The following is a 52,351-nucleotide window of genomic DNA, read 5'->3' on the forward strand; positions in this document are numbered from 1 at the left end:
TAATTTATGACTAATTATTTTTTAAAAGGTTTAATTGGAAGTAGAATCTTTTTTCAAACAAACAATTATTGTTATATTTGGCGAGTGTTAATTAGCCCTGATAGAGCCGATATCCTTTGTGAAGAATGAACAAAGATAAAGGTGATAGCAGGAAATAGCTCCAAATAAAAATCAAATTAATCATAATTTATGAAATTACTCGAGGGGAAAGTGGCCATAATTACTGGCGCAAGTCGCGGAATAGGAAAAGGAATTGCAGAAATCTTCGCAAAAAATGGAGCAAACGTGGCTTTTACATATAGCTCGTCTGTAGAATCTGCTTTAGCATTAGAAAATGAATTGAACGAAATGGGCATAAAAGCCAAAGGATATCAATCGAATGCTGCCGATTTTAACGAAGCACAAGTCTTTGTTGACGCTGTTTTAGCCGAATTTGGAACCGTCGATATTTTAATAAACAATGCCGGAATTACAAAAGACAATTTGCTAATGCGTATGTCCGAAGCTGATTTTGACCGAGTAATTGACGTAAATTTAAAATCAGTTTTCAATATGACCAAAGCGATTCAAAGAACTTTCTTGAAACAACGCGCTGGTTCAATCATCAATATGAGTTCTGTGGTAGGAGTGAAGGGAAATGCTGGGCAAACTAATTATGCGGCTTCGAAAGCGGGTGTTATTGGGTTTACAAAATCGGTGGCATTAGAATTAGGTTCTCGTAATATTCGTTGTAATGTGATTGCTCCGGGATTTATTGAAACTGAAATGACAGCAAAATTGAGCGATGAAGTGGTTCAAGGATGGAGAGATGGAATTCCGTTGAAACGTGGCGGAACTACTGAAGATGTTGCTAATGCTTGTCTTTTCTTAGCTTCAGATATGAGTGCTTATGTTACGGGACAAGTTTTGAATGTTTGCGGTGGAATGCTTACCTAGTAAAAAATAAATGACGACAAACACTATTCTATTGATACTGTTTTCATTAGTGATAGCTAGTGGTTTGTCTTTTTTTCAATATTATTATAAAGCCAAAACGAAGTCGAAAGTAAACTTGGTTTTGGCTTTTTTGCGTTTTATATCGATTTTTGGAATATTGCTGTTGTTGATTAATCCAATAATTTCCAGAAATACTTTCGAAATAATAAAAATTCCTTTGCCGATTGTTGTTGACAATTCAAGTTCTATTCTTGATTTGAAAGCCAAAGAAGTAGCATTGCATTTATACAAAAAACTGTCTGGTAATAAGGATTTACAAGATAAATTTGATGTTCAATTCTATCGATTTGACAGCAATTTTCAACAATCGGAAGACTTTGATTTTAAAGGAAATCAAACGAATATAGATGAAGTTGCTAAAAACCTGAAAAGCATCTATAAAAATGCTACTTTTCCAACAGTTTTGATTACTGACGGAAACCAAACTTCGGGTAATGATTACGTGTATTCTTTTGACGCAAACAATAAAGTTTATCCTTTGATTGTTGGAGATACAACAAAATTCTTGGATTTGAAAGTGACTCAATTGAATGTCAATAAATATGCTTTTCAAAAGAATAAATTTCCTGTAGAAGTATTTTTGCAGTATTCAGGAAACAAAAGTGTGAATGCTGATTTTAGCATTTCGCAAGGAAATTCGGTTTTGAGCAGACAAAATGTTTCTCTTTCTCCGTCGAAAAAATCGGTAATAATAAATGTTTTACTTCCTGCTGATAAAGTAGGATTACAAGTATTTAAAGCTACAATTTCATCCAAGGAAAAAGAGAAAAACACCTATAATAATACCAAGAATTTTGCAGTAGAAGTAATCGACCAAAAGACAAATGTGGCGATTGTATCGGTGATAGACCATCCAGATTTGGGTGCTTTGAAACGGGCAATTGAATCTAATGCACAACGAAAAGTAACTTTAGTTAAACCTAAAGATATTAAATCATTACAGGATTTTAATATTTTAATTTTATACCAACCAACTGCTGAATTTAAGTCGGTTTTTGAGAATAATAAATTAGCTGGAATTAACACTTTTATCATTACTGGAAACAACACCGATTTCAATTTTTTGAACCAACAACAAAGTAATTTGGCTTTTAAAATGAGCGGCCAAAAAGAAGATTATTTGGCTGAATTTAATTCGCAGTTTAATCTTTTTGCAATTGATAATTTAGGTTTCGAAAATTTTCCCCCTTTGCAAAATGCTTTTGGAACTGTAACCACAAACGGAAATGTTTCTACATTGCTTTCGTCCAAAATCAGAAATATTGCAACGAATTCCCCTTTATTGGCTTTTGCCGAAAATCAAGGAAAACGTTCGGCTTTTTTGTTGGGAGAAAATATCTGGAAATGGCGTTTGCAAAGTCACGTTGACAATCAATCATTCGATAAATTTGATGTTTTTGTGGACAAAATTATTCAGTTTTTGTCTTCCAATAATTCAAAAAAATCATTGGTTGTCAATCATGAAAATTTCTATAATTCCGGTGAATCAATAGATATTTCTGCACAGTATTTCAATAAAAATTACGAATTTGATGAGAAAGCACGTTTGACAATTTCAGTAACAAACACAAAAACAAAGCAAACCAAAAACTATGACTTATTAAAAGGAAATAATTCTTTTAAAGTGAATCTTGACGGATTATTAGCAGGAAAATATAATTTTGCTGTAGAGGAATTAAATTCAAAAACTACCTATTCAAGTCATTTTGAAATTTTAGATTTTGATATCGAAAAACAATTTGTAAATCCAGATGTGGAGAAATTGAACCAATTAGCTCAGAAAACACAAGCTAAAGTTTATTATCCCAATCAAGTTGACGCTTTAATCAAAACTCTTTTGGAAAACGAAAATTATAAAGCCGTTCAAAAAACAGTGGTAACAAAAACACCTTTGATAGATTGGATTTGGCTACTGGTTTTAATCACAATTTCACTTTCTGCAGAATGGTTTGTCAGGAAATATAATGGAATGTTGTAGATTTAAATTCTGCTAAATACAAAATACAAATTATGGATTTTAGACTAAAAGTATTCATCACGGTTGCCAATAGATTGAGTTTTACAAAAGCGGCAAAGGAATTATTCATTACGCAACCGGCTATTTCTAAGCACATTCAGGAACTGGAAGAGCAATATAAAATTAAATTTTTTGAAAGAAACGGTTCTAAAATTTCGCTTACCAATGCTGGCGAATTATTGCTAAATCACACCAAAAACATATTTGAAGTTTATAGGGAAATAGATTTTGATATGAGTGCTTTAATCAATCAGCAACGAGGATTACTTCGTTTGGGAGCGAGTACGACCATATCGCAATATATAATTCCGCCACTTTTAGCTCGTTTTCATCAAAAATTACAGGAAATAAAGGTCAATTTGCTTAACGGAAATACCGAACAAATAGAAAAGGCGTTGTTGAATAAAGAAATCGAAATAGGAATTGTAGAAGGTCAATCGAAAAATCAATCGATTAAATACACCGAATTTTTAAAAGATGAATTGGTTCTTGTTTGCAATAATAAAAATCCTTTAATCAACAAAAATATACTTAGCCAAGAGGATTTAAAATCGATGCGATTTGTGATGCGGGAACAAGGTTCAGGAACACTTGAAGTAATTGAATATGCATTGAAGCCTTTTGAAATTAATCTTTCGCAATTAACGATTGAAATGCAATTAGGAAGTACAGAAAGTATAAAATCATATTTGATGAATTCAGATTGTGTTGCTTTTATTTCGATACACGCAATAAAAAAAGAGCTAAAAAATAATGAATTAGTCATTCTTGATTTAGATAATTTGGTCATAGAAAGGTTTTTTTATATTATCACTTTGCAAGGAAAAACAGATGCTCTTTCTGAATTATTTATAAAAAATATGGCAAATTACTATAATTTAAAGTTATAGCGGATTATATTATACGATTAGTTATATTAGATTAATCGACTCATCTTTGTAAAATAATAATTCAATTATTTCACATTGGAAACCTCTCAAAATACAATTCAGAAACAAGCACCATTATTCTTCAAAGTAAGTAGAAGACAACAACGAATCATTTTTATTTTGTTGCTATTATTTTGTATGACTTCTATGGTTTCTCCGCCAATTGCTTTATTATTGGGTTTAATTATTGCTAATCTTTCGGGACATCCTTATTTGCCACTAAATCACAAAGCTACTCATATTTTGTTGCAGGTTTCGGTTGTAGGTTTGGGTTTTGGGATGAATGTAAATAATGCTTTTTCAGCTGGGAGAGAAGGCTTTTTCTTCACCGTTGCATCTATTTTTTGCACATTGATATTGGGAACTTTATTAGGCAAATGGTTTAATATTGACAAGAAAACTTCTCATTTAATTTCGTGTGGAACCGCAATTTGCGGCGGAAGTGCCATTGCTGCCATTGCACCAGTAATAAAATCGGATGAGAAACAAACTTCGGTAGCTTTGGGAGTTATATTTATTCTGAATTCGGTTGCTTTATTTTTGTTTCCGGTTGTGGGACATCGGTTAGGATTATCACAAAAAGAATTTGGTTTATGGTGTGCCATTGCTATTCACGACACTAGTTCTGTTGTTGGTGCTGCCAATAAATATGGATTCGAAGCTTTGCAAATAGCAACAACAGTGAAATTAGCGAGAGCATTATGGATTATTCCAATTGCTTTAATCACTTCGGTAGTATTCAAAAATGAATCAAGAAAAATTAAAATTCCTTATTTTATCGGATTGTTTATTATGGCAATGTTAATGAATACTTATGTTTCAAGTATTGAAATTGTTGCTCCTTATTTAGTTTCGATTGCAAAAATTGGACTAACATTAACCTTGTTTTTAATTGGAGCAGGATTAAATAGAAACCTGTTAAAATCAGTAGGAATAAAACCTCTATTTCAAGGAGTATTGCTTTGGATGTTTATAGCGATTGCATCCCTGTTAGCTATTATTTATTTCAATTAGTAGAATTAATTTTAGAACGTTATAATTTAGCATTCAGGTAGAATAATTTATTATAATGGTATCATATCAATTGAGTGTATTTTTGATAAGTGGAAACATATAAACAGTAATTATATGTAATTTTTTCTTAATCCGTTATTTGATTTAATTGCCATTTAACTCAAATTTTTTTTAAACAAGATTTTAAAGTTAATGTTTACTTAAATCTTTAAGGGTAAGCAGTGAATCTTAATAAAAATGATAATTTTACAAAAGAATTAATAAAATTTCAATATATATTATAAGTTCAATGAATATAAAAAAAAGCTTAATAATATTGTTACTTTTTATGGTAACAATGGGTTATTCACAAGAATGGAAATCTAATTTAGAAGAAGCTAAAAAAGAGGCAAAAGAACAAAATAAAAAAATTCTTTTGGTTTTTTCTGGCTCAGATTGGTGCGCACCCTGCATCAAATTAGATAAAAATGTTTGGCAATCTGAAGCTTTTAAAAAAGAAAGCCAAAAAAGTTGGGTTTTGATTAAGGCTGATTTTCCAAAGAAAAAAGCGAATTTGCTTTCTCCAGAATTGACTGCAAACAATGAAAAACTAGCTGAAAAGTATAATCAAGAAGGTAATTTTCCATTAGTTGTTTTACTGGACAAAAACGGAAAAGTGGTAGGTGAAAAAGGATATGCCAATATTTCGGCTGAAGATTATATTCAAGCAATCCATTCAATGGATAATTAATGAAAAAACTCCTGTTTTTTGGAATAGTATTATTTACAATTTCCTCCTTTGGACAAATAGTTCATAGGAGGAAATTGTATATGATGACCAGTCCATTTGAAATGACTGTGGTGGCTAATGACACTATTCAGGGCAATGAATATATTGATGCTGCTATTGCTGAAGTATCGAGAATAGAAAATCTGGTTTCTGATTGGAAACCGGAAACCCAAATATCACATGTCAATCAGAACGCAGGAATTAAGCCCGTTAAAGTTGATGATGAAATCTTCCAATTGATTCAAAGAGCCATTAAAGTTTCTAAACTTACTGACGGCGCTTTCGATATTTCTTATGCTTCAATGGATAAAATATGGAAATTTGACGGTTCAATGAAGGAAATGCCAACACCAGAAGCTATCCAACAATCGGTTGAAAAAGTAGGTTATCAGAAAATTATTCTTGACGAAAAAGAGAAAACTGTATTTTTGAGAGATAAAGGAATGAAATTAGGTCTTGGCGGAATCGCACAAGGTTTTATCGCCGATAAAATTAAAACTTTATTAGTTTCAAAAGGTTGTACATCCGGAATTGCAAACGTTTCGGGAGATATTTGTGCTTGGGGAAAACAACCCGACGGAAAACCTTGGACTGTTGGGATTGTAAATCCAATGAATAAAACTAAGATTTTTGCAACATTTCCGCTTATTGACAGTGCAGTAGAAACCTCGGGGACTTATGAAAGATATGTAGTTTTTAACGGAATCAGATACAGCCATATCATCAACCCTAAAACAGGTTATCCGGCACAAGGAATTGTTAGTGTGACCACTTTTGCAAAACAAACCGAAATGGCCGATGTTTTAGCCAAAGGAGTTTTCCTTTTTGGCGTTGACGCCGGTCTAAATTTCATAAATCAACTCAAAGGAATCGAATGTATTATAGTTGACGATAAGGGTAAAATATATACTTCGAAAGGGATACATTTAGAGAAAATGGATTTATGGAATAATTAGTTTACAATTGAAATACAGATAAATAGCAATTAAATAAATTATGAAAAAATTAGTATTGTTAGCAGTGGTTTTTGTGGTTTTGCAGTCGTGTAATTCGGTTAAACCATACGAAATGCAAAAAATAAATGATCCGGATATGAAACTTGCCGCAAGAACTACAGAAAAATATGAAAGTACTTTTCAGGTATATCGGGAAGCAGCGGCTGGAGCCAATGGGGGAAAATCAGGTGGTGGTTGCGGATGCAATTAATTTATAAGGATGAAAAAAGTTATCCTGTCATCTTGTTTGCTCACTCGCTTTATTTCTATTGCTCAAGAGAAAGATACTACTATAGTATTTAAAAAACGTGTTCTGGAAAATACCGAAGTAGATTTTTTATCCAGTTGTTATAACCAAAATGGTACTCACGCAGCTGTTTCTGGAGGTCTAGGAACTGAAAAGTTGAAAGATTTCGCAACAAATATTGTTGTGGCAACTCCATTAAACGATGATGATGTGTTAACTTTTGAAGTTGGACTTTCAGCTTATATTTCAACATTTTCAAGCATTGTAAACCCATTTAGTAATTCTAGAACTATTGCATAATATATATATAAACGAATTAAAATACTCAAATAATCACAAAATTAGCTAGCTCTTGCAGTTGTAATTAAACAAATAAATAAATGAAAAAATTAATATTGCTTTTAGTCTTATTTAATAGTGTTATTTCCTTTTCACAAGAGAAAGATTCGACAAGAGTATTTAAAAAGCGCGTTTTAGAAAGTGCCGAAGTTGACTTTTTGGCCAGTTATTATCATCAGGAAGGAGCACATTCTGCAGTTTCAGGTGGAATTGGTTCCGAAAAATTAAGCGATGGAGCATCAAATATTGTGGTGGCAATTCCTTTAAATGAAGATGATGTTTTAACAATCGATGCTGGAATTTCAGCCTATTCATCAGCTTCATCCAGTAATATCAACCCTTATAACAACGGGGAAGATGGTAATATTGGTAATATTGCATCAGGAAAGCCAACGCCTTGGCAAGCATCGTCTGGAGCTTCAAAGACAGATGCATTGGTTTCATTAGTTGCAAATTATAGCCATAGTAGCGATAATAGGAATTTTATTTGGAACACAGATGTCTCTTTTTCGAATGAATATGATTACACTTCTGTTGGGTTTGGTGGAGGAATCACAAAACTTTTTAACAATAAAAATTCCGAAGTTTCCTTGAAAGCCAACGCTTATATTGATCAATGGAGACCTATTTATCCAATAGAATTTAGAAGTTTTTATAACATAAGCCCTTATGTTTATGACCAAAACGGAAATCATTCAACAGTTTATACAAATCAATTTACTCCTTGGATATCAACCAATAGAAATTCTTATTCGGCCTCTTTTAGTTTTTCGCAAGTGCTGACAAAAAAATCACAATTCTCTGTTTTTTTTGATTTGTTGCAGCAAGACGGGAAGCTTTCAACACCTTATCAAAGGATTTATTTTGCTGATAAAGCCAATTTCTATGTTGGTGATTCACAATATATACCTGTTTATACGACTACCGCAAACAAAGGGGTTTACCAACTTGCGGATGACATTGAACGACTACCAAATTCTCGTTTCAGAGTGCCAATTGGTTTACGTTGGAATTATTACGTCAACGAAAAGATTGCCTTGAGAACTTATTATCGCTATTATTGGGACAATTGGGGAATCACAGCACATACGGCGAGCATAGAATTACCTTATAAAATAACCGATAAGTTCACTGTTTTTCCAATGTATCGTTATTATACACAAAAGCAATCCAAGTATTTTGCGCCTTATGAAACGCATCTTTCTACGGAGCAATATTACACTTCAGATTATGATTTATCGACTTTTAATGCTAATCAGTATGGATTTGGCGTTAATTATACCGATATTTTTGCAAATGCCAAAATTTGGGATTTTGGACTAAAAAACATTGATTTTAGATACAACCATTATGTAAGAAGCGATGGTTTGGATTCTAATATAGTTACTATTGGATTTAAATTTTCTCTTCAATAAATGCGGATATTAATTGTAGAAGATGAGACCGGGATTGTTCAATTTCTCCAGCAAGGTTTAGAGGAAGATGGCTATGAAATTTCCACAACTTCTGATGGTTTAATTGGTTTAGGATTAGCCCAAAATCAATTTTTGATTTAATTTTTCTGGATTGGATGTTTCAATAAGTAACTCTTAAGTAACTTTTAAGTCCCAAAAAGAAATTAAATCTTAACTTTGTTAAAAATTAATTTTATGGATTTAAGCAAATTAAAAGGACAACTACAAACCGAAGTAGATACTGCATTTTTGTATGATAGTATTGCAGCCATACAATCTGATGAAAATTTAAGCCGTGTTTTGCAAAGTTTAGCCCAAATCGAAAAAGGTCACGCTAAACATATGTTAGATAAAGTCCGGGAATTTGAACCTAATCACAAATTACCGCCGCCTTCTTCAAGAGCTAAATTTCAATTAAAACTAGGGAAACTTTTTGGATATAATTCAATAATCAGTAGTTTGTCCAATATTGAAAAGCAATTTGCTGTTAATTCCATAAAAAATAAAATCGAAAAAGGGGAGAAGCCAAGCGGTTTCGAACACAATCATCTCAATATTATTGAAGCGGTAAACAATAATGCTGCTCTGAATGTATCAGGAGGGTTATTATCGAAATTTGAAAGTCGTCACAAATCTGTTGGAGGAAATGCGTTACGTGCAGCCGTTTTGGGTTCAAATGACGGATTAGTTTCAAATATGAGCTTAGTGATGGGAGTTGCCGGAGCGGCGGTTTCTAATAACAACATTTTATTGACAGGTATTGCCGGTCTTATGGCAGGTGCAATTTCAATGGCATTAGGCGAATGGCTTTCGGTACAAAGTTCCCGAGAATTAAACCAACGCCAAATCGATTTAGAAACAGAAGAATTAGAAGCTTCACCAGAAGAAGAAAAAAAGGAATTAGTGTTGCTATATCAAGCCAAAGGAATGAGTGTCGCAGAAGCTCAAAAATTAGCCGATAAAGCATTTGAAAACCCTGAAACTGCAATTGACGCCATCATCACCGAAGAATTAGGAATTGACAAGGAAGAATTGGGAGGTTCCGCCTGGGAAGCAGCCATTGCTTCTTTTATACTTTTTTCAATTGGAGCTATTATTCCATTGTATCCATTTATGATTTTAGATGGTAAGAATGCTATTTTATTGAGTATTGCAAGTAGCGTAGTTGGTCTTTTTGGAATTGGAGCTGCCATAACATTATTGACAGGAAAAAACATTATGTTCTCAGGAATGAGACAAGTTGCTTTTGGATTAGCAGCAGCAGCGGTGACTTATGGAATTGGAACATTAATAGGTGTTTCTTTGGCAGGATAATTATTTAAGAATTAAATATAAAATTAAGCATTTTTAACTTTAAACAAAAAATATGAACGACGCACATTTACACATGGTAGTAAACCATTTCCCAATTATTGGGACAATTCTTGGATTAGGAATTTTAATTACTGGAATAATTTTAAAAAACAATTCGGTAAAAAATACCGCTTATGTTTTATTTATTGTGGCAGCTATTTTTGCGGCTTTCAGTATGGGAACAGGAGAAGGAGCTGAAGAAATGGTTGAGGACATGCCTTCTGTGGGAAAACAAATTATTCACGAACATGAAGAAATGGCCGAAAAATTAGCAATTGTTTTGTATGTTTTAGGAGTAATTTCTCTTGCAGGTTTGTTCTTGAGTTTTAAAAAACATGCAAAAACCAATTTGGTTTCCTATTTAGCAGTTATTATTGGAATTGTTGCAGTATTTTTTGCTCAACAAACAGGTACTACCGGCGGAGAAGTTCGTCATACAGAAATTAGACCTAACGCTGTTCATGCTATAGGAGAAAAACAAGAGAAAAGCGAAGATAAAGATTAATTTTATTTTTTTATCGTTATTAAAAAATAAGGCTGTCATAAAAACAGCCTTATTTTTTTTGATATAATTATACTAAATTATCAATTAGCAAATAGCAAGATGAGCAATTGCGCTACCAAAATCCTACTGATAGTTACCAAAGGATAAACTGTGGCATACGATTGATTGGGAATGTCAGAATCTAAATATTTGGTACTAAACGATAAGGCAGCAGGATCAGTATAGGAACCACTCATAATACCTACCATTTGATAAAAATTTAGCTTAAACACAAATCGGCTAATTATTACTAATAGCGTTAATGGTATAAAAGTGATATAACAGGCATAATAAATCCACATCCAGCCGTTATTTGCCATAAAGCTATCATAGAAGCCATGACCTGCTTTAATCCCTACAGCAGCAAAGAATAAACAAATACCAAAATCTTTCATAAAATGAATCGCACCATTATTGATATACGAATGAATTACTCCAACTCCTCCATATCTACTGATAAATAAAGCGGCAATAAGTGGTCCTGCTGCCAATCCTAATTTTAGCGGAACTGGTAAAGAAGGAATAATAATAGGGATAGACCCAATAATAACTCCAAAAATTAATCCACCAAAAAGAGAAAGAAAATCGGGCTCTAAAAGTATTTTTTTAGAATTTCCAACAATTTTTTCTACTTCAGATATAGCTTGTCTGTTACCAAAAACCATTAATGTATCTCCGTAAAATAACTCTAAAGAAGGTTGGGCTAAAATTTCTAATCCGGAACGAATTACACGGGTAACTTTGACGTCATATTGATTATATAAATCCAATTGAGCCAGTGTTTTGTGAGTAGCTGTTTTTTGAGTAACACTAATAATTTTAGTTGTAAGTTCATTTTCTGATTCGATAAATAAATCTGTCGAAACTTTACCAACACAATCAATAAAATTAGTAATGTCTTTTTGTTTTGCCACAACCATTAAAACGTCTTTTTTTTCTAATATTGTGTCTAATGAAGGGGAATAAACTACAGTAGTTCCGCTATGTTTCTGTCTTGAAATAATTACATCTTTAATATTGAATTCTTTCAATACTTGTTTTATGGTTTTTCCAAAGACATCAGGATTAGTAACTCTGCATTTTTGACGAACAATTTTGTTTTCGGAATCTTTATTTTTCTCCTGAAGCAAAACTTCTTCTTTGGCTAAATCAATTTTTAAAAAATTTTTAGATAATATAATGAGTATAATAATCCCAAAAACTCCTATGGGATATGTGATAGCATAGGCAACTGCTGGGTCTGCAAAATGATCTGAAGGTAGGTTCAATTGTTTTTGAATTTCAATAAGAGTTGATTTTGCAGCTCCTAATCCAGGAGTGTTGGTTACCGAACCCGACATCAATCCAACGGCATTTTCTATTTTTATAGTTGCCAATAAGTGAATAAGATAAGTGATAATACCTCCTAGGAATACTGTTCCAACTCCCAAAGCATTAAAAATCAGTCCTTCTTTTTTAAACGAAGAAAAGAAAGTAGGACCTACTTGAATACCAATTCCATAAACAAATAGAATTAAACCAAACTCACGGACAAACTGAATTAATTCAGCATTCATAGTAAAACCTAAATGCCCTAAGAAAAGGCCAACAAACATTACTGCGGATACCCCTAATGATACACTTCCAATTTTGATTTTTCCTACAAAAAATCCGACACTAATCACCATAAATAATGCAATTAATGACTGTGTCATTTCCGGTTCATCAGTTGGAGTAAACAATATTCTAAACCATTCAAACATAATATATAAATTTAAAAATTAGATTACTGGAAGAAAAATGGCAACATTTTAGGTATTCCTTTTAAATAATTTTTTAATCAATACATTCAAATCTTTCCCTTTTACAGTGTAGGATTTGAATACAATAATTGGAAATGCAACCCCAAATGCAAGTGCAAAAAGAATGAAAACAGTAGTAATCCCATAAGAAAAAGTCTGAATTACTTCTTCAACAGATGGTTTCTGACCTTTACTTCCACTTATCCAATCAATCATTCCCATCATAAACTCATAACTAATTAAACCGGGAATCATATTGATTACAGCCGGAATCATAAAAATGATAGGCGGAGTATGCGTTCTGTGAGCAAAATACATTCCTGAAATACCTACAAAACTTGAAGCAATAAAAATAGACAATATAAGATTCATATCTAATTCCTTAAATAAGATAAATTTTATTAAATATCCAACAGCCCCTAATATAAAAACAGTCCATAAAGCTCTTTTTGGAGTGTTGAACATAAGTGCAAATCCTAAAGAAGTTATCCCTCCAAAAATTAGTTTTGCAGTTTCAATTCCCAAACCTTTGGGTTCGAATGCAACTTTTACCTGTGTTTGAAAATACGATAAATCAAATAAATTAAACTCTTTTATAGCTTGCATATCAAATATCATTGTCGAGGAAAAGAAACCAAAAGCAATCATCAATACAAGCATGAAACTATAAATAAAACGAGCAGTACCAGATTCAAAATAACCTTCTAAATAATCTATAAAAGCATTAATCATTACAGCTCCGGGAATAAGATATAATACGGATACAACCAAAGCCTCCTTTATCTGAATATTAAAAACCACGCCTGTTAAATGGATGAATAAAGTAGAAATGGTAGCTCCAATAAAAAAAGCAAATATGTGGTTGTGATGTTTAAGCATCAAGGTTCTTCTGGCATAGTAACCAAATAAAGTTGAAAAGTAAACAATTAAGGATTGCAGCCAATCGCCATCAAACAACATACAAAGAGCTACGCTGGCAAAAGGTGCAAAAGCGTATAATTCTAAGTTAGAATACACTTTTTTTTCCTTTATTTGTTTCAGGGTTGATTTTATTTCTGAAATTGGGATTTTATTTTCTAAAACATCCCAAGACAAAATACTAATTTCTGAAATAGTTTCAAAGTTCAATCCTTTTGACTTTACAGTTCTGGCTAGTGTATGTGCTTTAAATTTATTTTCTTTATAAACTGATATTACAATTCCTGTATATGTCAAAACCAATTCGCAATGATATCCCAAACCTTTAGCAATTCTTTCTAAATTACGAATAATTCGTGCAGTATGTGAACCACTAGTAATCATCATTTCACCAATTTCAGTAAGTAAATTCAGCACTGTTTGAGCTCTTCTTTCTTCAATCATCTTGTAGGGTTTATCTAGCATTACAATAGCAAAATAATATCTTCGACTATTTAAATAAATTTCTAAATGTAGATATATTTTTCTATGTCAAAATTAGTGATTTAATATTCGTTTAATATGATAATTATCATAAATACCCCGTGAACCCTTGAAAACAAAGAAAACGTTTTCGTGAATTTATTTTTTATATGATAATTATCAGGTTTTTTAGGATTGAATTTCTTAATTTTGGTAAAGAATTAAAGATAAAAATATATAAAAAATTGTATTATGAAAAACATTAAAATTATTCAGGAATTACACGATTTAGGAATCACAGGTTATCACGAAGTATCTTACAATCCTTCTTACGAAGAATTATACGAAGCAGAAGTTTCCCATAAAAGAAAAGGATATGAAAAAGGAGCTTTAACTGATACTGGAGCCGTGGCAGTAAAAACAGGGATTTTTACAGGTCGTTCCCCTAAAGATAGATATATTGTTAAAGATGATATTACCAGAGATACTATTTATTGGGATGATAAAGTAAATTTTCCAACAACTATTGAAGTTTGGAATGATCTAAAAGAGGTGGTTTTAAACCAACTTTCTACTTCTCCAAAATTGTATGTAGTCGATGCATTTTGCGGTACAAATGAAGACACAAGACTAAAAGTTCGTTTTGTTATGGAAGTAGCTTGGCAAGCTCACTTTGTAACGAATATGTTTATCAGACCTTCAATTTATGAATTGCAAAACTTTGGAGAACCAGATTTTGTGGTGATGAATGGTTCAAAAGCAACAAATCCTGATTGGAAAGAACACGGATTAAATTCTGAAAACTTTGTTTTATTTAATCTTACTGAAAGAGTTCAAATCATTGGTGGAACTTGGTACGGCGGTGAAATGAAAAAAGGAATGTTTGCGATGATGAATTATTATCTTCCTCTTAAAGGAATGGCTTCAATGCACTGTTCTGCGAATGTAGGTGAAAAAGGAGATGTTGCAGTTTTCTTTGGTCTTTCAGGTACAGGAAAAACAACACTTTCTGCAGATCCAAAAAGATATTTGATAGGTGATGACGAACACGGTTGGGATGATAATGGGGTATTTAATTTTGAAGGTGGTTGTTATGCAAAAGTGATTGACTTGAGCGAACAAAACGAACCAGATATTTGGAGAGCAATCAAAAGAGATGCTTTATTAGAAAACGTGATTGTTGATGAATATGGAGAAATTAATTATTTTGACCATTCTATTACTGAAAATTCAAGAGTTTCTTACCCAATTTATAATATCAATAAAATTGTCTTGCCTTCTAAAGCGGGTCATGCCAGTAAAATAATTTATCTTTCTGCTGATGCTTTTGGTGTTTTGCCTCCAGTTTCAATCTTGGATGAAGATCAAGCACAATATCACTTTCTTTGTGGCTATACCTCTAAATTAGCCGGAACAGAAAGAGGAATTACTGAGCCGGAACCATCATTCTCTCCTGCATTTGGCGAAGCATTCTTGACTTTGCACCCAACAATGTATTCTAAAACATTAATTGGAAAAATGAAACAACACGGTGCAAAAGCTTATTTAGTAAACACAGGATGGAATGGAACAGGAAAAAGAATTTCATTAAAAAATACCAGAGCGATCATTGATTCAATCATAAGCGGTGAAATTGATAAAGCAGAAACTAGAAAAATTCCTTATTTGAATTTAACAATACCATTGTTTTTATCAAACGTGAGCGATGGAATTCTTGATCCAAGAGACACATACAAAGACAAAGAGGAATGGGTTCGTAAAGCTGTAGATTTGTCCTCTCGTTACATTAAAAACTTCGAGCAATATACAAATACCGAAGAAGGAAAGCGTTTAGTTAGTGCCGGTCCTTCATTAGAACCAGTTTTAAACTAGATTTAGAATTATAGGTTATTTCAACATCTGTATCTAATATTTTAATTCTATTAGTTACAGATGTTTGATTTTTAAACCATTTTTTTTAACAATTTCTTTTCGATTAGTTAAATTAAAAAGCAAGTTGTTATTAAATTATCTCGTATATTTGCAATCGAATAAAAGGATTATCAAATTAAAAATTATGTTATCAATTCAATTACATCACCATCACTTTCATTATTGCTCTCAAGCGATGTGTTAATGATATGGATGTAAAATCATATTTAAAAACCCGTTTGAGTACATCAAACGGGTTTTTTATTTCCCAAATGTTGTATTCAAAAAAAATTGTAAAACAACAAAAAACAACAAAAATGAGTACTTTAAAAATTGCAATTCAAAAATCAGGCCGTTTAAACGAAGACAGTATCCAAATCCTAAAAGACTGCGGAATTTCTATCGATAATGGAAACGACCAACTCAAAGCCTCAGCATCTAATTTTCCCTTGGAAGTTTTGTATCTGAGAAATTCAGATATTCCTCAATATTTAATCGATGGAGTAGTCGATATTGCTATTGTTGGCGATAATCTTTTGGTCGAAAAAGGGAAAGGAATTAAAGTGATCCAAAAATTAGGCTTTTCTAAATGTAAAGTTTCTGTAGCGGTTCCTAAGGCGTTCGAATACAATTCCATTCAGGATTTAAGCGGATTGCGGATCGCAACCTCCTATCCAAATACGGTAAACGAATATTTTGCTTCATTTGGAATGACAGTGGATATTCACCAAATTTCGGGTTCTGTTGAAATCGCTCCAAATATTGGTCTTGCCGATGCTATTGTCGATATCGTTTCCAGCGGAAGCACATTATTCAAAAATAATTTGAAAGAAGTGGAAGTTATCTTCAAAAGTGAAGCTGTCTTGGCCGTTTCACCAAAAGTGACTCCAGAAGTGCAATCCATTATTGACACCCTTCAATTCAGAATTCAGTCGGTTTTGAGAGCCAGAAAATCAAAATATATTTTGATGAATGTTCCCAACGAAAAAATTGAAGCCATTGGCAAGATATTGCCTGTTTTGAAGAGCCTTACCGTAATGCCGTTGGCAGAAGAAGGTTGGAGCAGCGTTCATTCCGTAATTGACAAAGACACTTTTTGGGACGTTATCGACCAATTAAAAGAAGCTGGAGCCGAAGGAATTTTAGTTTGCCCAATCGAAAAAATGGTTTTATAAAGTACGATTTTAAAAATCTGAGATACCAGCTTATTTGTGCCGAAATCTTTCAATTTTTAAATCATTTAATCTTTAAATTAAAACATAAATGAATAAAATATTCAATCCAAAACCCGAAACTTGGTCCGAAATTTTAAAAAGGCCAACAAAAACTATTGACGATATTGAATTTACCGTAAAGGAAATTTTCAAGGAAATTCAAAAGAAAGGGGATGAGGCTGTTACCAAATATACTTCACTATTCGACGGTGTAAAATTTGAAAACATAGAAGTTACCACATCAGAAATTGAGCAAGCCATTGCAACTATTCCCGACGAATTGAAAAATGCCATCCAATTGGCAAAATCGAATATCGAGAAATTCCATTCGGCTCAAAAAACAACTAAAGTTGTTGTAGAAACTACCGAAGGTGTAAATTGTTGGCAAGAAAAAAGACCCATCCAAAAGATAGGTTTGTACATTCCTGGGGGAACCGCACCTTTGTTTTCGACCGTTTTGATGCTTGCCGTTCCTGCAAATATCGCAGGCTGCAACGAAATTGTTTTGTGTTCTCCACCAGACAAAAGCGGAAACATCAATCCAGCCATTTTATATGCCGCTAATTTATGCGGTGTGACCAAAATCCTGAAAGTGGGCGGAATCCAAGCCATTGCGGCAATGACTTTTGGCACTAAATCAATCCCAAAAGTCTACAAAATTTTTGGTCCTGGAAATCAGTTTGTTACTGTAGCCAAACAATTGGCAACCCAATTTGGCGTGGCCATAGATATGCCTGCCGGACCTTCTGAATTGTTGATTGTGGCAGATGATACGGCTGTTCCCGCTTTTATAGCTTCCGATTTGTTGTCGCAAGCAGAACACGGAACCGATAGTCAGGTAATTTTGGTTTCCACTTCAAAAACATTGATTGACGAAGTGGAAAAAGAAATTCAATCCCAATTGGAAGTGTTACCAAGAAAAACCATCGCCGAAAAAGCTATTGCCAATTCGAAATTGATTTTTGTCGAAAATGACGAAATTGCGTTGGAATTAATCGACGAATATGGCCCGGAACATTTCATTATTTGTACCCAAGATGAAGATTTTTATGTTCGCAATATTGGAAATGCAGGTTCGGTTTTCATTGGAAATTATACACCCGAAAGTGCAGGAGATTATGCTTCTGGAACGAACCATACCTTGCCGACCAACGGATATGCCAAGAATTACAGTGGGGTGAATTTGGATAGTTTCAATAAATCGATGACTTTCCAGAAAATTTCTGAAAAAGGAATTCAAAATATTGGCAAAGCCATTGAGATTATGGCGGAAGCCGAAGGATTGCAGGCCCACAAAAATGCAGTTACTTTGAGATTGAAAAATTTAAAAATTTAAAGATTGAAAAATTGAATGCTACATTTTAGTAGTTACGATAATTTAAAATTTATCATTCAAAATTTAAAATAATAAAAAATGAGTTTTAATATAAATAATCTTGTTCGAGAAAACGTTAAGTCGATGAAGCCTTATTCTTCGGCACGTGATGAATTTGAGGATTTTGACACCGCCGATATGATTTTCTTGGATGCCAATGAAAATCCATTCCAAAATGGCGTGAATCGCTATCCAGATCCACAACAAAGCAGCGTGAAAGCAGTTTTGGCGCAGCAAAAAAAGGTACAAACCAATCAAATTTTGCTCGGAAACGGAAGTGACGAGGTTTTGGATTTGATTTTTAGGGCTTTTTGCGAGCCCAAAGTAGATAATGTAATCACTTTGCCGCCAACCTACGGAATGTATAGCGTCTTGTCCAACATAAATGCCGTTGAAAACAGGGAAGTTTTGCTTTCGGAAGATTTTCAGCCACAAGTCGAAAAGATTTTAGAAGCTGTTGATGAAAACACGAAAATTCTATTCTTGTGTTCTCCAAATAACCCGACCGCCAATTCATTTTCGGATGAAAGTGTAGCCTATTTATTGAAAAATTTTGAAGGATTGGTTGTAATCGATGAAGCCTATATTGATTTCTCAAAAAAACAAAGTTGGATGAATGAATTGGACGAATATCCAAATTTGGTTATCACGCAAACACTTTCAAAAGCGTATGGTTTGGCAGGAATCCGATTGGGAATTTGTTATGCTTCGGCTGCAATAATTTCGGTTTTAAACAAAATAAAACCACCATACAACGTCAATGAATTGACACAGTTAAGAGCTTTGGAAAGATTGAGTAATCTTGAAAAAATAAAATTTGAAATAGCTTCGATTATAACACAAAGAGATCAATTACTTAAAGTATTGGTTGATATAAAATTTGTTGAAAAAATCTATCCAACTGAGGCCAATTTTATTTTGATAAAAGTGGATGATGCCAATAAAAGATACGACGAATTGATCACCAAAGGAATTGTAATTCGAAATAGAACAACACAAGCTTTATGTGAAAACACTTTACGTTTGACGATTGGAACTGAGGTTGAAAACAAGAAATTAATGGAAGCCTTGCAAGCTTAATTTACACCTGACAGGTTTTTAAAACTTGTCAGGTGTAATCAAAAAAAATAAATCAAATGAAAAAAATACTATTTATAGATCGTGATGGAACAATGGTTTTAGAACCCAACGATTATCAATTGGACAGTTTCGAAAAATTGGAATTCTATCCAAAAGCCTTTCAATATCTAGGAAAAATTGCTGCCGAATTGGATTTCGAATTGGTAATGGCGACCAATCAAGACGGTTTGGGAACGGATTCACACCCGGAATCCAACTTTTGGCCGGTGCATAATTTGGTGATGAAAGCTTTCGAAAATGAAGGAGTTGTATTTAGCGAAGTGCTGATTGACAAAACTTTTCCACACGAAAACGCACCAACACGCAAGCCTGCAACGGGTTTATTGACAAAATACATCAACAATCCAGAATATGATTTAGAAAATTCATTTGTCATTGGAGACAGAATCACCGACGTGGAATTAGCTAAAAATTTGGGTTCAAAAGCGATTTTTATCAGCACGGACGAGGAATTAGGAAGTGATGAGATTTCGTCCAAAAGACACGAATTGGATGCTGTTATTGCTTTGCAAACCACAGAATGGAAAACGATTTACGAATTTTTGAAACTGGAAGAACGTTCGGCTTCTATCACCAGAAAAACCAATGAAACCGATATATACATCAACTTAAACTTGGATGGAACAGGAAAAAGTAAAATCGATACCGGAATTGCTTTTTTCGACCATATGTTAGACCAAATCGCGCGCCACGGACAAATGGACTTGGAAGTTATCGTAAAAGGTGATTTAGAAGTTGATGAACACCACACGATTGAAGATACGGCGATTGCCTTGGGAGAAGTTTTTGCCAAAGCATTAGGAAATAAATTAGGAATTGAACGTTACGGTTTTTGTCTACCAATGGACGACTGTTTATCTCAAGTGGCCATTGATTTTGGTGGTAGAAACTGGTTGGTTTGGGAAACTGAATTCAGACGCGAAATGGTGGGTAAAATGCCAACAGAAATGTTTTTGCATTTCTTTAAATCGTTTTCAGACGGAGCAAAAGCCAACATCAACATCAAAGCCGAAGGAACGAACGAGCATCACAAAATTGAAGCGATTTTTAAGGCATTCGCCAAAGCGATAAAAGTGGCCGTGAAACGAGATACGGAGAAAATGATTTTGCCAAGTACAAAAGGAATGCTTTAAAGTTAGCATTTCCTGCAAGGTTTTTTTTCAAACCTTGTAGGTATTAATATTGAGTTTCATAACATAGTAAAATTAGAATATGACTAAAACAGAATTTGTATTTAAAGACCTAATGGTAAAAGAACATTTGTTTTATGCTTATGCTAATTTAGCAATGGCTCATACAGCAGTCGATAAAAATCAAACCAAATATGACAGATTTAATTATATAATTAGATCTAAATTATACAAAGGATTATTGACAGGAACGATGAATATTAGAACTCTTTTTGATGATGAAAAAGTAAAACTTTCTGTCGGTACAAAATGTAATTATTGTAATTCGACAGAGCAACTTGCATTAGACCATATTTTAGCGCAAAAATTAGGAGGAAAAGACATTGGAGATAATTTGATTTATGCTTGTAAAAGTTGTAATAGTTCAAAAGGGAAAAAAGATTTAATGGAATGGATGATTTTTAAAGGAGAAGATTTTTTACCATTAATGATTATTCGACGATATTTAAAATTAGTAATTACTTATTGTCAAGAAAATAATCTTATGGATTTAAAAATTTCAGAAATAGAACTTGACAAAATTCCATTTAAACTAGTTTTAATTCCAGTTAAATATCCAACACCTGATAAATTAAGACTTATTTAAAACATAATTATACCTACAAGGTTTGAAAAAAACCTTGCAGGAACAAAAAGAATAAAATGAAAATAGTAATCATAAATTACGGAGCAGGAAACATTCAGAGCATTATGTTTGCCATCGAAAGACTGGGCTATAAAGCCGTTTTGAGCAACAATCCGGACGAAATAAAGGCAGCTGACAAAGTCATTTTTCCAGGAGTGGGAGAAGCAAGTTGTGCAATGAAAATGCTCCAGGAAAGCGGTTTGGATACTTTGATTCCAAGGCTTAAACAGCCCGTTTTCGGAATTTGTTTGGGGATGCAGTTGATGTGTAATTTTTCCGAGGAAGGAAATACAAATGGATTGGGTATTTTTGACGTAGATGTGATGAAATTTACGCCAAAAGTGAAAGTGCCGCAAATGGGTTGGAATCAAATTTACAATTTGAAATCAGATCTGTTCAAAGGAATCGCCGAAAACGAATACATGTATTTGGTACACAGTTTTTATGCGCCTCTTTGTGCCGAAACGATTGCCACAACCAATTACGAGCTGGAATATTCCTCGGCCTTGGAAAATGACAATTTCTATGGCGCGCAATTTCATCCGGAAAAAAGTGGTGATATTGGGGAACAGATTCTGGCAAATTTTTTAAAATTATAAATAAAGTTGAGGCCTTTAAGACTTTTGACTTTCAAACATTAAGACTAAATAGGAATGAGAATAATACCTGCAATAGATATCATCGATGGAAAATGTGTTCGCTTATCGAAAGGCGATTACAATACCAAAATTATATACAACGAAAACCCGCTGGAAGTGGCAAAATCATTCGAAGCGCATGGAATCGAATATTTACATTTGGTGGATTTAGACGGAGCAAAATCCAGCAAAATCGTCAATTATAAAATATTGGAACAAATCGCTTCGCAAACCAAACTGAAAATTGATTTTGGTGGCGGATTAAAAGCAGATTCTGATTTGAAAATCGCTTTTGAATCGGGAGCCAACCAAATCACGGGAGGAAGTATAGCCGTGAAAAACAGAGAGACATTCGAAAGATGGATTGAGCAATACGGTTCTGACAAAATCATTCTTGGTGCTGATGCCAATAACGAAAAAGTAGCTGTTTCGGGTTGGTTAGAAGATTCTGATGAAGATTTGGTTCCCTTTATTCAGGACTATCAAAACAAAGGAATTCAGTACGTAATTTGCACCGATATTGCCAAAGACGGAATGCTCGAAGGGCCAAGTTTTGATCTGTATGCCAAGATTTTAGAACAAGCAAAAGGAATAAAACTGATTGCTTCGGGTGGAATTTCGAAATTTGATGAACTACCAAAGTTGGCTGAATTAGGTTGCGAAGGAACGATAATCGGCAAAGCAATTTACGAAGGAAGAATTTCGTTGAAACAATTGGAAAATTATATCATAACAAACCTGACAGGTATTTAAAACCTGACAGGTTTAATCAATAAATTATGCTTACTAAAAGAATAATCCCTTGCCTCGACATTAAAAACGGACGAACCGTAAAAGGTGTTAATTTCATAGATTTGCGCGATGCAGGTGATCCTGTGGAGTTGGCGAAAATCTATTCGGATGAAGGAGCTGACGAATTGGTTTTCCTAGATATTTCGGCAACAGAAGAACGCAGAAAAACCCTGATTGACTTGGTTCGGAAAGTGGCAGCAACCATCAATATACCTTTTACCGTTGGCGGTGGAATTTCTTCCGTTTCTGATGTTGAAGCCTTGTTGCAAAACGGTGCCGACAAGGTTTCGATCAATACTTCGGCAGTAAAAAATCCGCAGTTGATTAATGATTTGGCACAAAAATTTGGAAGCCAATGCGTTGTCGTTGCAATTGATGCCAAGCAAATTAATGGTAAATGGATGGTGCATTTAGTGGGCGGAAAAATGCCAACCGAATTGAATTTATTTGATTGGGCAAAAGAAGTGGAGCAGCGTGGGGCAGGAGAAATCCTTTTTACCTCAATGGATCACGACGGAACCAAAAATGGATTTGCCAATGAAGCTTTGGCAACATTGTCGGAAATAGTAAATATTCCGATAATTGCTTCCGGTGGAGCGGGAAATATGCAGCATTTTGTAGATACTTTTGTCGAAGGAAAATCAGATGCAGCATTGGCGGCAAGCGTATTTCATTTCAAAGAAATTGAAATCAAAACCTTAAAAAAAGAACTTAAAAATAATAATATAGAAGTCAGGATATAACTAACTATACCTGACAGGTTTTTAAAACCTGTCAGGTATATTAATAAAAAAAATATGAATATAGATTTTTCAAAAAGTGCACACGGATTGATTCCGGCGATTATTCAGGACAGCGAAACCAAAAATGTTTTGATGCTCGGCTATATGAATGCAGAATCCTACCAAAAAACGTTGGACACCAAAAAAGTAACTTTCTTTAGCCGTTCCAAACTAAGACTTTGGACAAAAGGTGAGGAGAGCGGAAACTTTTTAAATTTAGTAGATATCAAAAATGATTGTGATAATGACACACTTTTGATACAAGTTAAACCAGAAGGTCCTACTTGTCACACAGGTTCAGATACGTGTTGGCAAGAAACTAATAATCAGGAGTATGGATTTCTTTCTAAATTAGAAAAAACAATTACGCTTCGAAGAGAAAATGCGAGTTCCGAGAAGAGTTATGTAGCCTCATTATTTGAAAAAGGCATCAATAAAATTGCTCAAAAAGTGGGCGAGGAAGCCGTGGAAGTTGTGATAGAAGCCAAAGACGACAACGATGATTTATTCCTGAACGAAAGTGCTGATTTGCTTTTTCACTATCTAATTTTATTGCAGGCCAAAGGATTTCAATTGAATGACGTTGTCAATATATTAAAAAGTCGCCAGAAATAACAGAGCATTCGCAACTAATTTTCATACATAAAACCCAATAGTTTATTCATTTACTATTGGGTTTTCTTTTTTTCTTTTATATCCAATAGCAATCAACTATATTTACTTTTTATTACAAATTACAGTACTACAATGCAAGAGATGAATTCAGGAAATACAATGATTAAGCAAGAATTAAATACCATAAAAAACGAATTAAAAATCCTTTTGAAAACTGATGAAGATGATTCACGACCAGTATATATTTCCGGGAATTTCAATAGTTGGATAACACAGGACAAAGACTTTTTGATGGAAAGAATTGGAAATAATTTGTACCAATATGAATTTCCAAATGATTTTAATTACCCTGAAGAACTTTTATATAAATTCACCAAAGGAGATTGGAGTGAAGTCGAAATTGACGCTCACGGAAACCGTACTGAAAACCGTTCGACCAAAAAACACAGCGGAATTCAAAATGAATATGTAGCGCGATGGAGAAGAAATTGGTTGCCGTTCAAGCAGTCTTTTTTACCGCAGGTACTGCTGATTTCGGATGAATTTGAAATTCCGCAACTCAATAAAACCAGAAAAATATGGGCATTGCTGCCACACGATTATGATTCCACGAACGAAAGATATCCGGTAATGTATTTGCAGGATGCACAGAATTTATTCAATGAAGAGGCGCAATATGGGAATTGGGAAATTGATAAAAAACTGGCAGTAATGTCAGAATATAAAATTGGAAAAATCATAATTATAGCCATAGAACACGCCGAAAAAGACAGAATAAAGGAATATAATGTGGGCAAAACAGTACTTGGAAAAGGACAAGGAAAAAAATACATCCGCTTTGTAACCGAAACCCTAAAACCTTTTGTGGACAGCAATTTCAGAACCAAAAAAGAACGTGAATACACTGGGATAGGAGGGAGCTCGATGGGCGGATTGGTTAGTATTTTTAGTGGATTGCGCAATCCGGAAGTATACGGAAAATTGATGATTTTTTCGCCTTCACTTTGGGTGGTTCCAAAATTAAAAATTGACTCAGAATTAAAAGCTACGGATGATACAAAGATTTATTTGTATGCTGGCGGAGATGAAAGTGTGACTATGATTGAGCACGTAAGAAATTTTAAGAAAAATATTCTTGCAAGTGAATTCGTGAAAGACAAAATGAAAATTAGTTTGAGCATTAATATGGTAGGAAAGCATAACGAAACCTATTGGAGTGATGAATTTCCAAAGGCGATTGAATGGCTTTTTTTTAATTCAAAAGAATAACAACAAATGAAACGCCAATGACAATAGTCATTAGCACACAGGAACATGGTTATAGGCGTTCCACCTGCCTGTCGGCAGACAGGTCTTTCAATAAAAAACAAATATTATAAACAGATGAAAACAAATACAATTAAAAATCTAGAAGGATTTTCAGGGACACTATTAATTCCTGTTTTTGAAACTTATGTCAAAAGTCTGGTTCCAATTGAATTCCACGGAGTTTCAGTTCATTCAAAAGTTTTTTACGGAAAGAAAGAAACACATTATTTGGTCGAAAAATACGATAGCACGCATATTTTTATTGGCTTGGGTGCAGCCATAGATTATAAATCATTGAAAACTACTTTCCGAAGAATTGCATCAAAACAAAAAGAATCTTTTGGTTCTAATGTAGCAGTGGTTATACCAGAACAATTTTCGGCTGAACAAGTTGAAGCTGCTATTTCCGGGCTATATTTAGGAACTTATGATTTGGGTCATTTCAAAAAAACAGAAAAACATCCATTTTTGAACGATGATTTTGAATTGTCCATATTATCGAAAAAAGATTTCTCGGAAACGGTAATTAAAGCATTGAAAATTGCCAATGCACAACTTGAAATTTTGCATTTAGTCGATTTACCTCCAAATGTGGTCACACCTAAATACTTGTCCAATTGGGCAAACGAAAGTGGAAAAAAATTCGGTTTTGAGGTGGAGACTTTAGGTTTCGAAGCTGCTAAAAAAGCAGGATTAGAAGCTTTTTTATCTGTGGGAAAAGGAAGTAACGAAGAACCTCAGTTTGTCATTATGAATTATGTTCCCGAAAACGCCAATGCCAAAACCAAACACATAGGTTTGGTTGGAAAAGGAATCACTTTTGACACAGGCGGTTTGAATATTAAAACTTCCGGAATGCTGCATATGAAATGTGATATGGCAGGTGGAGCTGCAGTTTTTGGAACAATGCAGCTGATTGCCGATTTAAAATTGCCGGTAAAAGTTACTGCAATTGTGCCTTGTGCCGAAAATTCAGTGGATGCCAAATCATTTTATCCTAGTGATGTTATTCAAAGTTACAGCGGACATTCAATAGAAATTATTGATACTGATGCCGAAGGAAGATTGGTTTTGGCCGATGGTTTATCCTATTTAATCAAAAATTTTAAACCCGAATTTATTGTTGACATTGCAACTTTAACAGGAAGTGCAGTGGGAACTTTTGGTTACGATTGTGCTGCATTATTTACCAACAATGAAACTGTCTCAAAGAAATTACAAGAATCTGGCGATTCTGTTGGAGAACGATTATGGCAATTACCGCTTTGGGATTGCTACAAACAAGATATAGAAAGCGACATTGCCGACGTGAAAAATTACAGCGGAAGGCCAGTTGCCGGAGCCATTTCTGCAGCTAAATTCCTGGAATATTTCACAGAAGAACACAAAGCCTGGGCGCATCTTGATATTGCCGGAGTTGCTTTTGGTGATGATGAATTTGCAAAAAGCAAACACGCAACGGCTTATGGTGTTCATCTATTGGCTAAATTCATTGAAAATTTATAAATATGGGAAACTCTAAAACTTTCATCTGCATTTCAAATTATTTCAAAGGGGCTGATTTTTTAATCCATTTGAAAAATCTAGGCAACAAAGTGTATCTGATGACCAGCGAAAAACTGCGGGATCAACCTTGGCCTTTTGACCACATAGACGAAGTTTTCTATATGGCGGGTCAAGATACGGATTGGAACTTAGAACATTTATTGCTGGGAGTTGGCAATTTGATGAAATCCAATAAAATCGATGCTATCGTATCATTAGACGATTATGATGTGGAAAAAGCCACCTATCTAAGGGAAAATCTTCGGATTGATGGAATGGGACAAACCACTGGTCGTTATTTCAGGGATAAATTGGCGATGCGAATGAGAGCTAAAAGTTGCGGAATTACGAATCCAAATTTCTGCTCGTTATTTAACGATCACGACATTAATACGTTTGCTGACACAATTTCGCCTCCTTGGGTTTTAAAACCCCGTTCCGAAGCTTCGGCTTCTGGGATTATAAAAGTGTTTGACAAAGAAAGTTTGTGGATTCACATCAACGAAATGGGCAATAATCGGTTCAAATATTTATTGGAACAATTTCGTCCTGGTGATGTGTATCATTGTGATAGTTTGGTTTTGAATGGTAAAATCCTGTTTAGTATTACTTCAAAATATTTAACGACTCCAATGGAAATTTCACAAGGTGGTGGTATTTTTCGTTCAGCTAATATCCTTTATGATTCTGAAGATGATAAAGACATAAAAGCAGTAAACGAGCAGGTTATCAAAGGATTTGGATTGAAACACGGCGCAGCACATTCAGAATATATCAAGTGCAATGATGATGGAAAAATCTATTTTCTGGAAACATCTTCCCGTGTTGGCGGAGCACATCTCGCCGAAATGGTTGCCGAAGCTTCGAACATCAACCTTTGGAAGGAATGGGCAGCCATCGAAGATGCATTGGTAAAAGGAACCAAATATACTTTGCCAAAAGTTAAAAAGGGATATGCCGGAATTGTATTGACTTTGTCCAAGTTTCATCAGCCTGATTTATCTTCTTTTTCGGATCCGGAAGTTTGTTTCAGGGTTCCTTTGGATTATCACGCCGGATTGATTGTAAAATCGGATTCTGGCGAACGCATTTTAGAATTATTGGACAATTATGCCAATCGATTGACTACTGATTTTGCTACTATTGTTGAACAAAAAAAAGTCGATAAGTTGCATTAGTCATTTTACAGCAAAGGCGCAAAGAATTACTATTATTTTTTTATTTTAAGTTCGCAAAGATGAAAATCAAAGATTTTCAAGGTTAAACTAAACTGGTTTATTTAATAACTCTAAAAAAACGGAGTTTTTTCTCTTTGCGAACTTAAATTCAAAACTTTAGTGAGTATTTCTGCTTTGCGACTTTGCGGGAAAAAAAATTAAACACAAATTGAATAATTATAAAAAATAATTTATGAACAAATATGTAAGCATTGTTTTTATTGCATTTCTTATTTCTAATAATTCAAATGCGCAAGGACTTATGGGTAAATCAGAAACGGTTTTCACACATCAGGATACTTTGCGAGGTAGTATTACTAAGGAAAGAGCTTGGTGGGACGTGAAATATTATCATCTTGACATCAAGGTAAATCCAGCCGACAGCACGATTTCGGGCTCGAATACCATTCGCTATAAAGTTTTGAATTCTTATAACCGAATGCAAATTGATCTGCAAAAACCTTTGGAAATATTCAAAGTAACTCAAGACGGCAAGGAATTAAAATATCAAAGAGACGGCAATGTATTTTATATCGATTTGGTTGCGCCACAAAATGTTAATGAAATAAAAGAACTCACTATTTTTTATGGCGGTAGACCTAAAATCGCCGTGAATCCGCCATGGGACGGAGGAATTACCTGGAAAAAAGATGCAAATGGAAAACCTTTTATCGCTTCGACTTGTCAAGGTTTGGGTGCGAGTGTTTGGTGGCCCAACAAAGATCATATGTATGATGAAGTAGACGATATGCTCATCAGTGTGAACGTTCCTAAGAATTTGACGGATGTTTCCAATGGGCGTTTGCAAAGTGTAACCGATTTGAAAGATGGAACCAGAACTTTCAATTGGTATGTGTCAAATCCCATTAATAATTATGGTGTAAATATAAACATAGGCGATTATGTTTCTTTTTCCGAAGTTTTCCCGGGAGAAAAAGGGGATTTAGATTGCGATTATTATGTATTGAAAGATAATTTAGAAAAAGCAAAAATTCAGTTCGAAGATGCGCCACGAATGTTGAAAGCTTTTGAACATTGGTTTGGCCCTTATCCTTTTTATGAAGACAGTTACAAACTCGTTGAAGCTCCCTATTTAGGAATGGAACATCAAAGTAGTATTACGTATGGAAATGGTTTCAAAAATGGCTATAAGGGAACCGATTGGAGTGGAACTGGTTGGGGATTGAAATTTGATTATATTATTATTCACGAATCGGGACACGAATGGTTTGCCAATAATATCACCTACAAGGACATCGCAGATATGTGGATTCACGAGAGTTTTACTTGTTATTCTGAAAGTCTTTTTGTGGAATTTTATTATGGGAAGGAAGCGGGAAGCGAATATGCGAGAGGTTTGAGAAAAAACATTCAAAATGTAAACACCATCATTAGTCATTATAATGTAAACAACGAATCATCTGGCACCGATATGTATTTTAAAGGAGCCAATATGTTGCACACGCTACGCCAAATCGTGAATGATGACGAAAAATGGAGAACGATTTTAAGAGGTTTGAACAGTACTTTTTACCACCAAACTGTGACGACAAAACAAATCGAGGATTATTTAAGAAAAAATATTGGATTGGATTTAGCGCCGTTTTTTGACCAATATTTGAGAGACAAAAGAATCCCGACATTCGAATATAAATTCAAGGATAATATTCTTTCCTATCGTTGGACAAATTGCGTTACTGGTTTCAATATTCCTGTAAAAGTAACTTTGAACGGAAAAGAACAATGGCTAAAACCTCAAGTAGAATGGACTATTTTGCCACAAACTGCAAAAGATTTGAAAGTGGAAGTAGATAATAATTTTTATGTGAATGTGGTGAAGAGTGAAGAATAGGTAGACTTTAAATTTTTAATAGATGATAAAAAAGGTGCAACTTTAATTAAAAAGTTAACTCCTATATTTTTAAACGCACACACTTTTTAGGGCAGCGTCCAGTTAAAAGACATTTGTATAATCATACTTGGATAGATTCAAGACTTTTAAAACTCCCTCATCAATATAAAGTGCTAACTCATCTTGAGGATTTGCAAAATCTTTTAAAGAAGTAAACCAGATTCTATAATCTCCTCTTCCATTTGAACGATAAAGAGAAATTTCTGTATCTATTTCGTCCGTTAAATTTTTGAATTTCGCTATTTTTTTAACTTTATTGTCTGGTCCTAATTTCTGGTCTTCATAATTATGATAATTTCGAACTTTTAAAAACTCTCTTAACCCAGATATAGCATCCATAATTCCTTTTGTTAGTCCTGTTTCTGTTGGAATTAATTTTGAAAATTGAATATTTTTTTGATTTAAATAATTAATATTTTTTTCTTCAATACTTTCTTCTTTAATTGAGATATCATTATTTTCAATTGTTGATTGTCTTAAAATACTACTTACTACTTTTCCTCTATGCTCTCTTGCTGATAATTCGTGACTACCTTGTCTAGATACTTCAAAAAATTTGGTTTCGTCGGAAGTTAATAATTTCATATCTTCTTCATCTCCATTGAAATATAGATCAACCTTGTTTTCTAAATCAAATAAAGCTCGTTCTAAATCTTCGAAAACTAGTTTACTAGTATCAATTTTTGTTAATTCAATAATCAATGAAAATAAATTTGGTTTGTTGAACCAATAACTGTTTTTCGAAAGTTTCAATTTTGATATAATTTCAATTGAATTTAAAATTACATCAAGTATTTGATCATAATTTTTAAATTCAAAGTTATATTTTTCTAAATAATCATTTATCCTCAAACTTCTTCCGAAATATTTACCTTCAAATAATGTCGATGTTATTAACATTACATATTGAGAATCAAACATTCTCTTTATATCATTTTCAGTAAAAATATTATTATTCAAAAAGAAACTATTAAATATTTTTCGTTTTTCTTCTGTAATTAGTACATCGGTCTCTCGTTCCGAAACTTCATATTTTGCATCTGCTAATTGTTTACAGAAAATAGCAAATTCTCCATCTCCAAACTGTGCATTAAGAATTTCATTTGTATTTAGCGAATACTCTGTACTATTAATCCTTCTGAAGATTTCTTTAACAATATTTTCTGGAAGATCTTTTAAATCTTTCATTGAAACAGGGTAATTTAAAAATTCCTTTTTTTCTAAAACCGAAAGTTCATTAAATGCCTTAATTTTATTCTGGTTAGAAAAATCATTGATACCCTTGATATAGTCAACTATTGCATTAAGTCTTTGCTGTCCGTCCACCACAATCTCTTTGGCTTGAAAACTATTTACATCAATTTCTGAACTAGCAATATAAATTTCTGGAAAAGGATAATTAAGAAGCACAGTATTAATAAACGCATATTTATGTTGCTTTTTCCAAACTAATTTTCTCTGAAAATTAGGTGAAGTATCTAATAAATTAGCTTCAATTTTATTATACAGTTCAATGATTTTTATTGTATTGGAAGGAATGCTTTGCTTTAATTTTATTTCTTGACTCATAATTCACTAATTAAATTTAGATTTATGTTGCTTAAATTATTTGTATGATAAGTTTCAAAAAAATACCAAGATTTATATATCTCAATATTTATTTCACGTCCAAACATAATTTGATATTTTTCCTGTACATCTTTAATGTCGTCAGAAAGCTTAAATTTTGAAGGCAAAAATCTAGTTGCTAATCTACCCATAAGTAAATATTTTGCAAATGCAGGTCTCTGGCCCCATTCCTCAACATATTCTTGCCTGTAAAAAGAGGATTCATTATATAGATTTACAAATTGTCTATCGAAAAGTTCAGAAGATATTATTGCTATATCTAAATCTGATTTTTTATTGGAATTATTTCGTTTCCATTTAAAATCAAATTCGTAAAAATTATAAAAAGATTTTTTGCTTTTGCTAATATATGGCTTTAAGCTAAACCCCAGTTTTCCAGAACCAACGATTATAATATCTCTTACATGAACATTTAGAGTTTCTGATATATCTTTTTTAAAATCAAATTCATCTAATTCATTTTCTATTTTTTGAAAGAAATGAGATTCCGTATCAATAATATGTTTTTGAAGTAAAACATCTAAAGGTAAATTTATACAATATTTTTTAAATGTAGTTAAATCCATAACTATTCAATATTTTTTAAAATTTCTAATGCAATAGCCCTCGCCATTAAAGGTGGAACTGCATTGCCCACCAAAGTACATTGAGGTACATTATTTTTTCTTTCATTTCCTCCAGTATTTCTTTTGCCTTGAAATACAAAAGAATCGTCAAATGATTGAATCCTGGCCATTTCACGAACTGTCAATGCTCTAGGATTTGAATAATGTATAAAATCATCAGCTATTGTCATTATTGTTGGACTTTGTAAATCTGCTTTCAAAACATTATAGCTTCTTTTTTCAGAGTCTAATCCTATTTGTGCTAATTCACTTTTTGCAATTTCATAATTTCCATTTTTCAAAATTACCTCAAGTCTATCAGAAACTTTATGACTATGCTTACTTGTTTTGTGATTATTAAGTGGAGTTATTTGATGTTCAAGATTTTCCAACTCTTCGAAATTTCTAACATAAAACGGGTTTTTTGTATTAATAAATCTACCATTTAGACGACCTCTTTTAGACCATTCAGAATAACTTAATCCATCATTTTCATTGGGCTTGCCATCAATATTTCTCTTCTGGATTAATGCTTTCATTTTAGCAGTAGAACCATTGTATTTTGTTTTTAGATCTATTTTTTCATAATTAAATTTTTCATCATCATTTCCAACAAAATCCAAATCATAAATAGCTTCAAAAACATTAACTTTTTCACTTTGTTTTACCGTAGCAGGAATATCATTTATAAGTTTTTGGTCTTTTCTGCAACCAATAAATAAAACTCTTTCACGATTTTGTGGTACTCCATAGTTTGATGCTAAAGCTACAAATGGTTGTTTAATATTATAAAGTCTAATTTTAGATAAAATGATTTCAAATTCATTTTCCTTATTTGACTTTACTACAAAAGAATTTAAACCTTTGACACATTCATCAAAAGAATAATCGAATATTTCAAGAGCAGTAATTATTTGTTCTACATCGCCTGCAAAAGCTGCATTTGGTTTCAAATTATTAAAAGCATTGTGAATTTTTTCAATAATTGTTTCAGATTCAATTGAAGTTAAAAAAGAATCAAAATCATCTGCAAAAAAATCATTATCTAAATTAGAAAAAGCTTTTTCATTGATAACTCTTTTTCTAATATATTCTAATTCTTTAACACGTTTCAAAAGATTGAAGCCATGTCGAATTGTACTAATATTCTTATCGGTTTTACTGGTCTTGTAATCAACAATTTTTGGAGTTAGTAGTCTGAATTTATTCTCTAAATTATTAATGTAGCTGTTTTTTAGAGCGTCTAATTCTTTGTCGGTAGCTTTTTCAAATTGCAAACGTAAATTGTAACATTCCAAAATAAACGAATTTTCAATTTCTGTTTTTTTGAGTTGAGCAACAAAATGAATCAGTAGACTAAACTCTTTTAAATCAACTATTGATCTAATTTCTTGAAGAATCATTTCTTTAATTTTACCTTGCTCTTTTGTCAAAATTCCTTTGACATTTTCCATTACAAAATATTTAGGGCGCAATTGTCTGATAACTTTTAAATAGTGCGCAAATAAATCATCTTTTTTGTCAAATTTTTTTCTTTTACCAGCCAAACTAAAACTTTGGCAAGGCGGTCCGCCACAAACAATATCAACTTCTTTCTGACCTATTTTTTTTAGGAAATTATCCAAAAAATCAGGTTCTGTAATATCTTGACGAAGAAATTCAGCATCTAAACCAAGTTGGTAATTATATCTAGCCAAGTGTGTCAATTCACAATTTTCATTTATATCACTTGCCAATCTGAAATCATAATATTTATTTCCATATTCAGCTTGAAGAAATCCTTCACTAAAACCACCAGCTCCCGCAAACAAATCGACAAAAGTAACTTTAGATTTTGTTTCGTATTCAGCTGGAGGTTCAGAAACAATATTTATATTAGTGTTTTCTCTTCTGCTATTAACTAGAGAAGTTATTTTTTCTTTAATTTTTTTATCTGTAAAATTGGAGTGTAATTCTGTTTCAAAATATTTTTCAACTTCTTGCTTAAGAAAATGTAAAAATTTATTAATTGATTTATGCGAATATTCAGAATCTTTAACAAATTGATTTTTGTTATCCCAATCCTTTTTCAAAATCTTTTCGCCAGTTGCAACTTTGATTTTTGAATTTTTTTGATGCAAAACAAGATGAATAGGATATTTATGGTTTTTGTCTGCTTTATCAAGGTAGAATTTTACATTTATCATTTTACGGACGTTTTTACGGATACGGACAAATTTACGGACAAATTTTCCTAATAAACAATAAAATCTAAAATTATTTATTAATTTCCCTACCTCTCAAACAATCCCAAAGTTCCGCCAACCCAATCCTTATCTTTATTAAATTTTACGCCAATCATTTCGCCACGGCTCAATCGAACCAAGTTGCAGAGTAGAGTAGGAGCGGCATCTTCTTTTTTCCAGACGCAAAGTACACGAACTTCGGCTTTTACTTTTCCGTTGAGAGATTGCACGATTGGGATATAATTTACTTTTTTTTGGAGAATATAAAGTTCTTTTTCAACCACGGCTTCAATGTCTTCCTTTTTTACGTGGAAAATTACTCCCGAACCTGAGAACGAAAATAAAGGTTTCAATACATAATTTTCTAAATCTTCTGGAATTTGCTTTAAGTCGCTCAGCAAAGTAGTTTCTATAAAATACTTGCCTTTCAGAAAGGGTAAAATAAACTTGCTGATTCTGAAAAACCAGTTGGGATGTCCAGCCCATTCCACGTCAAGATCGTCCGAGAAATGGAAATTCAGTTTTAAATCGGTTCGCAAATCCAATTCGTCAAAAATCACCCGATTGTATATGCGTTTCACAAGGATTTCTTTGCCGTCATCATTTTTATAGAAAAGTTGCTTACCTTTTTTTATTATTTCGGTAACACTAACTATTGAAATTCCAAGGTCTCTTCGGCAATAATAAAAATCGATTTTTGTGTTTTGCTTTTCGGGTTCAATTTCCAAAAGGATAACGTTCTCTTTTGGATGATTGTTGCAAATTACATCTTCAAGTATTTCGAGGTATTCCTGAGGAGTAATGTCATTAATAAACGGCGTCAAATCCTTTAGAAACGGATAATGATTTTTGAATTTTTCATATAAATTAATCTGGTAATTGTACAAAGAAGGAAATCCTTGCACTTCGATTAATTTGGGAAAAACGCCCCCGTTTTCTTTGCAAATTCCAAAATCGATGGCCAAAAAAGTGGTATGCTCATCTTCGTTTGAAACATTGTGATTTAACTCTAACGACTTGTCCGTAAGTTTTTTAAAGTCCTTTTGTTGAATTAATTTTATAATATCGGCACAACCTTCCAGCATTTGCGCTTTTAACGCATTGGAGATAAAAAAAGGAGTTTCTCCAATTCGAAAAGTGGGTGCGTAATTAAAATCGGAAGCAATATCGTCCTTAAATTCCTGATACTTTTTGTCAGTAAATTGGGAATTGAATAAGTCTCGATATTTTGAAATCATCTGGAATTTGAGTTGTTAATTTGACAGCATTTTTTTAGTTTTCATCAAATCATTGATGGCAATTCGAAGGAAGTTTGGAATCAAAGTTTCATTGGTTCGGTATATTTTATCATCGTCCAATAAATCTTCAAGCATATTCCGGAACTTAGTATTGCCCTTCATTTTTTTGATTTTTTCTTTGGATTCCTTATTTCTCAAATTGGAAATAAAACTGATTGGATCCGCTTCTGGATGAAATTGAGTTCCAACAAAATAATCCGAAAAACGGACCGCCATAATGGCTCTTTCATATTGAACATAATCTCTGATTTTTTCTAATGAAATAATTTTAGCGCCTTTTTTCTTAAAAACACTCAATTTAGGTTGTACCACCTGATAATCTCTTGAATCTATGGCATAAAATGGATCGCCAAGTCCTTCAAAAAGTGGATCTTTAAGTCCTTCTTTAGTTTTATGGATGGTCATCACTCCAAAAGAAGTATCGTGTCGCTTTGTAATTTCGGCTAAACCAAAGTGTTTACAGGCCATTTGAAACGAATGACAAATAAACAAAACGTGTTTTTTTACAGTGTTTTTTGTATTCCATTTGGTCAATTCGTCAATGAAATTATAGTATTTCGTATCCCAATTTCCATCGCCAATCAAAGGATTTCCAGGGCCGCCAGTCGAGATGTAAATATCGAATTTTTTGATATCCGGTAATTCTGATTTACTTCGAACATCAAAAATTTGGAAAGTAACAATTTCATTAAAACGGTTGATAATGTCAATAATACATCGCATTCCCTGATTGGGTTCGCCATTATACATATCTAAAACCGCTATTTTTATAGTATTATTATTCATTATTTTATTTTAGGAAACTGTAAACTTTGTGCAAATATAATTTTTTTAAAAGGCAATTTCAAGCTGATTATTGAAAACTGATCACTGAACACTTCATCAAAGTCCTTTTGTAAATTCATTTGTAATAAAATCAACAACCTTAGTCAAATCATTTGTATTTTCAAAAACCGCCAATTGTTTATCAGCTCCGGTTCCGTTTTTCATAATTTCATAAACGTAATTAATTTGTTCCCGACTTCCCAATTCATCAACTACATCATCAACAAATTCAAGTAATTCAACGATGAGCATCTTAGTTTCTACTTCTTTTTGAAGCCCGAAATCAATCATATGACCTTCAATTCCATAACGTGCGGCACGGAATTTATTTTCTTTTATCAATGCCAATCTGTAGATATTGAAACTCATATTATTCAAGGACAATTTATATAATTTTGCCACTATTGCTTGAATAATGGATACAATACACATCGTTTCATTAACGGTTAAACACATATCACAAATTCGAAATTCAATCGTGTCATAAAACGGATGCAACCGCAAATCCCACCAAATTTTCTTGGGATTATCGATACAATTGGTTTTAACCAAAGTATCCAGAAAATTATCATAGGAAGAAACGGAATCAAAATATTCAGGCAATCCAGTTCTGGGAAACTTATCAAAAACTTTGGTTCTAAAAGACTTATAACCAGTTTGCCTTCCTTCCCAAAAAGGGGAGTTGGTAGAAAGCGCAAAAATATGTGGCAAGAAATAACAGGCTTGATTCATTAATTGCAAACCAATTTCACGGTTTTCAATTCCAACGTGGCAATGCATTCCGAAAATTAAATTTGAACGTGCAGCATCTTGTAACTCATTGATAATGTTGTGATAACGCGGATCGTCAGTTATGGGTTGGTCTTGCCATTTCGAAAAAGGATGCGTTCCTGCACCTCCCACAATTAGTCCTTGTTTATCAGCTAAATCAACGATATGCCCTCTCAAAGATTTGATCTCGGCTTCAGCTTCCTGGATGTTTTTACAAATATTGGTACCAACTTCGACCACAGATTGGTGCATTTCGGCTTTGACTTGTTCGTTTAAAATTACTTTTGCTCCATCAACAATTTTGGATAAGTGGGAACGTAAATCTCTTGTTTCAGGATCAATAATTTGGTATTCTTCTTCAACTCCAAGCGTAAAAACAGGTAATTTTTTCATGTTGATTAAAGTTGTTATTTAACTGAAACTGCATCTTTAATAAAAGTTCCCCAAGTTAAATTCATTTTTCCGGGTTTCTGCTTTTTGGCAGCTGAGATTGCCATTTTTGCTGCATGTTCCACAACCCATTCAAAATTTTCTACTCCAACGGAAGTCAACTCGGCATCAGGTGCTGGATTTCCAAAATCAATCGCATAAGGAATTCCATCACGAACGGCAAATTCAACGGTATTAAAATCATAACCTAAACCTTTGCAAAGTCTTAAAGTATAGTCTTTTACAGTAGCCAATAATTTTTTATCAACTGGCTGTCCGTCAATCACATAACGCAAATGATGTGGATTTCTGGGTTCGTATTGCATAATGCGAACATCTTTGCAACCCAAACAATACACTCGAAAATATTCTGTAAAAACAATTTCTTCCTGTAACATCATTACTAATTGTCCCGTTTCTTGATGTTTCTCCCAAAATTCTTCTTTATTTTCTAGTCTGTAAACATTTTTCCAACCGCCACCGGCATAGGGTTTCATATAAGCCGGAAAACCGATATAATCAAAAATCCCTTCCCAATCCATTGGATATTTTAAGTTTCGGAAAGATTTCTCTGTTGTATCTGTTGGATGTTCCGCTGAGGGAATAATCACGGTATTGGGTAACGGAACGCCTAAAGTATCTGCCAAAGCATTGTTGAAAAATTTATCGTCAGCACTCCACCAAAAAGGGTTGTTGATGACATTCGTTCCTGTCAAAGCAGCGTTTTTTAGGTATGCTCTATAAAACGGAACATCTTGTGAAATTCGGTCTATGATTACTGCATATTCACCGTCTTTATTTTGAACCACTTTGTCTATAGAAACGGCTTCGGCAATGATTCCTTTTTCGTTTTTTGAGTTAACTCTGTCTATAAATGCTTGCGGAAAAGTATCTTCCATCCCAAATAATATTCCTATTTTTTTACTCATTTTTATATTGCTTTTTTGTTTTCGTGAATCTACGATTTCATCTTATTATTTTTTAACCTTTATACTTTTTACTTTTAAAAAAACTTAATTCTTGACAAATAATGCGGAAACATTTCTTTCCAAACTGGCCAATCATGTTCTCGATCTTGTCGAATATCAAGCCAATGATGAATGTTTCGTTCGCTTAAAACTCTGCTTAACTTAAGATTCGCATTATAGCAAATATCCCAGTTAGAGGTTCCTAAACAAATATCCATATTCCATAATTCGTGGTCATTCAGCCCATATAAATAATCTTCAGGATTGTTATAGAACACGTCGTCATTATGAAAACCATCCATAAAACTTTTGATGTTGAAAGCTCCGCCCATAGAGAAAACATGACTCACATAACCTGGATGACGAAACGCAAAATTGGCAGCATGATAACCTCCAAAACTACAACCGGCAACAGCAACTTTTCCAGAAGGGGTATTGTTTTTAACTTTTTCGACGATTTCGTGGCAGATCATTTTGTCATACCAAGTATGATTCTCTATCCGGTAAACGGGATGTATATCTTTGTTGTAAAAGCTGTCTTTGTCGATACTTGCAGGGCAAAATATTTGGATTAGTCCTTGTTCTATAAACCATTTTGCCGATTCAATCAAGCCCATATCTTTGTTTTCATGAAAGCTTCCCATAGAAGTAGGAAATAAAATTATAGGGTATCCAGAATGACCGAAAACCAACATTTCTATATCTCGATTAAGATTTGGGGAGTACCATTTGAAATATTCTTCTTTCATTAATTTATTTTTAACAATTATAATGAAATTTATTAAGCAAAAAACATAAATAATTAAAGAAAACAATGTTTATCAAAAAAAATATTACCAATAATTAAATGGCATTAGATTAAAATAATTGCACTTGACTTTTCAACCTTTCAATAAGCATATTCATCATTCTCTTGTTGAGGCTTTCAGCGTTTTTTATGTATTGCAAATATTCATCAGTTGTAAATAATCCTAAAATCATTCCCTTCAAAGCATTTCTGAACTTGATATCTTTTTGAATAGCATTTTCAATCATTGCCATTTTTTTCTCTATTGTTAATGCACTGTAATCTATTTTGTTTTTCGCTAGGTGATTAATAAAGGAAGCTACCAACAAATCGTTTTGCAACTTTAAAATTGGACGAAGTACTTCATTTTGAAACAGTTCATCTGATGATGATTGAGTGTTTATAGTACCAATTGTTTCTCCTCGAAATTCTTTTAAAAAAACATCTCTTTGATTCATTTTTTTTTCTTTAAAAATAAAAAAAATTGCGATAAGAATACCTTAATTTCGTATTTATAAAAAAACAATATGCGATTTCATACTAGAAAATGGGTAAAACCTGAAGATTTAAATCCAAACGGAACATTATTTGGTGGAAAATTATTGGCTTGGTTAGACGAAGAATTGGCTTTATACACCATTATCCAATTGGAAAACCCCAGAATTGTGACCAAGCATATGTCGGAAATTAATTTCAGAAGTTCAGCAAAACAAGGTGATATTATCGAAATAGGTATTGATGTGGTAAAATTTGGGAACACTTCGATTGCGCTAAAGTGTGAAGCGCGGAATATGATGACACGCGAAACGATTATTTCTATAGACAGCATCACAATGGTAAGTTTAGGTACTGATGGTAAGCCAAAAGCACACGGTAAAACAGAAATTGAATATATAAAAGACCGCTTGGAAGACTAGTGTTTTATTTCTGAATTCCTTTTTCTGTTGGTATTTCAGAAATTTCTAAATCAAAAAAGGGAACCGAAGCTATTATATGATCAAATATGTCTGCCATAATATATTCGTAATTTTCAAATTTTTTGTCTTTCGAAAAAGCATATACTTCAAGAGGAACGCCATACGATGTAGATTGCAATTGGCGACAAACCATAATTAAATCCTTATTTAATCCCGGATAATTATGAAGATATTGAGTGATATATTTGCGAAATAGACCCAGATTTGTCATATTCCGACCGTTGATAGCAATTGATTTATCAATATTATTATTGGTATTGTACTTGTCAATTTCTGTTTTTCTGGTGTCTATATAAGCACTTATAAGCTGAATTTTTTTAAAATCAACTAATTCTGATTCATTTAAAAACCGAATGCTACTGGCTTTTATTAGAATATGTCTTTTGATTCGTCGTCCATCAGAATCAATCATTCCGCGCCAATTTTGAAAGGAATCCGATATCAAACTATAAGTGGGAATTGTGGTAGTGGTATTGTCAAAATTTCGAACCTTAACCGTAGCAAGATTGATTTCGATTACATCACCGTCGACACCAAATTTTTCCATTGTAACCCAATCTCCAATTCGAACCATATCATTTATGGCTACCTGCACACTGGCAACAAATCCTAAAATGGTATCTCTAAAAATTAAGATTATCAATGCCGAAATCGCCCCTAATATAGTAAGGAGATCTTTTTCATTTATATCAAATAATCTTGAAATAATTATGGTAATTCCAAACAACCACAAAACAATATTGATGACCTGAATGAAGCTGTCAATAGGTTTATCGCTGTATCGAGGAATTAGCTTTAAATAATATCTTAAAATATTAAAAGCTGTGCGTATAATCATTATTATCAGGACGATAATAAAAATACCAACGGTTTTTCCAAAAAAGAACTCCCAATAATCGTATTTTTCTAAGAGTATTGGAACGGATTTATAAACAAATAATAATGGAAATAAATAAAATAAATATTGACCCCTTATCTTTTCTATTATAAAATCATCAAATGTGTTTTTTGTCCTTTTTACTATTGACCGAACACTTTTATCCAAAACAAATCGAAATACTATAAAAATCACATAGGCCAAAACGCACATTATGGCAATATTTATAAGCAAACTTAGGTAAGATGCAATCGTGTATTCAAATCCTAATTTTCTAAATAAGGGATAGCACCAACCAAAGATTTTTTCGAGTAAATTATGCATTTCTTAAATATTTTTTTTCAACGTAAAAAGTTGCAAAAGGCAAAAGTGATGCAATTAATATAATTGACGATGTTTTCAAATTCCATTCTTGGGAATTTTTAAGTAAACCCGCCAACAAAACATATCCTATAAATAGTATTCCGTGAGTCATTCCTATGGGATACAACAAACTTTTATAAAGTTCTATATTTGAAGGCTTTATTAAAAGCATATTGGCAAATAAAACCAAATAGGATATTCCTTCCAGGATTGCTATAATTTTGAACGATTTGAGCATTAAATAATGATGTTTAAAAATTTCTTCTGGCAAAATTAGGTATTATCCTTGATTTTTAAAGTATTCAATCCTAAACTAATTTACTTTTGCAACAATAAACTGAGATAATGAGCAAACGCGATTTAAAAAAATACCTTTCGGAACTCAATAAAACCCAACTCGAAGAACAAATTATTGAGTTGTATGAAAAATTCAGTGCTGTAAAAATCTATTATGATTTTGTTTTTAATCCAAAAGAGGAAACCTTGTTGCAGGAATGCAAACTTAAAATTTCGAATGAATATTTTCCGCCAAGAACTTCCGCAAAAAAAGCAAGAAAGCCCAAGATGCGTCGTTCCGTTTCCCAAAAATTCATCAAGCACTTTATCCTTTTGGGAGTTGATGCTTTTATAATTGGAGATGTTATGCTTTATTCCATTGAAATTGCCCAAACTTTTTCGGCTGATAGAGTAGTGAAGCAGGAATTATTTTTTAAAAGTATGTTTAATTCTTTTGAACAAGCTATAATTTTTATGATTGCTAATGGAATTCTAAATGAGTTCAAACCCAGAATCATTGCTATAAATGATGAAACAATGCGCCAAAACTGGTATAATAAACAGGAATTTGATGCCATTATTGAACGTTTAGAATATTAGAAAAAAGTCCATAATCGTTTTTATTTAATCACTCTTCTTTTTTTAAGGTTTAATTTAGTGGAATAACTCTTTTTTAGGTGTATTTTTGCAAAAATCCAATAAAAAACAATGTCTCAAAACACTTTAGAAACAGAAAATAAAAAAGAGCTTTATTCGTATCAAAAAGGAGATATAGAAACCATTTTTGAGCGATTAGAAAATGCACCCGCTAATCATCATTTGTTATACCAATTGCCTACCGGCGGGGGTAAAACTGTGGTTTTTTCAGAAATTGTTCGGCAATATTTGTCAAAGCACAATAAAAAAGTAGTCGTTTTGACCCATCGAATTGAATTGTGTAAGCAAACTTCAAAAATGCTGAAAGGATTTGATGTAAAAAATAAAATTATCAACAGCAAAGTCAAAGAGCTTTTGGATCAAAACGATTATTCCTGTTTTGTGGCAATGGTCGAAACTTTGAAAAATAGAATCAATGATGAAAAATTGCATCTTGATAATATTGGTTTGGTGATTATTGATGAAGCACATTACAATTCATTTCGAAAACTTTTGAGTTCTTTCAAAAATGCCTTTATTCTGGGAGTTACCGCAACACCTTTGAGTTCAAATATTAAGTTGCCAATGCACGAAAATTATGATGAATTGATTGTTGGAGACAATATTAGTTCGTTAATTGATAAAGGCTTTTTGGCGAAAGCCGTTACCTATAGTTATGATGTAGGATTGACTTCGTTAAAAGTAGGAATAAATGGTGATTACACCGTAAAATCATCCGATGATTTATATACAAATATGGCGATGCAGGAAAAATTATTGCACGCATACACAGAGAAATCACTAGGAAAGAAAACCTTAATTTTCAATAACGGAATCAATACGTCATTATATGTATACGAAACTTTTAGAGAAGCCGGATACGTCATTCGTCATCTTGACAACACCAGCAGCACCGAAGAACGGAAAGATATTTTGCAATGGTTCAAGAAAACTCCAGACGCTATATTAACATCGGTTGGGATTCTTACTACAGGTTTTGACGAACCTACAGTTGAAACCATTATATTAAACAGAGCCACGAAATCATTGACTTTATACTTTCAAATGATTGGTCGCGGTTCTAGAAAATTGCCCAATAAAGACACCTTCAATGTGATCGATTTAGGAAATAATGCCGCACGTTTTGGGTTGTGGAGTGAGTCAGTAAACTGGCAACATATCTTTAAATCACCTGAATTCTATCTGGAAAACTTGCGTGACGATACTGAAATTGAATTGTATTTCAAATACACAATGCCACCGGAATTGCGCGCTAAATTCAGCAAAACGAAAATTGTTACTTTTGATGTAGATGAAGAACACAAACTTGCCATTGCACAAAATCTGCGCTCCAAAATTGTTTTAGACAAATCTTTAGATCAACATGCCGCTATGTGCGTCGACAATTCCGAAGAATTAAGGGATGCAAAAGCATTATGCAAAGAGTTAGAACCAGATATCGAATGTCGTTTAAAACGTTATGCCAAATGTTTGAGTCAATGCAGCAAAAATTACCGTGAATGGTTAGTTGAGGACTATAAACTGAAACTTACTTTATTGATAGGGAAAAAGTATCGCGAAAAAATTATGAACGAAGCAGATTAATTTTCAGTAGCAATATATACGTCAGTTCGCTTTACTCGTGTTCCGCTATCATACCAATTTATAAATTATTAAATCTAAAAAATGTCAAAACAATTCGCCGATTTAGGAATCCAAGAATCAATTATAAAAGCACTTTATGATTTAAAAATTGTTTTACCAACAGAAATTCAGCAAAAAACAATTCCGTTACTGTTATCAAAGACTACTGATATTGTTGGGCTTGCCAAAACCGGAACAGGAAAAACAGCTGCTTTTGGATTGCCATTGCTACAATTAATTGACACAAAAATTCCTGTTATACAAGCGGTTATTTTGGTGCCAACACGTGAATTAGGACATCAGATTTTTAGTAATTTAGAAACTTTTGCAAAATACCTTCCAGAAATTTCTATTGCAGCAACTTGCGGAGGAATTCCAATAAAACCTCAAATCGAACGATTAACAAATCCGACGCATATTATTGTTGCAACACCTGGAAGATTAATAGATTTAATCCAACGTAAAGCCATAAACCTAAAAGAAACCAAATTTCTTGTTCTTGATGAAGCAGACGAAATGGTTACGATTCTGAAAGAAGGCTTAGACGAAATCATTGCTGAATTACCCAAAAATCATAAAACTTATTTGTTTTCGGCGACTATACCTGGAACAATAAAACAACTTATTCAGAACTATTTGAATAAAAATGTAGTTCAAATTAGTGCTGATATGCAAACAATAGGAAATCAAGGAATTGATCATCAATATATTGTTGTAAATCCAATTGAAAAGCTGGATATTTTGATGCATTTTCTAACTTCAAAAGAAGGAGAACGCGGTATTATTTTTTGTAAAACCAAAGCCGCTGTTAATAAATTGGCAAAAAATTTAGCCATCAACAGATTTTCTTCAGGAGCGTTACACGGAAGTTTATCACAAGGCATCCGGGATCGAATTATGGAACAATTTCGCGAAGGTCATATCAATATATTGGTTGCAACCGATTTGGCAGCAAGAGGAATTGATGTAAAGGAAATTTCTTATGTAGTTAATTATCATTTGCCGGATGTTTATGAAGTTTATGTTCACCGCAGCGGAAGAACTGCCAGAGCTGGAGCCAAAGGATTTTCATTAACTGTTTTGCAACAGGAAGAAGTTACTGAAATTGCGGATTTCGAAAGAGAATTGGGAATAAAATTTTCCAAGTTCCAAAAACCAACACTTGAAAATATTGAAGAAAACAATACTTTATTGTGGGCAAAGCAAATCTTTAAAACTAAACCCAATCACGAAGTTTCATTGGATTTAAAAGCTAAAGTAAAAACTGTTTTTCATCATTTAACCAAGGATGAATTAGTAGAAAAACTTTTGGCTAATTATTTGTTGCAAAATAAAAACGATTTGTTTTCTAAAAGTGAAAATTCAACAAATCATAAGAAGAGATCAAATTAAGGATTTATTTTATTCATATAATTGATTTCTATTTTTGATAATTTGATACTTAAATGTCTAAATACTATTATTTGAACTATAATTTATATTAAATAAAATAGTATGTCGAAATAGTTGTTAACAAAATAATGAACAATTTAACAGTTCAAATTAGGAAATAAAAAAACCCCATTTTATTGGGGTTCATTTATTAGTTTTGAGTTGATAAAGACAGCTGCAGAATTTCAGTCAAAGCAGTAGAATAACCTTTTAAAATATCTTTATCCCAAGTTTGCAAAAAATCATAATAACGTTGATGCAAAACTGGATTATCAACAGGAATACATAAAAAATATTTATTACCCCATAATTTAGAAACTGCAGTAACTAAAACACCTTGAGTTTTTTTAGTCTTTTGATTTACAAAAAGTTTAAAATCAAAATCATATAAAGAATCAGAATGTAGATATAAATCTTGTAATTCATAACCCTGCTTTAAGTCAAGACCTTTAGAAATAGTTTCAGAATAACCTTTAGTCAAATAATTGTATTCAATATCAGTAGTTTGAGCATTTAAAGAGGTTACAAACAAAAAAGCAAAAATAATTTTTTTCATAGTTTTAAAAATTTAGTAAGTTAATAATGATATATTGGTTTTCAAAGATAGTGCCAAAATTTAACTCGAGCTAATAAATAATTCCTACAGAGAATTAATAAAAAACAATTTAAAAATTAGTTTCGATTTCAAAAGTATGTAAAAAAGAAAACCGCCGTTAATAAGGCGGTTTATCTATAATAAACTTGTCAAAATATTGTCTAGAAAGATAAATTCCAGTTTTTCTATTATAAATATTTATATAATGATAATCAAAATCTTCTTTTTGTAATAATTTATGTAAATAATAAATAGATTTTATAAAGGCATACTTTAAAGGAAATCTAGATTTGTCTTTATGAAAAACATCACACCTATAAGGGGTCGGGGTATTATTTGCCATTTAATTACTAATTATAAACTCTTATCTCTAAAGAAGTATTATTCAAAATGTTATCATATCCGCCACTCAAATTATCATTCACAAAAATACCAACTTCCGAATCTGAATTCCTAAGAGACCTTATAAAAGCGGGTGCAATACCATAATTACCACCTATCAAAGTAAAAGTTTTACCTTCAACTAAAACAGAGGAATTACTTAAAGTACAAACATAAAATCCATTAGAAAAATAAGACCAACTAAAAGAACCGCCAATAGTATTCTCTAAAACTATTGCAGATGGAGCAGAAAATTCAACATCAATTACCAATGTACCATTAGACCAAACATAAGGAGTAGTATCTGTTGCAATAAAATTATTATAAGTATCAACAAATCCACAATTGGAAAAATCATCATTTTCAAACAAATTTAAAATTCTGTATTCCCGACCAACCCATAAAACGTTACTTGTAACATAAACTGTATTCTGCGTAATTAAAGCAGTATATACTTTATACGCTAAAGAAGAAGAAGGAACTAGAGAAAGTCTAATTTCTTCCAACTTTGAAAACAATAAATTAAAATCAAAAAAAGGTTCACCCAGTTTTTGAGTTTCAACATATTTATTATTATAAGACATTGTTACAACAGTCTGAGAGGACAAAAAAGAATTCCTAGGAATAAGAGAAATATCTAAAATATCAGAATTTAAAAAACCTAACATATCATTATTCTCAATATCATCAAAGCCAACACCTAAAACACGTAAATTATTTTGAAAAACTGACAATATAAAAAAGTCTTCATTTATTCCACTAACCGTAAAAGTTGTATTAACACCATTATTAAAAAAAACAACTTCTTTAGTTTTAATAATATCTTTATTTGTAAGATACTGAATGTAATTATTTTGAGCGGGATTATTCATATAAATTTATTTAAATAGAGGTAATTTAATAAGTAAATCATTATCTAAAAGTCTAGTTATGTCTTCCATTAAATTTTTACCAGTAAGGAAAAAATAACAATTTGAAACAGTTTTAACCTGACCCGAATTTTTTAATTGTCTTAAATCATTATAAACCAGTTGGTCGTTCTCCGTCCAAGTACGAGGATTAAGCCAAGATAAAAAGCCACCACGAACTTGATACAAAATGCCTAAATTAGCTGCAACATTACGAGCCATATTCTGATAAAAAGGGGAGGTTGTAATCTTATTTAATTCGACTTGTTGTTGAATAGGGTCAAGATTTTTGGAAACATTTAATTTTATTTGTTCTTGAGTATCATTAACTTCATTAGCTACCTGAGAATCTTTAAGGTATCTTAAAATAACAGGAGTAACAAAAATTAAACCCAAAATAACATACCAATAACGCTCCAAAACAGCCAAAAACCCCGAACTATCGGAGTTTCTAGCACTAATTTTTCTAGGTTGCAAAATTATTTCTTTTTAAAAAGTTTCCAAGCAGCATAAACAGCTACAGCAACTAAAGCAATATTAACATACAAAGTATGTTCCATATAATATTTTTTAAGAGAATCTAACATAATATAATTTATTTGAATTAATAATTTAACGAAATTTTTGTTTACTAGATTTTTTTAAAGTGAAATCGTAAACACCGTATAAAAAAGCAAAAAAATAGGAATTAAAAAAGCAAGATTATTCTTGACAGTACTAACTTTTAATAATGAGGTAGAAACATCACCCAGCAACTTAATACCTTTAATTATTTGCTTATCAGAAACTAAAGAAGCATCCGAACCATTTTCTTTTTTAATTATAGCTTTTCCAAGCATTAACAAAAAAGAGTAATTTACAGATGTAATAATTTGGTCAGGTGTAACACCAATAGAGCTACATACATCTTTAATATACTTACCTGTATTATTTTCATTAGGTGGAGCATACTCAGTAATTAATTTTCTAACCGTATTTTTGCCTTTATTAATGTCATTAATCAAATCTTTGAACATTGCCCTAATACCAAGTTCAATAGTTTCAAATTGTTCAAATTTACCATCTGTATTTTTAGACAATGGAATTTTACCAAGCCATTGAATATTTGTAGAAATAAGATTTCCGGGATTATTATTGCGAATCCCACGAGATAAATTACTCATCTAGTTTGGATTTTTCGTTAAAATCAATTTTTCCAAGCTCTTCATAAATAACCTCAATACCCTTAATAATAGCCATAACAACAGCTGAATATTTAACAATAACACCAATTAAACTTATAATACCTTTTAATTTATTCATTTTTATAGATTTTAGATTGTCTTTCTTTTTGCTTTTCTGCTAAATGGTCAAATAACATATCAGCCAATTCGTGAACAATTAAAGGCAGAAATTTTAACACAAATTTTAACATAATTTCTAAGAATTAATTATTTATGTAAGTACCAGCATAACCGCCATTTTTAGCTTTAGGATTAACAACCATAGCCAATTTATCAATAACAACTTTACCAGTAGCGTGATGCATAGTGCCCCAATGAAAAGCCGAAACACCTGTTTTGGTATTTGTTAAAGTACAAGCAATAGAACCTAACCATCCTTTATCAGATAATATACTTTTTGAAGTTGTAACACAACGAATAGAAATTAACTCTCTATTTGCTAACCTCCAGCCACTGGTTAAAGTTTGTTCAACACCTTTATTAGGACCAGAAACAGGAAAATAACGTTTTGTTTTTGCACCTGAATGTTTAACAGTTGGTTTTTGATTATTTCCATAACTGTTTTTATTATTATTTGAATATGCCATTAGTGAAATAAATTTTTGATATTAATAAATAAATCTGTTATTTTTTTTAAAATTATAACCAAACTATCAACCAAAAAAACAATAAAGTAAATCCATTTTTGATAGTTTGGTTTCTTGTCTTTAACGTCTTGCACGCCCTCTAGATATTGATTTTTTTGAATACATTTTCCACCCAATAAAACCAAGAACAGCAACAACAAAAACTATAATCCAAGTTTTATACTTAATCCAATTAGCCTTAAGCCAAACAGAAGAGAAAAAACCATTTACCTTAGAAACATTATCTTGGACAATTTTAGAATTGGCTAAAGAACTAGTCAAACGTTCGTTTTGTTTAGCACCAACAACAGTTAAATAATCATTAACAGGAGATGGAATGTCAAAATCCTTAAAAACAGTTTCAGAAGTCTTTTTTTTAGGGTCAACAGAAGTTAAAACCCTTTGAGCATCTTTAGCAATAGCAGTAAATTGACCTGAACCAGCATTGATAATATTTTTAATACTAACAACTCTTTTAATTTTAGTACCTAATGTTTTAAAAATACTCATTACTCTACATTTTTAATTGTTCTAACAACAAAGTTTACGACAGCTCCCTGAGATTTATTAATTTCAATAAAATCAACATGAACTAAAGGCAAAGCCAAACGACCTTCTAAAATTTGGTCAACAGTACCATCGTTTTTGATATACTGAATAGGGTCAACATCAACACTTAAAGCACGAAGCTCAAAAGGCAAAAATTTAATAACCTGACCGTTTTCAAAATAATATGAAATATCAGATACTGAATCATCCATTGTAATAATAGCTAAATCAAAACCTCGAACATCTACTTTTTTGTTAACTTCCTCGGAAGCTATACTTTTTTGCTCAAAATGATAAAGGTCATTTGAAGGTACAGGATGTTCAACGCCAAAAACTTCATAAGTACGAGCAGAACGTAAATCATCTAATTGGATTTTAATAGACTCCTTTTCCGCTAGAAAAATAGAACCTTCAAAAGATAATTCACAAAGAGCAATAGTTTTGAAATCTTGATTTGATTGTACAGCTTCAGAACCATAAGTACTAGCCAAAATGAAATCCTTAAAATTGACTTTATTAGCGAGAATAACGTTAGAACCATTCGCGCGCTCAATATAAACTGAAATTTTTTCATTTAATAAATTCGCAAGAACATCATCAAAGCAAAGAATAAGCGAACCAATGGATTTAGTAACGGTTAACTCTTGAGATTTTAAAACACCAGTTAAAGAAACAATTTTCATTTTTTGTATTTTTTAATTAATAATAAATTCGAGTACAAAGGTTTGTTATAAATGAAAATAGGCATTTATATAAATTTACAAATGTTTAGAAAATTTTACATTATTTTACATTCTAAGGCAATATTCCATAAGTTATAAGGTCATTAACAGTTAAATACTTTCTTTTCAATTCAAGGCTATCTAAAATGGTTTGATAGTACTTTAAAGCGGTAGGGTAACTAACCTCTAATAAAATTCCCAATTGTTTTTTATTAACAATTTGGCTCAAATTAGGTTTTTTAATTGATGTCATAATCATAAGATTGAAGAATTGGAACGTATTTAGTAAAAATTGTATCCATAAAAAAATTACAATGTTCTTGAAAAAGTTCAAGATAAAAATATTTCTTAATTTTTTCTTTATTTCTAAATTCGTGTAGATAGAAATTCATTTTATTTAAAAACCATACCTTTAATTTTTTATCGGTTGTATAATCATTATCCTCTAAAAGAAGATTTAAAGCAACTATATAACTAATATCTTGCTCATTTGCATAATACTCTCGAAACAAAGATTTAGCCAAACGCTTTTTAATTGTAATTGATGAAATAAAACCTTTTTTTAGTTTCTTAATAACCGTAGTTTGTTGAGTAACTGCAATTCTCATCATATCAAAATCAAATAAATGGATTTTATTTTCTTTATTAATTTGGCTTTTACCAGTATTTTCGTGAAGTTCAAAAAAACCTTTAGTCGCAATCTTAAGTAATTCAAAAAGAGTAGAAATATTAAAAATACCCCAAGTCATATCTTGCTCAACTTGCTCAGAGGTTTTAGAAATTTCCTTTAAATGCCTAAAAAAAGCAGAATTTAACTGATATTCAAAACGCCAAATGTTATCATTTTTAATACCATTATTCTGAAAGAAATCATTAATATATGGCTTTTCAGTAAGTTGTAAAGAAAGAGATTTATTATAAACACGAATAATTTTATCACTTGTACGCTTGCCAATTTGGAAACCATTCAGAATAGACTTTCCCTTAAATGTTTCAAAATAAGATTGTAAATTTTTAGGACGACCTGAAATAAGAAACGAACCATTTATAATGTTATCATAAATATTTCTATAATTATGGTTGTTGTCATTTTTATCTAAACAAATGTCAAGCCTGTTAATAGCTTTGAAAATATAATTAGTTTGTTCACAAAAATCAGATATAAGATTTTTTAAGTCAGAAAGGGAGAGAGTATAAAATAAATGGTTTTCAAATTGTAACTGTGCAAAATTGGAATCAAGAATAGCAGAACGAGGGGAAGACTGTAATGTACCAATTTTTTCATTATTAAAAAATAAGTCAGAACGATTGATAAAAATTTTAGTACCATAATCATAATGCTGTAATTTAAATTTAGAATTTTCTGGAAAATCTCCAAAAGGAATTCCATGTAAATTAATAATTAAATAACCCGTTGGGTGTAATTATTTGAAGTAAAAAATATTAATTAGATATTGCTCAAGACACTGAAATTCAGTATCTTGAAGTCGCAAAACAAACAATATCCATGTCAAATATAATAAA

The 52,351-nt window shown here is 32.3% G+C and carries 53 protein-coding genes; 30 read left to right on the top strand and 23 right to left on the bottom strand.

Going from position 1 to position 52,351, the window contains the following annotated elements:
* Positions 1-189 precede the first annotated feature (189 nt).
* The 12 genes from fabG (at position 190) to IR213_RS11510 (ending at position 10,618) form a co-directional block, all read left to right on the top strand.
* Positions 190-936 (top strand): 3-oxoacyl-[acyl-carrier-protein] reductase, encoded by a 747-nt coding sequence (fabG, locus tag IR213_RS11455; RefSeq protein ID WP_194312448.1) that lies wholly within the window; start codon positions 190-192, stop codon positions 934-936.
* A gap of 10 nt (positions 937-946) precedes the next feature.
* A complete protein-coding gene (locus IR213_RS11460; protein WP_194312449.1) occupies positions 947-2,974 on the top strand; it encodes a hypothetical protein in 2,028 nt (675 codons plus the stop codon).
* A gap of 32 nt (positions 2,975-3,006) precedes the next feature.
* Complete coding sequence (locus IR213_RS11465) at positions 3,007-3,903, top strand: LysR family transcriptional regulator (RefSeq protein WP_194312450.1); 897 nt, start codon at positions 3,007-3,009, stop codon at positions 3,901-3,903.
* Between the two features lie 177 nt (positions 3,904-4,080).
* The gene (locus IR213_RS11470) at positions 4,081-4,956 is read left to right on the top strand and encodes a YeiH family protein (protein WP_194312497.1); all 876 of its coding nucleotides are present in this window, start codon (positions 4,081-4,083) and stop codon (positions 4,954-4,956) included.
* A gap of 337 nt (positions 4,957-5,293) precedes the next feature.
* The gene (locus IR213_RS11475) at positions 5,294-5,686 is read left to right on the top strand and encodes a thioredoxin family protein (RefSeq protein ID WP_228479174.1); all 393 of its coding nucleotides are present in this window, start codon (positions 5,294-5,296) and stop codon (positions 5,684-5,686) included.
* Positions 5,686-6,681, top strand: coding sequence for an FAD:protein FMN transferase (locus IR213_RS11480; protein ID WP_194312451.1), 996 nt, complete (start codon positions 5,686-5,688; stop codon positions 6,679-6,681). Before IR213_RS11475 ends, IR213_RS11480 begins: the two co-directional genes overlap by 1 nt.
* A gap of 40 nt (positions 6,682-6,721) precedes the next feature.
* Complete coding sequence (locus tag IR213_RS11485) at positions 6,722-6,931, top strand: DUF4266 domain-containing protein (protein WP_194312452.1); 210 nt, start codon at positions 6,722-6,724, stop codon at positions 6,929-6,931.
* A gap of 9 nt (positions 6,932-6,940) precedes the next feature.
* Complete coding sequence (locus tag IR213_RS11490) at positions 6,941-7,267, top strand: hypothetical protein (RefSeq protein WP_194312453.1); 327 nt, start codon at positions 6,941-6,943, stop codon at positions 7,265-7,267.
* 80 nt (positions 7,268-7,347) lie between these two features.
* Positions 7,348-8,721, top strand: coding sequence for a DUF3570 domain-containing protein (locus IR213_RS11495; RefSeq protein ID WP_194312454.1), 1,374 nt, complete (start codon positions 7,348-7,350; stop codon positions 8,719-8,721).
* Complete coding sequence (locus IR213_RS11500; RefSeq protein ID WP_228479175.1) at positions 8,722-8,862, top strand: response regulator; 141 nt, start codon at positions 8,722-8,724, stop codon at positions 8,860-8,862. It begins immediately after the preceding gene.
* Positions 8,863-8,955: 93 nt separating this feature from the next.
* A complete protein-coding gene (locus tag IR213_RS11505) occupies positions 8,956-10,074 on the top strand; it encodes a VIT1/CCC1 transporter family protein (RefSeq protein ID WP_194312455.1) in 1,119 nt (372 codons plus the stop codon).
* Positions 10,075-10,126: 52 nt separating this feature from the next.
* The gene (locus IR213_RS11510) at positions 10,127-10,618 is read left to right on the top strand and encodes a hypothetical protein (RefSeq protein ID WP_194312456.1); all 492 of its coding nucleotides are present in this window, start codon (positions 10,127-10,129) and stop codon (positions 10,616-10,618) included.
* Positions 10,619-10,698: 80 nt separating this feature from the next.
* Here the strand turns inward: IR213_RS11510 and IR213_RS11515 are convergent, their stop codons facing one another.
* Complete coding sequence (locus tag IR213_RS11515) at positions 10,699-12,399, bottom strand: putative transporter (protein WP_194312457.1); 1,701 nt, start codon at positions 12,397-12,399, stop codon at positions 10,699-10,701.
* 48 nt (positions 12,400-12,447) lie between these two features.
* Positions 12,448-13,800 (bottom strand): threonine/serine exporter family protein, encoded by a 1,353-nt coding sequence (locus IR213_RS11520; protein ID WP_194312458.1) that lies wholly within the window; start codon positions 13,798-13,800, stop codon positions 12,448-12,450.
* 270 nt (positions 13,801-14,070) lie between these two features.
* On the opposite strand from IR213_RS11520, the gene pckA reads away from it, so the two are divergent.
* The 14 genes from pckA (at position 14,071) to IR213_RS11590 (ending at position 30,022) form a co-directional block, all read left to right on the top strand.
* On the top strand, positions 14,071-15,690 hold the full coding sequence (pckA, locus tag IR213_RS11525; protein WP_194312459.1) for a phosphoenolpyruvate carboxykinase (ATP): 1,620 nt from the start codon (positions 14,071-14,073) through the stop codon (positions 15,688-15,690).
* 356 nt (positions 15,691-16,046) lie between these two features.
* The gene (hisG, locus tag IR213_RS11530) at positions 16,047-16,904 is read left to right on the top strand and encodes an ATP phosphoribosyltransferase (protein ID WP_194312460.1); all 858 of its coding nucleotides are present in this window, start codon (positions 16,047-16,049) and stop codon (positions 16,902-16,904) included.
* A gap of 88 nt (positions 16,905-16,992) precedes the next feature.
* Positions 16,993-18,279, top strand: a complete 1,287-nt coding sequence (gene hisD / locus IR213_RS11535; RefSeq protein ID WP_194312461.1) for a histidinol dehydrogenase — start codon at positions 16,993-16,995, stop codon at positions 18,277-18,279.
* A gap of 78 nt (positions 18,280-18,357) precedes the next feature.
* Positions 18,358-19,398 (top strand): histidinol-phosphate transaminase, encoded by a 1,041-nt coding sequence (gene hisC / locus IR213_RS11540; RefSeq protein WP_194312462.1) that lies wholly within the window; start codon positions 18,358-18,360, stop codon positions 19,396-19,398.
* Positions 19,399-19,454: 56 nt separating this feature from the next.
* On the top strand, positions 19,455-20,591 hold the full coding sequence (hisB, locus tag IR213_RS11545) for a bifunctional histidinol-phosphatase/imidazoleglycerol-phosphate dehydratase HisB (RefSeq protein ID WP_194312463.1): 1,137 nt from the start codon (positions 19,455-19,457) through the stop codon (positions 20,589-20,591).
* A 79-nt stretch (positions 20,592-20,670) separates the two neighbouring features.
* On the top strand, positions 20,671-21,234 hold the full coding sequence (locus tag IR213_RS11550) for an HNH endonuclease (RefSeq protein WP_194312464.1): 564 nt from the start codon (positions 20,671-20,673) through the stop codon (positions 21,232-21,234).
* 56 nt (positions 21,235-21,290) lie between these two features.
* Positions 21,291-21,872 (top strand): imidazole glycerol phosphate synthase subunit HisH, encoded by a 582-nt coding sequence (gene hisH / locus IR213_RS11555; protein WP_194312465.1) that lies wholly within the window; start codon positions 21,291-21,293, stop codon positions 21,870-21,872.
* Positions 21,873-21,926: 54 nt separating this feature from the next.
* A complete protein-coding gene (hisA, locus tag IR213_RS11560; protein ID WP_194312466.1) occupies positions 21,927-22,664 on the top strand; it encodes a 1-(5-phosphoribosyl)-5-[(5-phosphoribosylamino)methylideneamino]imidazole-4-carboxamide isomerase in 738 nt (245 codons plus the stop codon).
* A 26-nt stretch (positions 22,665-22,690) separates the two neighbouring features.
* A complete protein-coding gene (hisF, locus tag IR213_RS11565; protein WP_194312467.1) occupies positions 22,691-23,446 on the top strand; it encodes an imidazole glycerol phosphate synthase subunit HisF in 756 nt (251 codons plus the stop codon).
* 54 nt (positions 23,447-23,500) lie between these two features.
* A complete protein-coding gene (hisIE, locus tag IR213_RS11570; RefSeq protein ID WP_194312468.1) occupies positions 23,501-24,100 on the top strand; it encodes a bifunctional phosphoribosyl-AMP cyclohydrolase/phosphoribosyl-ATP diphosphatase HisIE in 600 nt (199 codons plus the stop codon).
* Positions 24,101-24,232: 132 nt separating this feature from the next.
* Positions 24,233-25,369, top strand: coding sequence for an alpha/beta hydrolase (locus tag IR213_RS11575; protein ID WP_317173148.1), 1,137 nt, complete (start codon positions 24,233-24,235; stop codon positions 25,367-25,369).
* A gap of 114 nt (positions 25,370-25,483) precedes the next feature.
* Positions 25,484-26,914 carry a leucyl aminopeptidase family protein gene (locus tag IR213_RS11580; protein WP_194312469.1) on the top strand — a complete coding sequence of 477 codons (1,431 nt, stop codon included), beginning with the start codon at positions 25,484-25,486 and terminating at the stop codon, positions 26,912-26,914.
* Between the two features lie 2 nt (positions 26,915-26,916).
* On the top strand, positions 26,917-28,131 hold the full coding sequence (locus IR213_RS11585) for an ATP-grasp domain-containing protein (protein WP_194312470.1): 1,215 nt from the start codon (positions 26,917-26,919) through the stop codon (positions 28,129-28,131).
* Between the two features lie 232 nt (positions 28,132-28,363).
* Positions 28,364-30,022: a M1 family metallopeptidase gene (locus IR213_RS11590; protein WP_194312471.1), complete on the top strand. Its 1,659-nt coding sequence runs from the start codon at positions 28,364-28,366 to the stop codon at positions 30,020-30,022.
* 102 nt (positions 30,023-30,124) lie between these two features.
* On the opposite strand, the gene IR213_RS11595 is transcribed toward IR213_RS11590, so the two are convergent.
* From IR213_RS11595 to IR213_RS11635, 9 genes are all read right to left on the bottom strand, one after another.
* Positions 30,125-31,651, bottom strand: a complete 1,527-nt coding sequence (locus IR213_RS11595) for a DUF262 domain-containing protein (RefSeq protein ID WP_194312472.1) — start codon at positions 31,649-31,651, stop codon at positions 30,125-30,127.
* On the bottom strand, positions 31,648-32,277 hold the full coding sequence (locus IR213_RS11600) for a hypothetical protein (RefSeq protein ID WP_194312473.1): 630 nt from the start codon (positions 32,275-32,277) through the stop codon (positions 31,648-31,650). Before IR213_RS11600 ends, IR213_RS11595 begins: the two co-directional genes overlap by 4 nt.
* 2 nt (positions 32,278-32,279) lie before the next feature.
* Positions 32,280-34,502, bottom strand: a complete 2,223-nt coding sequence (locus tag IR213_RS11605) for a DNA cytosine methyltransferase (protein ID WP_194312474.1) — start codon at positions 34,500-34,502, stop codon at positions 32,280-32,282.
* A gap of 86 nt (positions 34,503-34,588) precedes the next feature.
* Entirely contained in the window at positions 34,589-35,779 is a 1,191-nt protein-coding gene (locus IR213_RS11610; RefSeq protein WP_194312475.1) for an ATP-grasp domain-containing protein, read from the bottom strand.
* Between the two features lie 15 nt (positions 35,780-35,794).
* Complete coding sequence (locus IR213_RS11615) at positions 35,795-36,625, bottom strand: type 1 glutamine amidotransferase (RefSeq protein ID WP_194312476.1); 831 nt, start codon at positions 36,623-36,625, stop codon at positions 35,795-35,797.
* A 96-nt stretch (positions 36,626-36,721) separates the two neighbouring features.
* The gene (locus IR213_RS11620) at positions 36,722-37,828 is read right to left on the bottom strand and encodes a carboxylate-amine ligase (protein ID WP_194312477.1); all 1,107 of its coding nucleotides are present in this window, start codon (positions 37,826-37,828) and stop codon (positions 36,722-36,724) included.
* A gap of 14 nt (positions 37,829-37,842) precedes the next feature.
* The gene (locus IR213_RS11625) at positions 37,843-38,793 is read right to left on the bottom strand and encodes an ATP-grasp domain-containing protein (RefSeq protein ID WP_194312478.1); all 951 of its coding nucleotides are present in this window, start codon (positions 38,791-38,793) and stop codon (positions 37,843-37,845) included.
* Positions 38,794-38,867: 74 nt separating this feature from the next.
* Complete coding sequence (locus tag IR213_RS11630) at positions 38,868-39,581, bottom strand: esterase family protein (RefSeq protein WP_194312479.1); 714 nt, start codon at positions 39,579-39,581, stop codon at positions 38,868-38,870.
* 109 nt (positions 39,582-39,690) lie between these two features.
* On the bottom strand, positions 39,691-40,077 hold the full coding sequence (locus IR213_RS11635; RefSeq protein ID WP_194312480.1) for a glyoxalase: 387 nt from the start codon (positions 40,075-40,077) through the stop codon (positions 39,691-39,693).
* 69 nt (positions 40,078-40,146) lie between these two features.
* Here IR213_RS11635 and IR213_RS11640 point away from each other — a divergent pair, with 69 nt between their 5' ends.
* Positions 40,147-40,536 (top strand): acyl-CoA thioesterase, encoded by a 390-nt coding sequence (locus IR213_RS11640; RefSeq protein WP_194312481.1) that lies wholly within the window; start codon positions 40,147-40,149, stop codon positions 40,534-40,536.
* Between the two features lie 4 nt (positions 40,537-40,540).
* On the opposite strand, the gene IR213_RS11645 is transcribed toward IR213_RS11640, so the two are convergent.
* Positions 40,541-41,797 carry a mechanosensitive ion channel family protein gene (locus IR213_RS11645; protein ID WP_194312482.1) on the bottom strand — a complete coding sequence of 419 codons (1,257 nt, stop codon included), beginning with the start codon at positions 41,795-41,797 and terminating at the stop codon, positions 40,541-40,543.
* On the bottom strand, positions 41,790-42,074 hold the full coding sequence (locus tag IR213_RS11650) for a DUF3817 domain-containing protein (RefSeq protein WP_194312483.1): 285 nt from the start codon (positions 42,072-42,074) through the stop codon (positions 41,790-41,792). Before IR213_RS11650 ends, IR213_RS11645 begins: the two co-directional genes overlap by 8 nt.
* A 107-nt stretch (positions 42,075-42,181) precedes the next feature.
* Here IR213_RS11650 and IR213_RS11655 point away from each other — a divergent pair, with 107 nt between their 5' ends.
* The 3 genes from IR213_RS11655 to IR213_RS11665 all read left to right on the top strand — a co-directional run bounded on the left by IR213_RS11655 (position 42,182) and on the right by IR213_RS11665 (position 45,784).
* Positions 42,182-42,712, top strand: a complete 531-nt coding sequence (locus IR213_RS11655; protein ID WP_194312484.1) for a DUF6155 family protein — start codon at positions 42,182-42,184, stop codon at positions 42,710-42,712.
* A 108-nt stretch (positions 42,713-42,820) separates the two neighbouring features.
* The gene (locus IR213_RS11660) at positions 42,821-44,353 is read left to right on the top strand and encodes a DEAD/DEAH box helicase (protein WP_194312485.1); all 1,533 of its coding nucleotides are present in this window, start codon (positions 42,821-42,823) and stop codon (positions 44,351-44,353) included.
* Between the two features lie 81 nt (positions 44,354-44,434).
* Positions 44,435-45,784, top strand: coding sequence for a DEAD/DEAH box helicase (locus tag IR213_RS11665; protein ID WP_194312486.1), 1,350 nt, complete (start codon positions 44,435-44,437; stop codon positions 45,782-45,784).
* Positions 45,785-45,974: 190 nt separating this feature from the next.
* On the opposite strand, the gene IR213_RS11670 is transcribed toward IR213_RS11665, so the two are convergent.
* The 10 genes from IR213_RS11670 to IR213_RS11715 all read right to left on the bottom strand — a co-directional run bounded on the left by IR213_RS11670 (position 45,975) and on the right by IR213_RS11715 (position 51,576).
* Positions 45,975-46,379, bottom strand: a complete 405-nt coding sequence (locus tag IR213_RS11670; RefSeq protein WP_194312487.1) for a hypothetical protein — start codon at positions 46,377-46,379, stop codon at positions 45,975-45,977.
* Positions 46,380-46,768: 389 nt separating this feature from the next.
* Positions 46,769-47,671: a hypothetical protein gene (locus tag IR213_RS11675; RefSeq protein ID WP_194312488.1), complete on the bottom strand. Its 903-nt coding sequence runs from the start codon at positions 47,669-47,671 to the stop codon at positions 46,769-46,771.
* A 6-nt stretch (positions 47,672-47,677) separates the two neighbouring features.
* On the bottom strand, positions 47,678-48,184 hold the full coding sequence (locus IR213_RS11680) for a hypothetical protein (RefSeq protein ID WP_194312489.1): 507 nt from the start codon (positions 48,182-48,184) through the stop codon (positions 47,678-47,680).
* Between the two features lie 164 nt (positions 48,185-48,348).
* A complete protein-coding gene (locus IR213_RS11685) occupies positions 48,349-48,870 on the bottom strand; it encodes a structural protein (RefSeq protein ID WP_194312490.1) in 522 nt (173 codons plus the stop codon).
* A complete protein-coding gene (locus tag IR213_RS11690; protein WP_194312491.1) occupies positions 48,863-49,009 on the bottom strand; it encodes a hypothetical protein in 147 nt (48 codons plus the stop codon). The genes IR213_RS11685 and IR213_RS11690 overlap by 8 nt, the downstream gene beginning before the upstream one ends.
* 124 nt (positions 49,010-49,133) lie before the next feature.
* Entirely contained in the window at positions 49,134-49,517 is a 384-nt protein-coding gene (locus IR213_RS11695; RefSeq protein WP_194312492.1) for a hypothetical protein, read from the bottom strand.
* Between the two features lie 120 nt (positions 49,518-49,637).
* Positions 49,638-50,066, bottom strand: a complete 429-nt coding sequence (locus IR213_RS11700) for a hypothetical protein (protein WP_194312493.1) — start codon at positions 50,064-50,066, stop codon at positions 49,638-49,640.
* The gene (locus tag IR213_RS11705) at positions 50,066-50,788 is read right to left on the bottom strand and encodes a hypothetical protein (protein WP_194312494.1); all 723 of its coding nucleotides are present in this window, start codon (positions 50,786-50,788) and stop codon (positions 50,066-50,068) included. Before IR213_RS11705 ends, IR213_RS11700 begins: the two co-directional genes overlap by 1 nt.
* 112 nt (positions 50,789-50,900) lie before the next feature.
* Positions 50,901-51,080 (bottom strand): hypothetical protein, encoded by a 180-nt coding sequence (locus IR213_RS11710; protein WP_194312495.1) that lies wholly within the window; start codon positions 51,078-51,080, stop codon positions 50,901-50,903.
* Positions 51,067-51,576 carry a hypothetical protein gene (locus tag IR213_RS11715; RefSeq protein WP_194312496.1) on the bottom strand — a complete coding sequence of 170 codons (510 nt, stop codon included), beginning with the start codon at positions 51,574-51,576 and terminating at the stop codon, positions 51,067-51,069. Before IR213_RS11715 ends, IR213_RS11710 begins: the two co-directional genes overlap by 14 nt.
* Positions 51,577-52,351 lie beyond the last annotated feature (775 nt).

It is taken from the genome of Flavobacterium soyangense (assembly GCF_015277675.1).
Taxonomy (GTDB): Bacteria; Bacteroidota; Bacteroidia; order Flavobacteriales; family Flavobacteriaceae; genus Flavobacterium; species Flavobacterium soyangense.

Coding starts and splice junctions, on each gene's coding strand:
- IR213_RS11575 (WP_317173148.1), top strand. CDS start 24,233: ATGCAAGAGATGAATTCAGGAAATACAATGATTAAGCAAGAATTAAAT.
- IR213_RS11610 (WP_194312475.1), bottom strand. CDS start 35,779: ATGATTTCAAAATATCGAGACTTATTCAATTCCCAATTTACTGACAAA.
- IR213_RS11695 (WP_194312492.1), bottom strand. CDS start 49,517: ATGGCATATTCAAATAATAATAAAAACAGTTATGGAAATAATCAAAAA.
- IR213_RS11585 (WP_194312470.1), top strand. CDS start 26,917: ATGGGAAACTCTAAAACTTTCATCTGCATTTCAAATTATTTCAAAGGG.
- IR213_RS11475 (WP_228479174.1), top strand. CDS start 5,294: ATGGGTTATTCACAAGAATGGAAATCTAATTTAGAAGAAGCTAAAAAA.
- IR213_RS11625 (WP_194312478.1), bottom strand. CDS start 38,793: ATGAGTAAAAAAATAGGAATATTATTTGGGATGGAAGATACTTTTCCG.
- hisH (WP_194312465.1), top strand. CDS start 21,291: ATGAAAATAGTAATCATAAATTACGGAGCAGGAAACATTCAGAGCATT.
- IR213_RS11600 (WP_194312473.1), bottom strand. CDS start 32,277: ATGGATTTAACTACATTTAAAAAATATTGTATAAATTTACCTTTAGAT.
- hisF (WP_194312467.1), top strand. CDS start 22,691: ATGCTTACTAAAAGAATAATCCCTTGCCTCGACATTAAAAACGGACGA.
- IR213_RS11670 (WP_194312487.1), bottom strand. CDS start 46,379: ATGAAAAAAATTATTTTTGCTTTTTTGTTTGTAACCTCTTTAAATGCT.
- pckA (WP_194312459.1), top strand. CDS start 14,071: ATGAAAAACATTAAAATTATTCAGGAATTACACGATTTAGGAATCACA.
- IR213_RS11515 (WP_194312457.1), bottom strand. CDS start 12,399: ATGTTTGAATGGTTTAGAATATTGTTTACTCCAACTGATGAACCGGAA.
- IR213_RS11595 (WP_194312472.1), bottom strand. CDS start 31,651: ATGAGTCAAGAAATAAAATTAAAGCAAAGCATTCCTTCCAATACAATA.
- IR213_RS11645 (WP_194312482.1), bottom strand. CDS start 41,797: ATGCATAATTTACTCGAAAAAATCTTTGGTTGGTGCTATCCCTTATTT.
- IR213_RS11470 (WP_194312497.1), top strand. CDS start 4,081: ATGACTTCTATGGTTTCTCCGCCAATTGCTTTATTATTGGGTTTAATT.
- IR213_RS11640 (WP_194312481.1), top strand. CDS start 40,147: ATGCGATTTCATACTAGAAAATGGGTAAAACCTGAAGATTTAAATCCA.
- IR213_RS11480 (WP_194312451.1), top strand. CDS start 5,686: ATGAAAAAACTCCTGTTTTTTGGAATAGTATTATTTACAATTTCCTCC.
- IR213_RS11505 (WP_194312455.1), top strand. CDS start 8,956: ATGGATTTAAGCAAATTAAAAGGACAACTACAAACCGAAGTAGATACT.
- IR213_RS11655 (WP_194312484.1), top strand. CDS start 42,182: ATGAGCAAACGCGATTTAAAAAAATACCTTTCGGAACTCAATAAAACC.
- IR213_RS11605 (WP_194312474.1), bottom strand. CDS start 34,502: ATGATAAATGTAAAATTCTACCTTGATAAAGCAGACAAAAACCATAAA.
- IR213_RS11590 (WP_194312471.1), top strand. CDS start 28,364: ATGAACAAATATGTAAGCATTGTTTTTATTGCATTTCTTATTTCTAAT.
- hisD (WP_194312461.1), top strand. CDS start 16,993: ATGAATAAAATATTCAATCCAAAACCCGAAACTTGGTCCGAAATTTTA.
- IR213_RS11710 (WP_194312495.1), bottom strand. CDS start 51,080: ATGACATCAATTAAAAAACCTAATTTGAGCCAAATTGTTAATAAAAAA.
- IR213_RS11550 (WP_194312464.1), top strand. CDS start 20,671: ATGACTAAAACAGAATTTGTATTTAAAGACCTAATGGTAAAAGAACAT.
- IR213_RS11615 (WP_194312476.1), bottom strand. CDS start 36,625: ATGAATAATAATACTATAAAAATAGCGGTTTTAGATATGTATAATGGC.
- IR213_RS11620 (WP_194312477.1), bottom strand. CDS start 37,828: ATGAAAAAATTACCTGTTTTTACGCTTGGAGTTGAAGAAGAATACCAA.
- IR213_RS11700 (WP_194312493.1), bottom strand. CDS start 50,066: ATGAGTATTTTTAAAACATTAGGTACTAAAATTAAAAGAGTTGTTAGT.
- fabG (WP_194312448.1), top strand. CDS start 190: ATGAAATTACTCGAGGGGAAAGTGGCCATAATTACTGGCGCAAGTCGC.
- IR213_RS11650 (WP_194312483.1), bottom strand. CDS start 42,074: ATGCTCAAATCGTTCAAAATTATAGCAATCCTGGAAGGAATATCCTAT.
- IR213_RS11465 (WP_194312450.1), top strand. CDS start 3,007: ATGGATTTTAGACTAAAAGTATTCATCACGGTTGCCAATAGATTGAGT.
- IR213_RS11580 (WP_194312469.1), top strand. CDS start 25,484: ATGAAAACAAATACAATTAAAAATCTAGAAGGATTTTCAGGGACACTA.
- IR213_RS11460 (WP_194312449.1), top strand. CDS start 947: ATGACGACAAACACTATTCTATTGATACTGTTTTCATTAGTGATAGCT.
- IR213_RS11665 (WP_194312486.1), top strand. CDS start 44,435: ATGTCAAAACAATTCGCCGATTTAGGAATCCAAGAATCAATTATAAAA.
- IR213_RS11630 (WP_194312479.1), bottom strand. CDS start 39,581: ATGAAAGAAGAATATTTCAAATGGTACTCCCCAAATCTTAATCGAGAT.
- hisG (WP_194312460.1), top strand. CDS start 16,047: ATGAGTACTTTAAAAATTGCAATTCAAAAATCAGGCCGTTTAAACGAA.
- hisA (WP_194312466.1), top strand. CDS start 21,927: ATGAGAATAATACCTGCAATAGATATCATCGATGGAAAATGTGTTCGC.
- IR213_RS11715 (WP_194312496.1), bottom strand. CDS start 51,576: ATGACTTGGGGTATTTTTAATATTTCTACTCTTTTTGAATTACTTAAG.
- IR213_RS11660 (WP_194312485.1), top strand. CDS start 42,821: ATGTCTCAAAACACTTTAGAAACAGAAAATAAAAAAGAGCTTTATTCG.
- IR213_RS11685 (WP_194312490.1), bottom strand. CDS start 48,870: ATGAGTAATTTATCTCGTGGGATTCGCAATAATAATCCCGGAAATCTT.
- IR213_RS11675 (WP_194312488.1), bottom strand. CDS start 47,671: ATGAATAATCCCGCTCAAAATAATTACATTCAGTATCTTACAAATAAA.
- IR213_RS11485 (WP_194312452.1), top strand. CDS start 6,722: ATGAAAAAATTAGTATTGTTAGCAGTGGTTTTTGTGGTTTTGCAGTCG.
- IR213_RS11500 (WP_228479175.1), top strand. CDS start 8,722: ATGCGGATATTAATTGTAGAAGATGAGACCGGGATTGTTCAATTTCTC.
- hisB (WP_194312463.1), top strand. CDS start 19,455: ATGAAAAAAATACTATTTATAGATCGTGATGGAACAATGGTTTTAGAA.
- IR213_RS11490 (WP_194312453.1), top strand. CDS start 6,941: ATGAAAAAAGTTATCCTGTCATCTTGTTTGCTCACTCGCTTTATTTCT.
- IR213_RS11635 (WP_194312480.1), bottom strand. CDS start 40,077: ATGAATCAAAGAGATGTTTTTTTAAAAGAATTTCGAGGAGAAACAATT.
- IR213_RS11495 (WP_194312454.1), top strand. CDS start 7,348: ATGAAAAAATTAATATTGCTTTTAGTCTTATTTAATAGTGTTATTTCC.
- IR213_RS11520 (WP_194312458.1), bottom strand. CDS start 13,800: ATGATTGAAGAAAGAAGAGCTCAAACAGTGCTGAATTTACTTACTGAA.
- hisC (WP_194312462.1), top strand. CDS start 18,358: ATGAGTTTTAATATAAATAATCTTGTTCGAGAAAACGTTAAGTCGATG.
- IR213_RS11690 (WP_194312491.1), bottom strand. CDS start 49,009: ATGAATAAATTAAAAGGTATTATAAGTTTAATTGGTGTTATTGTTAAA.
- IR213_RS11510 (WP_194312456.1), top strand. CDS start 10,127: ATGAACGACGCACATTTACACATGGTAGTAAACCATTTCCCAATTATT.
- hisIE (WP_194312468.1), top strand. CDS start 23,501: ATGAATATAGATTTTTCAAAAAGTGCACACGGATTGATTCCGGCGATT.
- IR213_RS11705 (WP_194312494.1), bottom strand. CDS start 50,788: ATGAAAATTGTTTCTTTAACTGGTGTTTTAAAATCTCAAGAGTTAACC.